Below are 55,607 nucleotides of genomic sequence, written 5' to 3'. Positions count from 1 at the left end.
TTAATAAATGATATTTGTCATAAAGGATGGCGTGAATCCATCCAGTTTTCATCGTGCTATCTAACTGTTGTTCTGTTGATTCTTGTTCTTTTCAACTATAGGGAATCAGACAGCGCTTTTAGGAATTTCTCGATGTATTCGTCATTACGCTTGTAGTAAGTCCACGAGCCAATGCGTTTTGATGTCACTAACTTTGCACGCTGTAGGTTCGAGAGGTAAGAAGAAACGGTAGATTGAGATAGGCCACTCTTCTCCTGAATAATGCTAACGCATACCCCCTCAACATCAGTATCAACGAGTTGTTTCTCTAAGTTAAAGTGCTCTTGAGGCGACTTAAGCCAATGAAGAATATCTCGGCGTACAGGGTTGTTGATGGACTTTAAAATTTCGTTCACGTCTGACATGGTGTTTGACTGCTATTTCTGATTTAAGTGAAATATACCCTCGAAACTAGGATATCGCAATATGTCGATGTCAATTTTCGGTGTCTGCCAATCCGGCGTTACGGGATCTGAGTATCGATTTGTTTTGGTAAAGCTTATTCGCTATTAACGAATGAACAATCCCCAAGTTACTCGCTCAAAGCAAAGTAACTTAGGGATAAGACTCAATTTTAGGCGTCTACAGACATCTCTATTGGCGTATCTTTCAGGCTTTGACTTGAGACTAAAGCGCTTGTCCGTTAACCGACAATTTCACATCAATGTTGCCACGAACCGCATTTGAGTAAGGGCAAACTTGGTGCGCCGTTTTCACAAGCGTCACAGCTTGTTCTTGCTCTAGATCCAGTTCAATCGATAGAGCAACATTTAAAGCAAAGCCACCGTTTTCATTTGGTCCGATACCCACTGTCGCAGTCGTTGGCGCTGATGCGATTTTGATTTTCATCTCTTTAGCTACATGAAGTAGAGCATTTGAGAAACACGCAGAGTAACCCGCAGCAAATAGTTGTTCTGGGTTGGTCGCTTCACCTGTTCCGCCCATCTCTTTAGGGTAGCTCAACGCTACTGAAAGCAGGTTGTCATCAGTAGAAACTTGGCCGTTACGACCCGCCGTTGCAGTAGCAGAAGTTGTGTAGAGTGTTGTCATTGTCTTAGTCCTTAAAATAATTGTGTAAAATTAAATTGCGCACAATCTAATGTTGAGGTTAGCTTAATTGATCAAATATATGTGTGCAAGTATATTGTGTGCAATTTAATTTATTGACGAGGTGATCGTGAGCGATCAAGATGAATATCTAAAGTTAGATAATCAGGTGTGCTTTGCGCTTTACAGTGCTTCAAATGCTATGAGCCGAGCTTATCAACCTCTACTGAAAGCGCTTGATCTTACTTATTTACAGTACATTGTGATGATGGTGCTTTGGGAGCAGCAAGAGATAAATGTCAAAGCGTTAGGCGCTAAAACACATTTAGATTCAGGAACCTTGACTCCATTACTTAAGCGTTTAGAAGCAAAAGGTTATGTGCTTCGTACACGTAGTGCTGAAGATGAACGAGTGCGAGTGATTACGTTAACTCCGGTAGGGACTGAACTCAAAGAGCGCGCACAAACTGTCCCAGAAGAGATATTTTGTCTATCTAAGATGAATGAAAGCGAACTTAAATCGCTCAAAGCGCAATGTGAGCAGTTACTTGATAACTTAACTCAATAAGAACGTTTTTTAAATCTCAGTAATAATGTGCAAATAATGAAAAAGCCAGTGAGTACCTACTGTTAATATCAGGTACTCACTGGCTTTTTGTGTTTTGGAGTGAGTTTGAAGTACTTGTTTAGCCTCCACTCAAGACCACGTACATATCACCACGGCAGCGGTTGATGCTGTGTATCTATCAACTCATAAACCAAGACACGAAAATCAAAGCACCAAAACCGAATGTCGCCATCAGTGCGGTGTCTCCACCGGCAGCAGTATAGCTGCCTTCGCTTTGTAGGTGAGGGAAGTCTGGTCTACGAACCTTAACCACCATTGCTAGAGGGCCCCATATCGCTAGGAACACCAACACCATGCCTGCATAGTCCAGCATGCTTACAAATTGACTAGCGAATAGCTCTGCTAATACCAAAGGTAAGATGAAGGTTAGAGCATAAGCCAACGCTTTGTTGTTGGTAACGGCATCTTTGTTTTGGTCATACAGCGCCATCGACACGCCGAGGAAAGAGGTCACTAAAGCTAATGCTGAGAACAGTGCAATCACTACTTTCAACCAAGCAGACTGTCCGCTAAACGCTGAAATCAGTTCTGAAATGTTGTGGAACTGGCTGATCGCATCTGTGCCAAGGTTACCGATAATCGCAAATAACCAAGTGAGGTAGCACACGAGTGGAATCACAGAACCTAAAAGAATCATATTGCGGATCTGCTTTTGAGTCGCTTCTCGGTTGTAGATAACCAGTGATGGGATCACCACCATAGAGGCAAAGCTAGTAAAGATAACGGCGCTGTATTGAACCACATCGTTGGCTGTGTAGTTGCTAGTTTGCGTCAGGTAATCCAAACGAATATTGCTAAATAATGATGCGATAACGATAAACAACATGACTACCATCAAGATGAACAGTCCGCGGTTCAGTTTGTCGATATAAGATTTACCCGAGACGACGATAGCGCCCATCAATAGGCTGAAAACCGTATAAGCAGCAGAAGCAGAGATGTTCACGCCAACGTCGAGCAGTAGTTTATGGATGATGTCACCCACGCCCAAGATATAAGCGATGAGCATGCAGACCAGCAGCAGGTAAAAGAGTGCATTGATAAAGTGTTTACCTTTGCTACCCAAAGTTAGGTAAGCGACACTGCTCATGCCAGTGTTGTCTTTGGTTTTGGTGCATGCTTCTGCTAATAGGAGTGCAGAGTAAGTGGTGCCGATAAAGATAAGTAGCATCAGCACTGAGCTGATCATGAAGCCAAATTGGGCCAACACCATGGGAATAGCAAGCATGCCAGCCCCTAATGCAGTCCCTGAAAGAATCAAAGAACTGCCGAATAATTTCATATTCAAGATAGCAACCTCAAAGTATCCAATTAATTTTTAGTTGGATTGTAAATATTTGTTGCCAAGCCTAACAAATTACTCAGTAAAGTTAGGGGTTAATTTCTAATTATTTTTGAATTTTTCTAAAAAATTTAAGCAGGAATTTACAGTGAATATGAGAGGCTGATTAAAGTATGCCTTTTCTGAATTGTTTTAGCGTTTCAATAACGTCTGTAAATTTCTGACTGCTCAAAATTTGCTAATTTATCACTGGTTAGGCTGCGCTGTAATTTCATCAAAATCAATTCAGATGCTTGCTTTTTTATGAACCCTTGAATGTTACTTTGTTTATATACTGGTGGTTTGTCGTAAATGGAAAGATCTGTTGTCGTAGATGCCACTCGGTCGTTTGGCGTTTCGATCTTATTATCCTCACACCAATTATGTGGGGGTGTTATGTATCGTTTTTTGTTTTGTAGTTTCGCGCTTGTTCTCTTGTATCCAACGGCGATTGATTTGTATTTGGTGGGCTTGCCTCAAATCGTTGCTGATCTAAATGCCTCAGAGGCGCAGCTTCATGTCGCGTTCTCCATCTATCTCGCAGGTATGGCAACCACCATGTTGTTCGCTGGTAAATTTGCCGACAATGTAGGAAGAAAGCCTGTTGCGATTTTTGGTGCGATTGTCTTTGCTATCTCTTCGATGTTAGGCGGGATTGTGACCAGCGCGGAACCGTTTCTTGCAGTGCGTTTTTTTCAAGGTGTAGGTGCAGGTTCATGTTATGTGGTGGCATTCGCTATTTTGCGAGATGTGTTAGACGACCAAAAGCGTGCCAAGGTGCTGTCGATGATGAACGGTATTACCTGCATCGTACCAGTGATTGCGCCCGTGATTGGCCACTTAATTATGACTGTTTATCCTTGGCCGAGCCTGTTTACGACGATGGCGAGTATGGGCGTTATCGTGTGTTTTCTCTCTGTGTTAGTGCTAAGAGAAACCAAGCCGAATGGTCAAGATTCTGAAGTGACCAAAGTTTCTGTGTCTCACACCACTTCAACCGAAACCTTCAAAGATCCCTTATTTATCAGTCGAGTGATCATCACTAGCTTAGGTGTGACGGCGATTCTGACTTACGTGAATGTATCTCCAATGTTGATCATGACTGAGCTTGGCTTCGACCGTGGTCAGTACTCTTATATTATGGCGCTCACAGCACTGGTTAGCATGTTGGTGTCGTTTTCAGCGCCGTTTGCCCTGAATGTGTTTAAGCAGAAAAGCTTGATGCTGACATCTCAAATATGTTTTGTCATTGCGGCTGTCTTATTGCTTGCGTCGGTTAATGGTGGGTTAGGGCATTATGTCACGCTGTTAGGCTTTGCTTTTGTGTGTGGTGGTTTCTCGCTAGGTTTTGGTGTTGCAATGAGCCAAGCATTGAGTTGCTATTCACAACGAGCAGGCGTCGCGAGTTCGATATTGGGCGTTTCTCAGGTGTGTACCTCGGCATTGTTTATCTGGTTTATGGGTGTGCTCGGGTTCAGTGCATTGAATATGTTGGTATTTATACTTGCTGCTGGTGGAGTTATCAGTATTGCTCTAATACTATGGGTAGGTCCTTCCCAAGTTAAAAGTGATTATGAAGAAGCCACTAGCTCGTCTTGATTTGAATTTATTGTTCACTCTGCAATTGTTGTTGCAAGAGCAGAGTGTTTCAAAAGCTGCCAAAAAGCTTAACGTCACGCCTTCAACGGTGAGTAAATCACTGACCAAGCTTCGAGATTGGTTCGATGATCCTCTGTTTGTGAAAACACCAAGAGGTTTAACACCGACACCACTTGCGCTAAGTATGGTGAAAGATCTTCAAGACTGGCTGCAGATTGGCAGTCAAATCCTCACGACTCGCGGCGACGATGCGCCCAAAGATGTGCGTTTGAATCTAGAGGCCGAATCCCCTCTGTCACTGATCATGCTTAACGAGCTGACGCAAAGCGTGTATCAACGCTATCCTGATGCAAAGATCAAAATACGAAATTGGGACTATGACTCTATAGACTCTATCGTGCGTGGTGAATCTGATATTGGTTTTTCAGGGCGAGAAAGCCATCCGCGTTCGAAAGAATCTCTAGACGCGCTGCCGTACTTCATCGATTTCGAGATCTTGTTCCATGATTTGCCCGTCGTGTATCTAAGAAAAGATCACCCAGCCATACAGGATGAGTGGAATCTTGAGGCATTCCTCAAATACTCTCATATCAATATTGTGTGGGAAAAAAGCGAAACATGGGCGTTGGATGAAGTGCTTACCGACTTGAAGGTAGAGCGAAATATCGCCCTTACGCTTGCAGGCTTCGAGCAATCTTTGTTTATGGCGGCTCAACCCAATCACACCATGATGACTGTCGCGCCCAATTATTGTCGACGTTATATAGATCAACTTCACCCTAACCTTACCTGCTTACCCATCCCTTTAGATGAAGAAAATGCTAACAAGCTGCTGATCCCCTTCACCATGATCTGGCATAAACGCAACGCCTACAATCCCCTTATTCTGTGGTTAAAAGATACGCTCAGATCGCTTTACCAATTTGAATCTGAACAAGGAAAAGACGAGAAAAATCTCTAAAAGGTTGTTGACCTGACTACAACTTCATAGTTTATCTTTGCTACCGAAATGAGAGGGGAAGTACATGTATCGTATCTCTGAACTGGCGGAATTAGTTGGGCTGAGTCGCTCAACATTGTTGTATTACGGTAAGCTAGGCTTGATTGAAGCTCAACGTCAGAACAATGGGTATCGTTTCTACTCTGAGAAGGACTTGCAACGTGTTCGCTTGTTACAGCAACTGCAAGCGGGTGGGTTGACACTTAAAGAGTGCCAAGCCTGCTTAGATGCAAAAATAGAACGTAGTTTGTTGGAAAATCGCCTGAAACAATTGGACGAAGAGCTTGTTCAAAAACAGCGGTCACGTGACCTATTAGCCGCAATGCTAGGTGAAAGTGGCTTAGAAGAGTGGCATGAGTCGATGGATAAGCTTGCGCCAGATGCACACCTCGATTGGTTAATTAAGCAGGGCTTTGATGAGAAACAGGCTTTGCGATTGAAGTGGTTATCGAAAGATATGAATGAACATGATCAATACATGGCTGATTTTGGTGCGATCTTTGAGGGTTTAGAGCGCTTAGGGCCTGGAACGGCTGAAGATACTTTAGCGGCGATGTCGCAAGTTCCGTTTTCACCTAAACACGTGCTTGAGATCGGCTGTGGTAAAGGCATCGCGACTAAGGTGTTGGCGAAAGCCTTAGTTGAATATCAAACGGACGTGCAAATAACAGCGTTAGACAATGATCAACCAAGCTTGGATATTCTGATTCAGCAAGCACAGGCTCTTGGCTTAGAAAGCAACCTAAAAACGGTATGTGCAAGCATGATGGATTTACCATTTGAGGCGAAGTCGTTCGACCTAATTTGGTCTGAAGGTAGTGCGTACATCATGGGTGTTCAGAAGGCGTTAAAGCAGTGGAGAAAGCTACTGACTGATGATGGCATCTTGGTCGTCAATGACTTGGTGTGGAACACCGAGAACCCAAACAAACAAATCAAAGCATTCTGGCAGAAAGAGTACCCAGATATGACGACGGTTTCTGAGCGTATCAAACATGCAAAAGCGGCGGGCTATCAAGTCTTGGACGAATTTGCGATGAGTGATGCCGGTTGGCTTGCTTATTATCAGCCTCTTCAGAAGCAAGTCGAGGCCTTGAAAGTGGCAATGCCTAACTCAAAAGCGCTCGCAGATTGCGACAATGAAATTAAACAATTTTTCAATCACAACAAACCTAAGAGTGAATCCTTTGAAGATCCTCAAGGCTCTTCCAAGCGTGATTTTGATTATCACTTCTTTGTGTTGAAGAAAGTACAGTAAGTGAAGAACACCATGAAATTTAGACAATATGATTCAAGCGAGATCGAAACGGTCACTCAACTTTTTACTCAAACCTTTGCTGATTCAGAAGGGGAGAACGAAGGTAAAACTATTGGTAAGCTTGCCAATGATCTTTTGACGACCACGGATTCGGCAGAACTACTTTGTTTTGTCGCGGAAGATGATTCTAACGAGTTGGATAATAAGATTGCTGGCGCGATTATCTTTACTCCGCTCACACTTGATGATGACACGAAGGTATATCTGCTTTCACCAGTAGCGGTGAGCACTAGAGTTCAAAAGCTAGGCATTGGTCAAAAGCTGATTCACTATAGCTTAGATACTCTAAAAGAACAGGGTGTTGAACTTGCAGTGACATACGGTGATCCGAGCTACTATTCAAAAGTAGGTTTTGAAAGCATCACGGTTGAGCAGATCCCTGCACCATTTGAGCTGAGTTACCCTCATGGTTGGATTGGTCAATCGCTAATTGGCAGTGAAATCAGAGTGGCGAGTGAACGGTCGAGTTGTGTTAAAGCTTTGGCTCACCCCGAATACTGGTAACCGCTTGCAATAAAAATTGAGAAAAATAGAAAGCCCATCAGGTATTGCCTGTTGGGCTTTCTTGTTATGAGTAGAAGATATTCGTCATGCTTTAATGTGAACTTTGAACGAATGTTCAAAATAAAGCTTGAACGATCGTTCTATTTTGATCTATATTGTTTTCACACCAGCGGAGCGCATTCAATAATTGCTCCGTGATTGAACAAATTTAGAATCATAAATTGATAGGGATAGAACAATGAGCAACTTCAAAATTCATTCAATAGAAACCGCGCCAGAGCAAAGCAAACCTATTCTTGAAGGCGCTAAAAAGCAGATGGGTCGAGTTCCGGGGCTCTGGGGTGTGTTAGCTGAATCTCCAAACACACTTAAGTCTTACACTCAGCTGCATCAGGCGTTTAATGACTCATCTTTCGATGCTGAAGAGCTAACGGTTGTTTGGCAAACTATTAACGTTGAACACGAATGTCACTACTGCGTACCTGCACACACAGGCATCGCACACTCAATGAAGGTTGATCCTGCAATCACCGAAGCACTGCGCAATCGCACGGCTTTACCAACTGAAAAGCTGCAAGCTCTGCATGACTTCACACTAAGTATGGTCCGTAATCGCGGCAATGTGCCTGAAAGTGAAATGGCAGCATTCTTCGAAGCGGGCTACGGTCAACAGCAAGTGTTAGAAGTGATTCTTGGTCTATCTCAGAAAGTGATCAGTAACTACGTAAACCACGTTGCTAAAACACCAGTAGATAAAGTATTTGAACAGTTCGCTTGGCAAGGTTAATTGCATTGAAGCAAACCAATATATGAAATGATGAAAGCCCCGCTCAGTTGAGTGGGGCTTTGTTGTTTTGGTCTGAATAGAATTTAGAAAGGTAATCTAGTTTGCGTGCCTAGCGATTATCTTGGCTAGTGTCGCAACCCCTTCTTTCCACTCTTTACTCTCTTCAATATTGGCGACAGTGAAGCGCAAGCAGTGTTTATATTGGTCATTCGTTCCAAATACAGTGCCGGGTAATATGCCTAATTTGTGTTTCAAGCAATCTTGATAAACGGCGTAGCTGTCGACTGATTCTGGCAGTGTTATCCAGTTTAAAAAAGAACCTTCAGGCTTTGATAGGTGGTATCGCCCGACAAGGTGCGGGTAGCTATCCAATGCTTGTATTAACAGGCTTTGGAATTGCTTTTGATTGGTTTGATAGAGGCGCTTCATCTTAGATAAATGGCTGCGGTATTTGCCTGTTGTGAGAAATTGACCCACTGCCGATTGCATTAGGTTCGAGCTGCCCATGTTGTCACATAAGAGGTACTTTTCGATTAAAGGTTGATAGCGGCCCGACAATAACCAACCGATTCGTAGGCGTGAATCTAAGGTTTTAGACATTGAGTTGACGTAGATGACTCTATCTTGATCATCAAGCTCTTTGAGGCTCGCGATTGGTGTATCGAATGACAAGCTACCGAATACATCGTCTTCGATAATTGGTAGAGATCCAGAGATTTCCAATAATGCCTTTCGATTGGCCAATGGCATCCGTGAGCCGGTTGGATTGGTAAAGTTTGGCGTTAGCAGTAAGGTTTTCACTTCCCATTTGTCCAACGCACTCTGTAGTGATGGAATATCAATGCCGTGGCTAACACTGCTGGGAATTTCTAGAGCTTGCAAGCCAAGCGACTCTAGCAAAAGTAGGTTACCAAAGTAACAGGGTGACTCGACCGCTACGATGTCGCCGGGCTGGGTGAGTGCACGCAGTGCCAAACTGATCGCTTGCTGCGCGCCATGAGTAATCGCAATCTCTTTCGATCCCGCAGGTACACCAAGATCATGGGTGATCTTTAACAATTGCTTTACTAATTGTTCATCGCCAGGAGGTAGTTGGTAATAACCGGGAAGTTGAGTTTGTAAGCGGCTGTGGCGACCGATTTCGGCGTACAAACTATGAATTGCGGGGTTGTTGATGTTCGGGTGTGCTGAGCCTGCCAACAATTTTAGACGACCTTTGGGACGAGAAAGTACAGATTTGGTGACAGACAACAGGTCGACTTTTTGAGGCTGGCTAGGTGTATCCCAATTGGTGGTATTGGGAGTTTTTACGCGATAGCCAGATTTAGGTACCGAATAAACCCAGCCTGTTGCTTCCAGTTCTTGATAGGCGCGAATCACGGTATTTTTGCTCACGCCAAGCTGTTCGCTTAGTTGACGAATTGAGGGAAGGCGATCGTCTGGATGAAAAAGCCCTTTATCTATCTGAGCCTTAATATGTTGTTCGGTAGCAAGATATTTATTGCCGCTGAGTTCTGCTTCCACGTTGTTTTCCCTCGTTGCTCAATCTGAATCTGTAACCATTTAAAGTGTTATACCTGTATCTTTATTAGTTATCTGTACCCAACTAAGGTAACAGCATTGATGAAGAGTTGACCAGAGGTTTGTAATGCTGATTAAAATGATTCCGTTCGTGTTTGTAATATTGTGGTCGTCAGGCTTTGTTGGCGCACGTCTTGGCGTGGAATACGCCGAACCCGCGACGTTACTTTCACTTAGGATGGTGGCCAACGTGGCGCTGTTCTTGGTTTTGATTGCAATCCTTAAACGTCGCATTCCTCGTGGTCGAGCATTTTTCCATGCTTGTGTGGTTGGTATTTTGATTCATGGTTTCTACCTTGGTGGAACCTATCTGGCGATTGATATGGGGATGCCCGCTGGATTGAGTTCTCTACTTGTCGGCTTACAACCGATTCTCACCGCATTGATTATGATCAGCTGCACTTCGCAGCGTTTTAATTTCGCACAATGGGTAGGCTTAGCCCTTGGTTTTATCGGGATTAGCTTGGTATTGATGGGCAATATTGAATGGCAGTCTGACGACCAAAAAGGCTTGGCGACATTGTTGTGTTTGGTTTCTTTGGTTGGTATTACCTGCGGGACTCTGTATCAGAAGCGCTTTTGTCAGGGCACAGATATGGTCGGCGGTGCGATGGTGCAATACTTGGCGTCAGCTGCGCTGTTTCTGCCTTTTGCGATGCGCTACGAAACGATGCAAGTGAACTGGACGGTAGAATTTACATTGACTCTAATCTGGCTGGTGGTCGTTCTATCTTGTGTCGCAATATTGTTGTTGCTTTACATGGTTGAACACGGAGCATCTTCAAGTGTCGCATCGGTGTTCTATCTTGTTCCGCCGACAACCGCGATTCAAGCTTGGCTTATTTTTGGTGAGTCGTTCGACATCTATGGCGCAATGGGTTTTGCTCTGTCAGCGACTGCGGTTTACCTGGTGGTGAAGAAGCCGGAATGGCATAAGGGTCGTAGGCGAACCGTGTTAGATCGGTAATGTGTACACCAAAACTAACCTGACTCAAAGTTCGTCGCTAGAAACAAAAAAAGAGCCTGAATAGATTCAGGCTCTTTCTGTATAAAATGTTGGCTAGCGAATTTTGATTAGCGTTTCATCAAGCAAGCGTATGCCGTTGTAAACGGTGCTTCTTGGTATTGCTTCAGGCCAGTTTCTTTGAACTTCATCATTAGAGGGTTGCGCTTTAGGCTCTCTTTGATGTCAGCAGGAGAAACAACCTCAACGTTTAGGCCGTCGATCAGTTGGATTGCAGCTTCTAATTTGAAACCAAAGCCACCACCAGCAAATTTGCCTTTAGTTTGGCGTTGGCGAATCACAACTTTATCTACTTGGTAATCTTCCATTAACTTTGCAAAAGAGAATTGAAAGTCTTTCATATTCTGTGTGTCGTTTGCGTCGCTAATTGAAACTTTAGAAACTCGGCAATCAGGAATGTTAAATACACCATCAGACAGAGAAAGAAGACAGATGACTGCATCGTTACCTTTGATTTCAACACCACAAATTTTCATGTTCTTACCTACTTATTTTAGAGCCCTACATTATGGTGTTATTTCTCACACTTCTCCAGTATTTGAGTATGTATGTCGTAAATAAGTGCGATATTTCCTCTTGCAATAACCTTTTCAAGTTGATGTTTGGTTAAATGCTCAACGGCTGACTATTGGGTCGTGTTTGCTATGCGACTAGGTTCGCAAACTTTTAGCTGGCTTTTATATTGATACTGTATATTATGCGCGCGTCCTTATTTATTGTGTGGTTACTACCCCCCTTATGAGTATCAACAACCTATCTATTAAGAGTAAAATTGCGATCCCGCTGTTGGTGATTGTGATTGTTTTTTCTACCGTTACTGTGCTTAACGTTATCAGATCAAATGCTCAAGCAGCGATCAATAACGAGCTCAATAATGTGGTTCAGCCGGTTCTAGACAACCTAGAAGATGGCTACCGAGACATCTACCAAATTATCGCCTCGGCGCAAGGTCTGTTACTTGCTAAAGACCAAGCGGCAATCGAGTACCAAAAGTTCGAATTTAAAGACAACGCTTACAAAGCGGTTCCTCGTTTCCAAAGTGTCGAAACTTTGTATCAAGCAGGCGTGCTGGATCCATCTTCTCGTGGTGAACTATCAAAGCTTGTGAATGCGATGAGCAACTGGGTGACACTGCACGAGCCAATGTTTGCGGATCCGGCAAATGCGGACCAATACAATATAGATTACTCACCAGCGTTAGACGCTGAGTTTGCGATTATTCGTAAGCAACTGCGTGACATCAGAACGCTGATTGAACTAAAGCAGAAAGAGCTTCGTCAGCAAGCTGATGATTCAATTGAATCAAGCAAGTTGATCATCGAAGTGGGTATGGCTGTTGCTGTACTGGCAGCGCTTTTCGCGATGTGGTTATCGAATCGATTTATTGTTCAACCAATCCAGAACGTAGAGAAAGCGATGAATGAAATCGCTTCGGGTGATGGCAACCTATCTCAGCGTATGAAGGTAGAAGGTAATGATGAGATTGCTCGTTTGAGTTCCGCTTTCAACCAGTTTGTTGGCAAGATCCACGTAACTGTCGAACAAGTGGTACTTACATCGAATGCGGTTCGCTCAGAAATGGAGAACATCAAGTCGTTAACTCAGAGCGTTGCTGAGTTCTCATCGAACCAGCAGCGAGAAAGTGAAGTTGTTGCGGCTGCGGTTCATGAAATGCGAGCAACGAGCGAAGTTGTCAGTGGTAATGCATTAGATGCAGCAACGGCAAGTAATGTTGCAAACCATGAAGTGGAATCGGCTGATACCACACTTGGCTTAACGGTGACGTCTATTGAACGCCTTGCACAAGATATCGAGAATGCGGGTGGTGTGGTTCAAGAATTGGATACGGACGTGAAGAACATTGCTTCAATTCTTGGCGTGATCAAAGGCATTGCAGAGCAAACCAACCTGCTTGCATTGAATGCAGCGATTGAAGCTGCGCGTGCGGGTGAACAAGGCCGTGGCTTTGCGGTTGTTGCTGATGAAGTACGTGCACTAGCTAGCAAAACTCAAGACAGTACTGGTGAAATCCAATCTATGATCGAACGCTTAGAAGTGGGTGCGAAACACGCGGTTGGCGTGATGACTGAAAGCAAAGCGAGTGGCGAGAAAACCATTGTTCAAGCTGGAACGGCGGCGTCTTCATTGAGTGAGATTCGTAACTCAATCGGCAAGATGAATGACATGAACACACAAATTGCAACGGCGGCTTCTCAGCAGTCTCAAGTGTCAGAAGAAGTGAACATTAATGTTCAACGCATCGCAGAAAGCACCATGCAAATGGTTGAGATGGCGAGCAGCGCAGAAAATGCATGTATGGCATTGGCCGAACAGTGTGAAGCGTTAGATAGCCTAGTTTCTCAGTTTGAAGTTTAGTCTTCAAAACTAGGCAGACGAATATGAGCTGATAATGGTTGCTCGTATTGGCTTCATTAATCAGATCTTTTCGAAAAAAAGCCCGTACTCTATGAGTGCGGGCTTTCTTTTTGAATGCGTGACTGGTTTTTGGACCTAATCAATCATTCAGTGTTAGCTGCTGCGACCGTCTTTGTATGTATAACGGTAGTCAACTTTTACGTTCGCTTGGTAATGAACATCGCCGTTCATGTTAGTGATTTTCTTCACTTCCATATTCGCGTCATCAATCTTGAACGAATCGTATTTGGTTGTTTGTTGGAACTGTGGCAGTTCTCTAGAAAGCTCAAAAGGTGTCTTTGCGCTTAACTCATCCATAAGGTTAGTTCCTGCATCGTATGCTTCCGCTTCAGTAACAAATGTATCAGACTTTAGCGTTGTTTCTTGAATCGTTGTTTTGGTTGCTGCGAACGCTGTTGTGCTAAGTACAAGAGTTGATGCAAGTATGATTAATTTTTTCATAGGAGTACCTTACTGTGTTGAAGTACCTGTGTTCCGGTACAGAACCAACATATCAATGAAGTGGTAAGATGAGTGTCAGAAGAAAAGACGATTTTGTTAGTATTAGGTAAGGAATATGGAGAAATGTCAGGTGTTGGTTGGAATGATTTTGACCGATTGTAGGTGGCGTAGATTTATGCACAGCGCATATCAAGCAAGGTGACACTGATATCTATCTTCAATACACTGTATGGGTAACCAAAGTTCAGCATAAGGTAAAGGCATGGCCAATTGGGAAGGGGTAAGCGAGTTTGTTGCAGTAGCTGAGCGTGAGAGCTTTACTGGTGCCGCGCAGAAACTCGCTACGTCAGTGGCTCAAATCAGCCGTAGAGTAGCAAACCTAGAAGAACGGCTCGCGGTGAAGCTGCTTAATCGAACGACTCGAAAGGTCTCTCTTACAGAGGCCGGGCAACTCTACTATCAACAATGTAAGTTGCTGGTAGAGGGGTTAGAAATTGCGGAATTAGCCGTAACGCAGATGCAATCGACGCCGAAAGGTTTGTTGAAGGTGACTGCGCCCGTGACCTATGGTGAACGCCAACTTGCGCCAATACTTCATCAATTCTTAAAGCTTCACCCGCAAGTCGAGCTAGAGCTGATGCTAACCAATCAAAAACTCGATTTGATCGATTCGGGTGTTGATGTGGCGATTCGTCTTGGTCGCTTAGAAGATTCAAGCCTTGTGGCAAAGAAGCTCTCCCAACGACAACTCTATGTATGTGCTAGCCCAGAATACATCGAACGTTATGGCGAGCCTCATACATTATCTGAATTAAATAATCACCAATGCTTAGTTGGTGGATTTGAACATTGGCGTTTCAAAGAAAATGGCCGACCTCGTTCGGTTCGTGTCAACGGACGCATTAAATGCAACAGTGGTTTAGCTTTATTGGATGCGGCGAAGCAGAGCATAGGCTTGGTTCAATTACCTGAATACTACGTAAGCGAAGACCTTGATTCTGGTGAGTTGGTAGAAGTGTTATCCGATTACCGAGACGATAAAGAAGGCATATGGGCGCTCTACCCGCAGAACCGTAACCTGTCTTCAAAGGTTCGATTGCTCGTTGATTTCCTTTCTGAGCAATTGGATTAGTTCTATGACCGAAATTCAGCGTCATTCAGCAAGTCAAAGTGAGTTGATACTCAGCGTGTTCGATACACTCGAACAACATTACGGCTATTTTGATTGGTGGCAAAGGGAGGACCCTTACGAGATCGTTTTAGGGGCTATTCTAGTTCAGAACACCAACTGGAAGAATGCAGAGAAAGCACTCATTAACTTAGGTGAGCAATGTAATCCAAGGTCGGTTGCTAAAATGGATTTTGATGAGCTTGCCCAGAAGATTCGCTCCAGTGGCTACTACAATCAGAAAGCCATTAAATTGAAGGCTGTGACCGAGTGGTTTTCGAAGTATCAATACGATATCTCGGTGGTTCGTGAGCAGGATAAAGACAAGCTTCGACAAGAGTTATTGGAAGTCAAAGGAATCGGCGGTGAAACGGCTGACGCGATTCTGGTGTATGCGATCGGTAAACCGTCTTTTGTGATTGATGCGTACGCAAGAAGGATCTTCACTCGTAATGGGCTCGATGTACCTAAGTCGTATGAGAAGTTTCGAGCCTTGATGGAAAGCACTATCCCTCTGGATACAAAAAGGTACGGCTACTATCATGGTTTGTTAGTCGAACATGGTCAGCAGTTCTGTAACCCCACCCCAAAGTGTCAAGATTGCCCACTAAACGTTATCTGTTTAGAAGCTAGAACTAAAATTCGTACTAAAACTTAGGCAGCTTAAGGTTCAATCTCTCCGATGGAATACAAAACCAACTCTTCTGGGTTGGTGCCTTCGCCAAGTGTTCGAATGTCTTCGCCTTCCTCTTTGAGTTGAAGAATGCACTTCATCGCCTTGTTCTGCTCTACACCAATAATGGTTTTCATCTCCGAAGCTGACACGCCAAAGCGCGTGGCTATCAGTAGATCGCGAACTTTCTTCTTGTCTGAATGAAACATGTTATCTACCTATCATTGAGTCGATGACCTTTGCAACGCATTAAGTTTAACTGACTTCTGTAGATTGGCACTCAAAGCTTACGATAAATAGGAAGTTAAAGGGAGGGAGGCTTTTAATGCGGTGTAGTAGAAGGCTTAAAATTTCGGGCTTCAGAATGGGGATTCTGAAGCCCGAAGTGTTTTTAGAGGTTAAAGATATAGAGGTAAAAGATCTTAGACGGTGAATCGACCCACTAGGTGGTAAAGTTCATTCGCGCGACTGTTGAGGTTCTGGCTACCTGTACGGTTTTGGTTTGCTAGTTCCGCCGATTGCGAGCTTTGGTCAGAAATCACCACAATGCGTTGAGATATCTCTTGGCCAACTATGTTTTGCTGTTCAGTCGCTGTAGCAATCAGTGAGTTCATGTCCATGATGGTATCGATCGACTCTTGGATCTTCGCCAGTGCAGCGGCGGCAGCGTTTGCTTCTTCCACCGTTTGAGCACTGCGGTTTTGGCTTGAATCCATTGCTTTTACTGCGGCATCTGAAGCGGCTTTTAGCTGCTCAATCATCTTGTGAATGTCGCCTGTGCTTTCCTGAGTTCGGCTAGCCAGTTTACGAACTTCATCGGCAACCACAGCAAAACCTCGACCCTGTTCGCCTGCGCGAGCAGCCTCAATTGCGGCATTCAATGCCAATAAGTTGGTTTGTTCTGCAATGTCTTGGATAACAGCTAATGAAGAGGATATGTTCTGCACATCGCCCTCTAAACGCGATACCACAGTGTTGGCTTCTGACACTTCGCTCGCTAGGCCGGCAACCGAATCTGCAGCTGCATTTACAATTTGTTGTGCCTCTTTTGCGTTGCCTTCAGCAAGCTTCGCTGAATCCGCGGCTTGGCTCGCATTGCTTGAGATCTCTTGCGCTGTTGTAGTCATTTCAGTCATCGCCGTTGCAACTTGTTCAGTTTCTTCACGTTGGCCTGTAGCAATTTCGTCGACCTGTGCAGCACGCGAAGACATGCTAGATGTTTCTGCTACTACTTGCTGACCCACATCGCTAACGCTGCGAATGATGGTTTGTAGGCTTGCCACAAAGGCATTGAAGTTTTCGCTGAGCTTAGTGAACTCAGGCGCTTTGAAAGTTTCCATGCGAGCGGTTAAATCGGCTTCGCCACTTGCGAACGCGCTGATTGAACGGTCAAATTGCTCAAGTGGCTTCATAATTGTTCGGTTTACCGCAACGGCAAACACGGCAACCACAAGGGCTATCAAGCCGCAAAAAATAGCGATGGCAGTTAAAGAGCTTTGCAGAGCTGCATTCGAACTCTCTTTCATTTGAGCGATAACGGCATCAATGTCGTCAGTGTAGAAACCAGTACCGAGCATCAAATCCCACTGAGGGATGAATATTGAGTAGCTCAGTTTTGGTAGTGCTTCCGATTGACCAAGTTTTGGAAAATAGTAAGTGGTGAATTCGCCCAGCTTGGAGTTCTTGATTAGGTCGCGGATTAGGTAATTGCCTTTCTTGTCTTGCAAGTCGTAATAGTTTTTACCAATGCCATCGTTGTTTTGTCCAACAACTACTCGAACACCTTTAGAGTCGTAACCAAATATGTAGCCAGACTCGCCATATTCGAGTGTTCTTAATGTTGGTAAGGCTTCTTCTAACGTTGCGCCTCTTTCCAAGAACGGGCTGATAGAAGATTGAGCCATTTGCAGATACGCTTTGAGTTCCTTTTCTTTCATCGCCATCATATTGCTACGCGTCGATTCTACTTGTTGTGCGGTTAGCTCGGTGCTCTTCATATACGTCACGCTCATCATTCCGATTGCCATCAGTAGCAGTGGAATGAAAGAGAGAATATAAAGGCGGTTTTTGATGGTTAGGGTCATGTCACGCTTCCTGTGTGATTGTCTCATGCAATTTTCAACACATTATTAATGTGGTTTCAAAATGTAAATGGGCTTGTTGTTTAATTGTTACCCTAGAGTGTTTTTGTTTTATAAATATGATGACGGTTAGATTTTTGGGGTGAGAAGCCTTGCAACTAGAGGCTTAAGCGCGAAAAAGTGAGTTTGTATCGATGCTTTTGAATTCGACGCTGCTTTGTTAGAATGCGACGCTTTGTAGCACCCTGCTATGTCTATTCGTTAAGTGAGAAATATTCATGAACAAAAGCCATGTGACTATTGGTTTAACTAACCCAAAGAGCCCGACAAACGTTGGTGCTGTTATGCGTGCGGCTGGTTGTTACCAAGTCAACGAAGTTAAATACACAGGGCAACGTTACGAAAAAGCCGCTAAATTTCATACCGATACCAAGAGTGCTGCGCGAACCATCCCGTTGACCGGTGTCGAGTCGTTTTTAGACAATCTTGCCCCAGAAACTAAGATCGTTTGTGTTGAACTCGCAGAAGGTGCAACACCACTGCCGCGTTTTAAACACCCAGAAAACGCTATCTATATCTTTGGTCCTGAAGATGGTTCGATTTCTCAAGATGTTGCCGATAGAGCGGATCATGTTGTGTACGTTCCAACAGTTGGCTGCATGAACTTGGCGGCAACAGTGAATGTGCTGCTTTACGATCGCCTTGCAAAATCTGATGAAATGGATGAGAGCAACGAGCTGATTAAGAAAAGCCGTGATAACCGTAATCACCTGCTAATCAAAGAAAAGTAAATCTCTGCTTCTAGTGTTATCTATCCCGTACGCAATCGGATATTATCTTGAGTTCATCACCAGATAATTGAAGGGTTAGATAACACCATGGAAGACAAGCAATTACTTGCCGCGCTACAACAGCACCCTGTCCTCGATCTATATCAGTTATTCCAAGAAGTTGGTCAAAATCGCTCTCTGTACGTATTGTTAGAGAAGCTATCTTCCCTTAAAGAACATCATCAACTGAGCACTCGTCTTAGTCCTTTTAAGCCTCACATCGAAGGGTTACTGGCTCAGTTCGATAGCACCACACCGGACAGTGAAATCCTCAAGGCGGTCGCTCTTCAGTCTGAGATCCAGCAACGGGGCCACAGTATGAGCCGTTACATCATGACATCGAACAATCATCGTCATTTTTCCCCGAATGCAGACCTAGTCATGTTTGGCGACTCGATCACCGAGTGGGCGCCTTGGGCGGATATTTTCCGTGATGTCTCGATGGTCAATCGCGGTCTAGCAGGGGATACCACAACTGGCATGTTGCGCCGTATTGATACCACGTTAAGTGTGAATCCAAAGCTGGTGTGTTTTATGGCAGGGATAAACGATTTAGCTCAAGGTTATGATGTTGAGCATATCTACCAGAACTACATTGATATGCTTCAGGTGTGGCAAGAAAAGGATATTCGAATCTTGGTGCAATCAACACTTTATGTTGGCTCAAAGCTACAAGGTTTGAATCCGTCTGTAGAGTTGCTCAATAGCAAAATAAGCGAGTACTGTGCTCAACAAGGCATTGCGTTCTTGGATGTGAATGGCGTGTTGTCACCAAGCAAGCTACTGTCGAATGAATACACGTGTGATGACTTACATTTGAATGCCAAAGCTTATCAGGCTTGGGCTGAGGTGCTTCGACCTAGAATTGAAGCGCTATTAAGAGGGTAACACTCTCTTATCGTATGTATTTAGAGTACCGAAAATAAGCAATAAGGACATCGATTTGAACCTAAGACAGTTGGAAGTCTTTTACGCTATTATGCAGACCGGAACCGTATCTGGAGCCGCGCGCAGCTTACATGTGTCTCAGCCTAACGTGACCCGTATTTTGGCGCACACTGAGCAGCAGTTGGGATTCGGGTTGTTTGAGCGTGTCAAAGGTCGGCTAGTGCCAACGGTAGAAGCAAAAACCTTACTGCCAGAAGCGGAAAAGGTGTATCAGCAATTGGGTCAATTTCGATCTCTGACCAACAAAGTGAAGCAAGGACATCAGCATTTACGCATTGGTGCGCCGCCGATTTTAGCCACTAAATTGCTGACTCCGGTAATAGCCCAAATGTCTCGAGAGCAATATTCCAATAAACAAGAGCTCTCTTTTGAATTGCTGACTGCCAATCGCGACGAACTGTGCTCTGGGTTATTGAAGCATGAACTCGATATTGCTATCGCGTTTGGTGACGAAGCTCCTCCAACTATATTGTCTGAGATGTTATTGACCGAATCTCTCAAGGCTTTGGTGCCAGCCAACACCATTGAGCGGTTACCTGCAGAATTAACCCTTGATGACCTGATCAATTATCCGTTGCCAATCATCGGGCTCGATAGCCGTGATCCCTTAGGTTTGCTGCTGCACCAAAGCTTGATTGCGCGAGATGATCATTATCACCACCCGATATCGGTACGCGGATACAGTGCAGCTGCCGAACTGGTCAAACACCAAGCAGGTTTTGCGATTGTCGATCCGTGGACGGCAGAGCAATACCAAAACGATGATTCTGTTCGCCTATTGCCACTGCAGCCAGCTATTCCATTCTCAGTATCTATTCTATGTGCTGAACATACGCCACAGTCGATTGCGGCCAAACAGTTCATTTCAGCACTGCAGGATCGTGTTAGCTGAGTTCTATCTATTTCATCTACCACCAAAAACCACTAGCCAATTTATAACCCATAACATCATGTTATAGGCGCCCGATGAATAGGCATTCGGCAGGGCTCAAATTCTTAATTAAAGTAAATCCATACAAGGACTTATTAAATAGGAATGCTCATGTCTATCGCTCAACCTTACCTTCTTTTTCTTGGGGATGTTACTGACCCACTCGCCGCAAAAACCGCTCGTGGTATCCACCAATGGCGACCTGAAATCTGCGTCGGCCAATTGCGTTTAACAGAAGAGACCGTTTCTCTTGGTTTAACGGATATGACCTTGCAACAGGCACAAGCGCAGGGAGCGAAAACGCTAGTTATTGGTACTGCCAATCCGGGCGGAGTGATCCCTGAGTCATGGCAACCAACCATAATGGCAGCTGCAGAAATGGGATTTGAGATTGCATCGGGCATGCACCAGCGCTTGAGTGAATTTTCACCGCTTGCTGACATGCAACAGCGAGGATTGACTAAGCTTCATGATGTACGCCATTTTGATGGTGCTCTTAATGTTGGTAATGGCAAGCCTCGTCAAGGTAAACGCCTGCTTACTGTCGGAACAGATTGCTCAGTCGGCAAAATGTTTTCGGCGTTGGCGATTGGAAAATCGCTTAAAGAAGCGGGGATATCTGCTCAGTTTAAAGCGACAGGCCAAACGGGTATCTTGATTGAAGGCAACGGTATTTCGATTGATGCTGTAGTCGCGGATTTTATTTCTGGCGCGGTTGAAGCAATCAGCCCGGATTTTACCGACCACGATTGGGACATCATTGAAGGGCAAGGTTCCTTGTTTAATCCGTCTTTTGCTGGCGTGAGTTTGGGGTTATTACATGGCGCACAAGCTGATGCCTTAGTGCTGTGCCATGAAGTAGGGCGACCACATATTCGCAACCTTCCTCATGCGCAATTGCCAACGATTGAACAGACCATTGAAGCTAACTTGCAAGCGGCGCGACTGACCAATCCAGACGTGAAACTGGTGGGTATCTGCTTGAACACGTCGGCGATGAGCATTGAAGATGCTGAGACATTGTGCCAAGAATGGACCACACTTTATCAAGTACCCGTGACGGATCCTGTGCGTTTTGGTGTACAACAGATTACTGATCATTTGCGACATTCACTTTAACGATTTCATCATTTCTACGTTTCCATTTGTTAAAGCGGATATCAACCGAGTGAAATTATGAAGATTACAGCAGAACCCATTACTATCGCGATGCAAACGCCTTTTCGCATCTCTCGTGGCAGTCGAACTGAGTGTCGCGTTGTTCGTGTTTACATTGAACATGATGGCAAACGAGCTCAGGGCGAATGTACGCCTTACCCACGTTATGGTGAGTCATCAGAGTCTGTGTTGGTGCAAATTCAACAAGCTTCGAGCTCTATTGAAATGGCCTTTGAGCGTGGTATGACGAATCCTGAAGAATTACGAGATCATCTTCAGTCTTCATTGACCGGAGGAGCTGCGCGTAATGCTATCGACTGTGCGCTTTGGGATTATCAAGCGCAGCAGAACGACCAGACCTTTCCGAATAGCTTGTTCGATCTACCAGCGCAGATTGTTACTGCAATGACAGTCTCGATTGGCACACCAGAAGCCATGGCAACACAAGCTCGTGATTATGTGGCGAACGGTGCGAAACTTTTAAAAGTGAAGCTTGATGGTGAGCAAGTGGTAGAGCGCGTGCGCACTGTCCGAGAAGCTGCTCCCGAAGTTAAAATTGTACTGGATGCTAATGAAGCTTGGACCGGATTGAATCTCGAAGAGCTGTTCAATCAGCTAACTGAGTTTGATATTGCGATGATTGAGCAACCTTTACCACAACAGCATGATGCCTCGCTGGCACACATCAAGCATCCTATCCCACTGTGTGCTGATGAAAGCTGTCATACCACTTCTCAACTGCCTTCGTTATTGGGAAAGTATGAAATGGTCAACATCAAGCTTGATAAAACCGGTGGTTTGACAGAAGCATTAGCACTTGCCGAAGAAGCGCAAAGGCTTGGTTTTACTTTGATGTCGGGCTGTATGCTTGGCACTTCACTGGCCATGCGTGCAGCGCTGCCTATCGCTGTGCAATCTGAAATTGTCGATCTCGATGGACCTGTATTACTTGGTCAAGACTTGTCGCCAGCACTGACTTATCGAGATGGAATGATCATTCTCTAATTCTGAACTATTCAGTTAGAACTCTCTCCATACAAAAATCGCATAGGCGTTAACCTATGCGATTTTTTTATATTGATAGAGTAATCACGTTTCTGTCGGTGAAGTCACTTTCTTCTCTCTCAAAACAGACAGTCTGGGGTTTATAAAATAATTGTTATAGTGTTTTATGTGAAATGTTAATGATTACTCTTGTTTTCATAGTTTCACTAAAACTATTTGAAGTGATTTTAAGTCGGGCTAACCACCTAACTGATTGAATCGTTGACCTTTACTGTTGGTTTTTGATGAGAAGAAGGTGGGGCGAGTGAGTAGTCGTGTCTCAAAGGTGATAGACAACAAGGACCGTTTTGAACGTCCATTTCCGATCAAGATTCCGCGTCGTAAGTGGTTTGGCTGGAAAGGCATAGAGTTGCGTTTGGTGCTGGCGTTAGCCATGTTATCGATGACTACCATCTTCCTCTCGGTAGTCTCCAGTTTCACCTTTGATAACCTAAATCAACGCCTTGTTGAGCTAAAAGAGAGTGAAATCCCCGCTTTAGATAACGCAGCTCGCTTAAATGACATGGTGCGTGTCATTATCACAACCTCATCTCAACTCAGTGATGCTGAATCCAATTTAGAGCGTAAACAAGCGATGATAAAAATTGAAGACGCTATTTCAGTCATGAATAGCGTTATGGTGCAATTTCCGGATTATCACTCCTATTTTAAAGATCTTATTGCTCAAGTTAACAATAGCCTCAGTCTGTTGTACCAAAGTGAGATTGAATCTGAACAGCTCAACCAAGAACTTCGAAATCTACTCGAAGGCTTTTACCCGCTATTGCAGCAAGCCAGTGATTCACTCGATAGCTTGCCTGAATCAGCCAAAGACCAGATCCAATACACGCAGTTAAAATCCCTGCTGTACTACCAATTAGGCTTGGTAGAAAAACTGTATAACGACTCCAGTTTTAATGAGCTGGATTACACCAGTTTACGACTTGAGCAGGTTGGAGAAGAATGGTGGCAGCTTTGGGTAAGTGGCGATCTAAGAAGTGCCTTTCCAGAACTAGATCATCAACTTACCGTGATTTACAACCTAGCCTCAAGTGATAGCAGCTTGTATGGGCTGAAAAATAAAGCGCTCGACCATCTCTATCAAGAGCAATATTTCTTACAAAACAGCCGTGAGCATTTGAATCAGTTAACGGTGCAGATTGAACGCAACACCAGCCAAGTGAACAGTAATATTGACCTGTCGATTCAACAGGCGCAGCACTCTTTGCAATCGAACCAACGTTTGTCACTTTTTCTCTCTCTTTTTAGTGTGCTGGCTGCCGCGGCTATCTCATGGTTCTACGTGCGTAAGAGCATTTTGGAGAGGCTTTTACAGCTGAAAGACAACATGTTTGCAATTTCTACCGGTCATTTAGATACCGAAGTTTCGATTCGTGGCAAAGACGAAGTGACACAAATGGCCAAGTACTTAAAGGTATTCCAAACCACCGCCAAAGTCGTGAAACAAACCAATCGAAAATTAGAGGCCGAAGTAGAAGAGCGAACCCTAGCCGAAGCCAAACTGCGTGTTACTCAAGATGAGTTAATCCAAGCAGGAAAACTGGCAGCGTTGGGGCAGTTAAGTGTTGGCATTACTCACGAGATCAACCAACCATTAACGGCGGTGAACAGTCATGTTCGAAGCGCGCAACTGTGGTTAGGTAAGCAAAGACCAGATAGAGCTGAAGAGAACCTTCAAAAGATTGAAGTCCTGCTAGATAAGGTGGCGGCAATCACCCGTCACTTGAAAGCCTTCTCACGCAAGAGTGACGGCAAAATTGATAACGTCGAGGTGGATAAGGTGATTGGCGATGCGATCGACCTTTTTGAAACTCGGCAGAGTAGGGTGCTGATTCACTATTCCCCACAAAGCGATCAAATGGTGCGAGCCAACAGCATTCGCTTGGAGCAGGTACTGGTGAATTTGATCAGCAATGCTCTGGATGCCGTTGAACATAGGGAGCAGCCTCTGCTCAGCATCTCCACTCAAGAGTATCCGAACACTATTCAAATTGCAGTTAAGGACAATGGATTAGGGATACCCGAAGAGGACATCCCTTATCTGTTCGACCCATTTTATACCCGTAAGACAACAGGTAAGGGGCTCGGGCTCGGTTTGTCTATCGCATACAACATAATTAAAGACTTTGGCGGCTCGATTCACGTGGAATCAGTTGAACACCAAGGCACCACCTTTATCGTCACTCTACCAAAAGGCACAGACTCATGACTTCAGAAAAACACATAGTTCTTATCGACGATGAAACAGACGTTGTTGAAGCAGTGAGTGAAATGTTGGAGCTCGAAGGGTTTAGCGTCACTAGCTTTACCGACCCAAACCTTGGCCTTAAATCACTCAAAGCAAACAGTCAGTCGGTGGTGTTGTGTGATGTGCGAATGCCACAAGTCGACGGGCTTACATTGTTGAGCTCAATCCAACATCGCGCAGCTAACGTTCCTGTGTTACTGATGAGTGGGCATGGTGATATTCCTATGGCGATAGAGGCGATGAAGTTAGGTGCGTTCGACTTTCTAGAAAAGCCCCTCAATGCCAGTGAGTTGGTAGAAAAACTCGACTTGGCGTTAGCGCAGTGTCAGCACAATAGTCCTGCAACGTTAGACGACGATCAGGATACAGAACTACCCATTGAATCTGTGGTTATCGGCCAATCCAAGGCGATGGACACCATACGTAAGCAAGTGCTTGCGCTGTCTCATACAGGGGTTGATACCATCATTAATGGCGAGACTGGAACGGGCAAAGAGGTGATTGCTCGCGCCTTGCACCAATTTAGCCGTCGCAAGGTAAAGCCGTTTGTCGCAATAAACTGTGGTGGCATGACAGAGAGCATTATTGAGAGTGAGTTGTTTGGTCATGAAGCGGGCTCGTTTACCAGCGCCAATAAGAAACGCATTGGTAAGATAGAACAAGCCAATGGTGGTACTCTTTTCCTCGATGAAATTGAAAGCATGCCGATCGCAGTGCAGATCAAATTACTGCGCGTGATTCAAGAGCGAGTGATCGAGCGTGTTGGTGGCAATGAATTGATACCTGTCGATATTGTAGTCGTCGCTGCCAGTAAAGCTGACCTCGCAAGCCTCAGTGAATCTGGTGAATTCAGAGCCGACCTTTTCTATCGCTTAAATATTGCCAGTTTAAATCTTCCGGCACTTCGCCAACGCAAAGAGGACATTCAGGTGTTGTTCCGTCACTTTGTGATTCAAGCGAGCCACAAGTACAAGACGCGCCCATCAACGATTTACCCTGAACAGATACAACAACTCTGCCGACATGAATGGCCTGGAAACGTACGTGAATTACGTAATGTTGCTGACCGGTTTGTACTGGGTATTGTCGGAGATGGCTTTGATCTTCAATCGCCGATTTGTGAATCGACTGGGGAAGATTTCGCCTTTGAAAAGCAGATGGAGCAGTACGAGAGAAATGTACTGACCGAGGCGTTGATTGAAAGCGCTGGCAATATTAATGAGGTCTCGAGCAAGCTGAATCTACCACGTAAAACGCTTTATCGAAAAATGAAGAAACACCAGTTGGATAAAGAGAGTTTTAAAGCCTAAGTCTCGACGTTGGTTGTCAAATAGCAAAGCTAACCCCAAAAAAAGCTGAAGAAAAAAGCATAAGACAACAATGACCCATTTATCATTTAGTCGAATGATTAACTGTTTCAAGTAATTGTAATAAAAGAGTTTTAATATTTGGCACAAAGCGTGCAATCCCTACGTTGTGGGATCTGCCCACATGAGGTCACCTTAGAGAAAATCGGAATGACCGAATTAAGGAAGTTAGAAAATAATTGCTTGTTGCAAGGAGATACAAACATGAAGCAAATACTGAAAGGTTCGATTGCTCTGATACTCGGCGTTAGCTCAATGACAGCATGGGCGGCGACAGAGTCAGCAAACCTAGGACCTCGTCCCCTCTTTTTAGTCAACAATATGGACGAGAGCCCTTTGAAAACCAAGCTGCTCAGTTGTAGCGAAGGGCCTTTTCATCGTAGTGATTTTTCTATTGGGCATCGCGGAGCTGCAATGCAGTTTCCTGAGCACACTAAGGAATCCTACTTAGCTGCCATTCAGATGGGGGCGGGTGTCGTTGAGTGTGATGTCACTTTTACTAAAGATAAAGCGTTGGTATGCCGTCACTCGCAAAGTGATCTGCACACCACAACCGATGTGTTGGCGCATCCAGAACTTGCTAAGAAGTGTTCAGTTCCATTTAAACCAGCGAACCCAGCAACAGGTGAAGATGCTCAGGTTGAGTGTCGTACTTCCGATTTCACGTTGGCAGAGTTTAAGACGCTCAAAGGGAAAATGGATGGCGCGAATCCGAAAGCGACCACTGTCGAAGAGTACATGAATGGCACACCGGGTTGGAGAACTGACCTTTACAGCCAAACTGGGACACTGATGACACACGCAGAAAGTGCAGCACTATTTAAAGAGCACGGCGTGAAGGTGACACCTGAATTGAAATCGGCAGCGGTTGAGATGCCTTTCAATGGCTTCAGCCAAGAGATGTACGCGCAAAAGCTGGTGGATGAACTAAAAGATGCGGGCTTTGCACCTTCAGAGACTTACTTGCAATCGTTCAACCTAGATGATGTGAAGTACTGGATCAAAGCAGCACCAAAATTCGGTAAACAAGCCGTTTATCTTGATGACCGTGTTTACGAGCAAGCGGACTTTGTCGCTTCTGTTGAGAACATGAAAGAGCTGCACGATGCGGGTGTAAACATCATCGCGCCGCCCCTGTTTGCTCTGGTTGATTTAGATGAGAACAATGAACTGGTTGCGTCTAACTACGCCAAACTCGCTAAAGATGCAGACCTCGAGATTATCGCATGGACTCTGGAACGTTCAGGCCCACTAGCGCAAGGCGGCGGTTGGTACTACAAGAGCGTGAAAGATGGCATCAACAATGATGGCGACATGATGAAAATGCTTGATGTGCTGGCACAAGATGTTGGTGTCATGGGCGTATTCAGTGACTGGCCTGCAACGGTAACTTACTACGCAAACTGCATGGACAGCGACGCCTAAGTTATCTGGATTATTGAAGAATAATAAGAGAAAAAGTAGTGAACCAAAGAGCCTTCGGGCTCTTTTTTTACCACTTAAATTGGCGGGACATAAATGACCCAAATACCTACTTCTAGGTTGGACATGAATGACTCAAAACTTATTTCTGAATTTGGTTTTTCATTTAAGTTGTTGAAATGGTTTAAATAAAAATCTGGCACAAAGACTGCAATAGTGAAGGTGACTTTCAACAATAAGTAAAAGTAAGGTTTGAATATGAAAATCAGTGTTAAAGGACTGTTAATCGCTAGCTCATTACTACTTCCTTCAATGGCTATGGCAAGCGACTGCTCTAGCCGTGGTGTGTTAGACGATCGATACTGTGATGAAAACCAAGATCTAGTGGCAGATTCACCAAAGAACCCAGATGAATGGAATGATCCAAGCACACTTGTGTTTACCTACACACCGGTAGAAGATCCTGCGTTATACAAAGATGCGTTTGCCGACTTCCAAGCTCACTTAAGCAAGATCACGGGTAAGCGAGTGATCTACTACACCGTGCACTCGAACTCTGCACAAGTAGAAGCGATGCGTTCTGGTCGTTTGCACGTTGCTGGTTTCTCTACGGGCCCAACTGGCTACGCGGTTAACCTAGCGGGTTACGTTCCAATTGCAGTGAAAGGCGATGAGTCTGGTTTCCAAGGCTACAATCTGATCACCATTGTGCGTAAAGATAGCGGCATCAACACCATGGCTGATCTGAAAGGCAAAAAGGTTGCACACACTTCTGCATCATCAAACTCTGGCAACCTAGCTCCTCGAGCGTTATTCCCAGCTAAAGGGTTAGTGCCAGATGAAGACTACAAAGTGCTTTACTCAGGTAAGCATGACCAATCTATCCTAGGTGTGTTTAACGGAGACTATGATGCAGCACCTGTGGCATCTGACGTGTACGATCGTATGGTGGCAGCAGGCCGTGTTGATGATTCTGAACTTAAGATCATCTACCGTAGCCCGCGCTTCCCAACGTCTGCGTTTGGTTACGCGTACAACCTAAAACCGGAGCTGGTTGAGAAGATCAACGAAGCTTTCTTTAGCTACCGCTTCACACCTGAGATGAGCGCATCATTCAAAGGTGCAGACCGCTTCTCACCAATCAGCTACAAAGAAGAGTGGGACGTGATTCGTGATATCGCCCACGCGACAGGTACGGCTTACACTAAAGCTGGCCTTAAGAAACTCGCGGAAAAAGATGCGGCTAAACGCGCGAAGAAAAAAGCCGCTGAGTTAGCGAAACAAGCAAACAACGGCTAATTCTTTTTCTATTAGAAGACTAAGTTCTCGAAAGACTTAGTTCTTTAAAAACACCTACTTCAACTAAATATCTATGCCCTCGCGGGTAGGGCATAGATCATTCTAAAATTCGCACAAGGAAATGCAATATGGCCGTAGCAAGCTATGAAGGAATAAAGATAAACAACCTTTTCCACGAATATGTGGCAGGCAAGCCAATCCTTAAAGGCATTAATATTGATATCGATGAGCCAGGCATCATCGCGATCATTGGTCCATCTGGTACCGGTAAAAGTACGCTTCTGCGCTGTATCAACCGCCTCAATGATCCAAGCCAAGGTGAAATCATTTTTGATGGCGCAGACCTGACTCAACTAAAAGGCCAAGCACTTCGTAAACAGCGCCGTCATATCGGCATGGTATTTCAAGAGTACAACTTGGTAGAGCGTTTAACGGTTATCGAGAATGTGTTAAGTGGCCGTTTAGGCTATATGACCGCTTGGAATGCGTGGCGCCGTAGCTACTCTGCTGAGGACTTAGCGAAGGCTTTTGAGTTACTGGAATTTGTTGGACTGCAAGACTTTGCAAACCAACGTGCCGACAGCTTGTCGGGCGGTCAAAGGCAGCGTGTTGGTATCGCTCGTGCGGTGATGCAAGATCCTTATATTCTTCTTGCTGACGAACCAACGTCATCACTCGATCCGAAAACCGCGGTGGAGATCATGGAATTGATGGAAACCTTTGCCGAACAGAAAAACATCCCGGTATTGGTGAATATTCATGATGTGAACTTAGCTAAACGTTATGCCAAGCGCATCATTGGTATGTGTAATGGTAAGGTGCACTACGACGGCAGCCCAGAAGGCATTTCAGAGGAAGATCTGAAAATCATCTATGGGGGTGAGTCATGGCTGGATTAAACCCAAGCTCATCGCCAAGTGCATCGTCAAACCAGTCGCCAGCGAAGCATGAAAACCCGTTCAAAACCTCATGGACTAACCGAGCAATCATCGCTGCGATAGTTGCGTATCTGTTTTACAGTTTCTCGACGTTAGGGCTGACGTTTGATCGTTTGATCATCGGCTTTGGTGAAAGTGAGCGATTACTATCAAGAATGTTTCCGCCTGATTTCTCACGTACTAGCTTATTGCTGAGTGGGTTAGCGGAAAGCCTACAGATTGCGATTATCTCAAGTTTCTTTGGCATCGTTATCTCGTTATTTTTAGGCCTGCTTGCTGCGAGAAACATGATGCCTTCAATCGTATCAACGCCAATCCGTGGTTTTATTGCCTTGTGCCGTTCTTTTCATCCAGTGATCATTGCCATCTTGTTTGTAAAAGCGGTGGGCTTCGGTGCGCTAGCCGGGATCTTGACCTTGGTGTTCGCATCGATTGGCTTCATCGCGAAGCTTTTTGCTGAAGCGATTGAAGAGATCTCTTTTAAACCGGTTGAAGCGATTAAAGCAACAGGCGCTAGCTTCGTGAGTGTCATCCTGTACGCGGTGATGCCACAGGTTTTCACACGCTTTATTGGCTTTGCGAGCTACCAGTTGGATTCCAATCTACGTAACTCAACCATGGTTGGTATTGTGGGGGCGGGCGGCCTTGGCGGTACTTTATTCTCAGCATTTCAACGTTTTGACTACGACTTCGTCGCCGCTATCTTGATTACCATTATCGCACTGATTCTTGTCGGTGAGTTTCTTTCCAACATTGTTAGGAGAATCTTCTAATGACAACTGCATCTATCGACAAAGAGTGGCAGCGTTTTACACCAAACGAACGTGTGGCTCGATTTGCCGTCTACCTTAGCCTAGTGTGTGCCATCGTGTGGTCTTGGCAGACGGTGGAAGTTATCCCTGAGTTTCTTTATGACGCGCCTGCTCAGTTCGCCGATATGTTCCAGCGTATGGTCCCAATGGATTATGCTTTTTACCCAGAAACCATTCATGCTGCGATGATTGAAACGCTGCACATCGCGACTCTGGGCACTCTGTTTACTTTAGTGTTTGCAATTCCTTTGGCGTTGTTGAATGCGCCAAATATCACTCCAAATAAAGCGTTGAACTGGTTTGCTCAATTCTTTCTAGTGTCTTCACGTTCAGTGAACTCGCTGGTATGGGCATTGTTGTTTATCGCACTGTTTGGCCCCGGTGTTCTCGCAGGCATCATGGCGATTGCCATTCGCAGTATCGGCTTTGTAGGGAAGCTGTTAGCGGAAGCAATTGCTGAAGTGAACATGGGGCCTATTGAAGCTTTACGTGCAACAGGTGCTTCGTGGATGAGCATCTTATTGAAAGGGTATTGGCCACAAGTGATGCCAGCGTTTTACTCAATTGTACTGTTCCGTTGGGACATTAATGTACGTGAATCTGCAGTACTGGGTTTGGTGGGGGCTGGTGGTATTGGCGTGGTGCTAAACGATGCTCAGAACCTTTTTGAATGGCAAAAAGTTTCAATGGTATTAGTGAGTATTTTTGCGGTGGTTATCATTGCTGAAGCTGTAGTGATCCACATCCGTAACAAACTCATATAGACAACATGTTGTGTGAAAGTTGAGAGCTTATCTAGCATTTTGAAGCTCAAACGACCCTAGGTACATCGGTCTACCTAGCGGTCGTTTTTTTATGCGGTGTGTTTTGTATTTAACGAATAGTTAGCGTTTAGAAAATACAGTGCTTGGCAAAATCGCCCGCTTCATTCGCCGTCCAGTCACCTTTAGGTTTTTCTTTCATATCCGCACACCAAGCTTCACTGCCGACTTCTGTACAAGCCATTAATTGAGTGGCTAGGAAAAGGATCAACGCGACTTTCTTCATAACAAATATTCCATTTTGGTCTAGGTTTCTGGTTGTCACTCTACCAAATACTATTGATGATTGTTATAGCCACCGGAGACTTAAAGGTGATGTGGGTCTGAGTTGAATATCGGTGTGACAACGTGAGGGGATGACTAAAGATCGAAAAAGCCAGCAACGTGTGCTGGCTTTGCAATTCTTGATAAGCTTCTATTCGTTAGTAAGCTTGAACTACTTGAGGAATTATACCAGTTTCATCTCTTGGATGATGTCCGAAGCAATCTCTGGCTTGGTACTTGTTGGTTTCTCGTGTAGATCTGCTTTTAATTGTCCCTTACGGTTACTTAGGCCTGCTTCTAGCTTCTTAAGCGCTGATGCGATAGCCGGATACATAACGTCATCTGTAGCTTTTGCGTTTACACGTACACCTTCGTAGTTAGTGAACACTTCAACCTGATGTTGACCATGTTCTTTTGTAATGATGATGTCGCAGCTAATCAGTGATGGAAAATGGCTAGATATCTTTTCGAATTTACCTTCGATGTCTTTACGTGAGTCGTCGTTAATTGATACGTGATGTGTTTGAACGTTTATTTTCATAAATCATACCTTTCCAATGACTGTGTCATTTAAACGTAGCAAACATCGGATAGATTAACCAATAGAGAAAGTACACATGTGTGATTGACTTCAGTGTTATTAAATAATCTCTCCTTCCTCCCTTGAAAGTCCGAATAACTGATCACATATTATGTTTCGTGTTTTCGATACATGTTCAAAAATACTCCATCCTTGAAAACTTGCTCTAATTCTGAGCGCTACTCTAGTGAATATCTCTTTATCGGTTTTAGAATTCCGAACTTGTCACTTGGCGAACTTCTTCTATTTTTGATAAATAAGTTACCGTTAGACTTTAATTTATAGACACTCAACCGCCCATTCCATATTGAAATGAAACTCACCTGCGGTTAGCTGTGACTCTGGGATAGTAATACGTGCCTTAATTGAAACTTCGTTATTGGATGAGAGCTGTTCACTCGGAAACTCAACGCCCTGACGCCAGTAATTAATGTCTCCCTCGTACCTAACGGGCGTTTCGACTTTGAACCTTACAAGTTCTGAAATACGAGACTCATCGATTGAGCCTAGGTCAATATGTTGCAGCTTGAGCAACAATCGCGAGTCTTTTCGATTGGATTCAAGCTTAAGTGTGATCGCTCGACCATCGTAGTCTTGGCCAAAACTCATCTCACCTTGGTTATTGATCACTTCTAATCCGCAGCGTTCTCTCACGTGCTTTTTAAAGCTCAGTGTTGAGTGGCGATCTGATGCCAAAGTGAAGCTGGATAAGCTGATTAGAATGACCGCGATAATAAGTCGTAGCATGTTAGTTCACCATAACGCGGACAATAAAATCCGTGACTGCTTGCTCAGTAACAGCAACATTACTAATAGTTTGCTTGTCTTTTAGAGATACCTGATAGCTTGAGCTCAATACGATATCGGTATGGTGATATTTGTACTCAACAATCAGATCACACGTGACACGATCATTTTGTTTTGCTGCGATGGTCGTTTCAGTGTAATTAACGCGACTTTCAGTATCGATTAACTCGATACTCGACCAGTCGATGTATTCAGAATTTGATAGCGCATCAAAGATTCGGCGTTGGTGGTTGTCTGAACCATCCACGCACATTTGATTGAAATGTTCGACTTCTTGTTTATCAAATCCTGTGCTCACAGCGTAGGGGGCGATAAACAAGATCGACAAGAATAATAGTAAGGTTTTCATATAGCCTCTGAATCAGTAAGCCCTCGTGATTAGAGGGCTTGCCGTGGGAGAGATGATGGTTAGTTACACTCGACTGTCCATGTGGTTTTAACTTCGTAATCTTCATTTGCATCTAGGTTGCTTTCATCAACCGCAACACGTGCGAAGAGGTTCATATTATTGTCTGCGCGAATTTGGTCTCGAGTGATGTCTACACCTGACTCCCAACCAAGAGCTGACTGATCGAGCTCTGTTGTACCCGTTGACTGGAAAAACACATCGCTCTTTTGAATTTGTCCGTCAAACGATTCGATTTTGATATCTTCTGCTCGGACTTTAACTCCATCTCTATTACTCACTAGCTTCACGGTCGCATGTGATTCGTTGTAGCTATCACCGAAAGCTAAATTGGCTTTGTCTTCCGTTGCTTCGATCCCACACTGCGATTCAACGGATGCTGAGAACACGACATCTCCGGTCTTATCATCCTCATGACCTGGTGGTTTTGCATGTGCAATAGTTGTTGCAAAAATAGAAATGGCAGCCAGGCCAAGTAGTGGTTTTTTATTAAGCATTTTTTACTCCGAAAAAGTGGTATTGCTTTGTTTCATCTTCAGCAGACGATATTTCTCTGCTTCGATCTGTAATAGCTTTAGCTCGTGTTCCGCTTGAGCAAGCTCTTCTAAACGTTCTCGCTCACGGAGCTCGAACTCGTAGAGTCGACGACAGTCAACTCGATCTTCACCACCAAATTGGAATGTCACAGCCGCGTATACGCCTGCTTCATCCTGATTTTGGTAGTAATAATTGTTGTAATAACTGTCGCTATCTTCATTGCCGGTTGATCCATAGGTGCCGAACTGAACGGTTTTGCCTGTGGAAATGGCTTGCTCACACGAAGCTCCCTCAGACGTACGAACTCGATCGGTTCCTGATGGGTTGGATACACTCGGTATCGGGTTTGCCAGCGCAGTGCTCGATAGAGCAAGGCTGGTCAATGAAGCGATAGCCAGTGCAACGACAGTCAATAAACCCCTGCGCAGCGTTGTTATGATGTTTTGCATCGTTAGTACCGTTTGAATTGGTTTAATAGCGCTTGAATTTAAGATTGGTACACACTTCGTAGCTGTTCGGAGAGTCCGTCACCATGCGTGTGCAAATCTTTTTCTTGGTTGTTTGAGCCGCTGGCGTCTTAACGTTGATATCCAGCTCTATCTCTTGGTTTGCATCCAATTGGATCTTGTTTGGAAATTCTTTGTCATCAATTCGTAGGTAGTAGTCGGCTTGTTTGGTGTAACGGTTTACCAATAGAAACCTGACCTGTGTTTTGTCTGAGTAGGTCTGAAATTCGGTATTTTTCCACTTGTGCACGTTTGCGTTTGCTAAAGAACTGCTCAGCAATAACGCGGCAGCAATGATGTAAATAGCCTTCATGAGAACCTCAAAATGATGATCGAGGTCTCATTTTAGTTTTGTTTGAATGCATGACTTACCATTTTGCGCCACTGACATAAGGCTGACAGTACGGTAAAAAAAGGAGCGGTTTCTTTTCGCGGGAGGTGAGCTTTCTCTTGAAGAGAGGTTGTTGAAGAAGGGCTGTTGAAGAGGGACAGTTGAAGGAATTACGGAAAGCGACTATTTATCATTTCGTCACTCAATATCACACTTACAAATATAAGCCGATGCAGTTTATTGAGGTCTTTGTTAGTACGGGATACTCTAACAGCCATCTTCTATGTTGGATTCGTAATCATGAAAATGCCTGTTAAATTTGCTGTAATTGCAGCTTCCCTCTCTTTCGCTTTTAACGCCTTTGCTGCGCCTGTTGAGTTTCAGAAAATTCCAGAGATCATGCAGCAATTTGAAACCGCAGAGTTGTACGTTAAGAAGTCGGTTACTTTAGGTCGTTTGCCTACTGAATCCGAAATTGGCATTGATTTCCCTACTTATGTTTCAGACGGTAAGGGCGGTTATAGCTTAGAGACAAACAACGTAATGACAGATGATGTGGTTATCGCAAGCATGCCGAAAGCGATTGTTGATGATGTCTTCAACCAATGGCTCGTACCAAAAGAGACATGGATCAGCAGCTACGGATCTTTGCCAACCTCGACCACTGAATTTAAGCCGTTTAAGCGTATTAAAACCATCAAAGCCATTAAAATTGATGCAGAAATGCTTGAGCTTTTGGGCAGTGAAGATGGCAATACGGCGATGATCAAAGTGAGTTGGGATGAAAAAGGAATGAAGGTTTATAAGGATGGTTACTTAGCGGATTATGAGTACGGGATTGCTCCTCATGAGATGCAAGAAAACTACGAATTAGCCCCTCAGTAAATAGGTTTATAAATGAGAAGGCAGCGAATTCGCTGCCTTTGTTCATTTAGGAGAAGTTACCTAAATTAGGCATTATTCTTCAAATTGATAAGAAGAAGGTACGACGATTACGCCTTGTTTTGAAATGTGGAAACGCTTGGCGTCTGCAAGGTTATCGAGGCCTATTTGGGTTCCATCTGGCACTTTCACGTTCTTATCGATGATGCAGTTTTGTATGTGGCAGTTCTTTCCAATCTCAACATCTTCAAACAAGATACTATCAATCACAATCGCCGCATTACTGACTTTTACCTTAGGGAAAAAGATGGAGTTTTGCGCGGAACCACCTTCAATAACCACCCCATTGGCGATCATCGAGTTGATGAATATGCCTTGGTTTCCCTCTACTGAAGCAATGGTTCGTGCGGGCGGCAGTTGTGGTTCGTAGGTGCGAATCGCCCAATCGGGTTGGTATAAATCGATTGGTGAGGCTGGCTTTAACAGGTCCATGTTAGATTGGTAATAAGAGTCGATAGTACCAACATCTCTCCAGTACGCATCTTGGGTTACACGTCCTTCTTCATCACCAAACTTATATGCGTAAACGCTGTTGTTGCCGACAAGTTTAGGAATGATGTCTTTACCAAAATCGTGGCTTGAGTTTGGATCTTCGGCATCCGCCAGTAGCGCTTGTGTTAGTACCTCTTTATCAAAAACGTAAATACCCATTGAAGCCATGCTTCGAGTCGGCCGACCGGGTACACATGCAGGGTAATGAGGCTTCTCGGTAAAGTTATTGATCTCCAGAGATTCGTCTATCTCCATCACACCGAACTCTTTGGCTTCATCAATCGAAACCTCCATGCACGCCACCGTTAGATCGGCCTCATTCTTTTTATGTTGCTTGAGCATTGGTGCATAGTCCATGCGATAGATATGGTCGCCGGATAACACCACAACATGTTTAGCTTCACTACGAGAAAGCAGATACAGGTTTTGGTAAATCGCGTCAGCAGTGCCGCTATACCAGCTGTCACCTGTTCGCATTTGTGGGGGAACATTAGTGATGTATTCGCCGAGCTCGGGGTTAAGCACCGACCAACCATCACGTAAGTGTTTTTGCAAAGAGTGAGACTTGTATTGAGTCAGCACCAAAATTTGACGAAGCCCAGAATGAAGGCAGTTCGCGAGCGTGAAATCGATAATTCGATATTTGCCACCAAAGGGTACCGCAGGTTTTGCGCGGTTATCGGTGAGGGGAGAAAGCCGAGAGCCAACACCGCCGGCCAGAACGATTGTTAGAGTGTCTTGCATAGTCAGAACCTCAATGTATTTATGATTATGAACATAGACTTGCAAGCACTAAGCCAAATGTAACTCATTGAATATTAAACAAGGCGACACTTATTTTTGTGCTGTTGCACCAAATTGATGCGTACAGGATATTGCCTTGCTCTATTTTGATTTAAATCGGCGAGAACAAATGAGTGAAGTTGAATTAAACGACATGACGCACGGGAAAGTTGCATTACAAAACTGTCAATAAAATGAAGGGATAAAGTGATCGGGTCGATATAAATTTACATAAGTAATTACAAATTTTCACAAATTGATTTCCATCAATAAAGTAGGGTTATTCTGTGATAACTTGCACGCAAAATAAGAAATGATTACTCATTCACCAATAAAATGAAGCCCTCGAAAGGAAATTATAATGAAAAAAACAGTATGTGGTCTTGCGGTTATTACGGCTCTTATGTCAACCAATGTTCTTGCTCATAAAGAAGGTGATTTCATCATCCGTGCAGGTGCAGCAACAGTGTCTCCAAACGACAGTAGTGGCGCGGTTCTAGACAACTCAGACCTTGAGTTTTCATTAGATTCTGATACTCAACTAGGCCTGACTTTTGGTTACATGTTTACAGATAACATCAGTTTTGAAGTACTAGCGGCAAGCCCTTTCTCTCACAATATTTCTGTTAATGGCCTAGGTAAAGTTGCTGACACTAAGCACCTTCCACCAACATTTATGGTTCAGTACTACTTTGGCCAAGCGAACAGTGACTTCCGTCCTTACGTAGGTGCAGGCATCAACTACACGGTATTCTTTGATGAAAGCTTGAATGGCACGGGTAAAAGTGCAGGTTTAAGCGATCTGTCTCTTGATGATTCTTGGGGCTTGGCAGCGAATATCGGAATTGACTACATGATTAATGAAGATTGGTTCCTAAACGCTTCGGTTTGGTATGCAGATATTGGTACAACAGCTAAGTACAAGCAAACTGTGGGTGGAACTACAACGCAATATTCTACAGACGTTGATATTGACCCATGGGTATTCATGATTGGTGGTGGTTACAACTTCTAACCCATACTTTTAGTTTACTAAGGCGTTCAAGCACCAGCCAGCTTGGGCGCCTTTTTTCATCAGCGACTTCACGATTAACGCAAGCAAATCATGTATAAGTATCAATTGATATGGCGGTTGCAATTATCGTTACCCGAAAACAAAAGCGCCACTACTTGGTAAGTAGTGGCGCTTCCTATTTATGCAGCACAATGTCAGCGTGTTAATTAGTTTCTATGGCTGTTGCTTCGTTGGTGCTAGAGCAATTTCACGGATACATACGTTTTGTGGTTGTTGGTAAGCAAATGATACAGCGCGAGCAATATCGTCAGCAGCTAATACACCACCCATGTCCTCTTTCCAAGAATCGTAACCGTCTTTGATCTCTTGAGATGTTGTGTGAGACAGAAGCTCAGTTTCTACTGCACCCGGTGCGATAGTCGTAACACGAACATTTGAAGCGGCAACTTCTTCACGAACGTTCTCAGAGATAGCGTGTACCGCAAATTTAGTACCACAGTATGCAGCGTGGTTCGGGAATGTTTTCTTACCCGCGATTGAGCTGATGTTGATGATAGTACCAGTGTTGCGTTCCATCATTGGCGCAAGTACAGACTGCATGCCGTTTAGAAGACCAATTACGTTCACGTCGAACATTGTCTTCCATTCTTGAGCATCTTGAGTATCGATTTGACCAAGAAGCATTGCACCAGCGTTGTTGATAAGCGCATCTACAGGGCCAAATTTAGCTTCACCTTGAGCGATTGCTGCATCAAAAGACGCTTTGTCTGTTACGTCTACTTTCACTGATAGTGAGTTTGGTAGGTTAAGCGCTTCAAGGCGATCAATACGACGAGCTAAAAGTAGCAGAGGGTGACCTTCATCGCTTAGACGACGAGCGATTGCTTCACCAATACCAGAGCTTGCACCTGTAATTACGATTAGTTTTTTCATTTTATTTCCTCTGTACTTTTATTGCGTCGATTGGCTACGACGTATTGTTTAAGTGCATTCGAATCAAGAGCTTATTGCCCTCCTTCGTTGCGATGGAGGTATATTAAGGAAAATTACATTGTTGATATATAGCGCTTTACTTGAAACACTGTTGCTGTGATGCAACAATAAATGTATTCACCTTACTACTTCATCCCTTTTTAATTTCACAAGTAAGCCAGCGACTATGCTCAATCAAATTAACCTGTCTGATATTCGTTCTTTCGTGCTTATTGCGCGTTTAGGTAACTTTACTAAAGCCGCTGAGGAGCTCGATGTGTCACGTTCCCATGTATCACGCCAAGTAAGTAGTCTAGAAAAGCAGATGGGCGTGACGTTGTTTATTCGCACCACTCGAACCCTAAGGTTGACCCACGCAGGACAAGATCTGTACGTGAGATGCGAACAAGCTCTAGATAATATAGACCAAGCCCTGATTGCTGCTGTGGATGATGTCGAAGAAGTGCGCGGCGACATAAAAGTCAACTGTGTCGGAGGTTATCTGGGCGAGGTGATCATTGCTGATTTGGTCAATGAATTTATGCAGCTCTATCCCGATATCAGCATTAGCCTTGATTTTAGTAGCAACCGAGTCGATTTGATTGAAGACGCTTTCGATATCGCTTTTCGTATGGGAAGCCTTGAAGATGCGGGCTTCATCGCAAGGAAGCTTTTGGACATTGAAATGGGAACACTCGCGAGCCCAGAATATTTCACTCGCAAAGGCAAGCCTAATCATCCTAAGGATCTTATCCATCATGATTGCTTAACCGGTTCGGTGCGTAAGTGGAGCTTTCAAGCCTTGGACGACACCAAAAAAACGGTCGATGTGCATGTGACGGGTAGGCTGCAATGTAAAAATGGTCGAGTATTGGTGCAGGGGGCCAAGTCGGGCAACGGGATTATTCGTGTTCCAACCATCTACTGCTTACAAGAAATGAACGATGGGCAACTGGTGCAGGTGTTTGATGAGTGGATGGTACCTAAAGTCGACTTTTCAGCGATCTACCATCGAGACCGCTATCAACCGAGCCGTATTCGAACCTTTATTGATTTTGTGAAAGGGCGTTTTGAACAAATGCCAGTCAGCTGAGTGGCTCTTACTGTCCATTGTTTGTAATAGAGTGAGCTCGCTTGGGTTTACATCTCGTCGATTTCGTTTTGTAGGTTTTCTAGCTGATCTAGAATGAGTAAAAACTTCTCACCGAACGGTGTTACTTGATATTCCACTCTTGGTGGCAGTTCGTTGAACATCTGTTTATCTAAAATCCCGAACTCCACATTTCGCTTCAAACATTCATTCAGTACCTTGGTCGATAGCCCTTCGACCGAACGCACCATTTCACCGGGGCGATTAATGCCATTTGCCAGCAGTTGGTAAACCGTGAGCGACCATTTACAGCCGTAGATGGTTTCTACCATGCGAGCGGAACGCTCTGGTGCTGATTTTCTTGAAAAAAAGTTTTCCTGATTTTTCATAAAGATGTACCAATAAGTACCTACCTAACCGATTTGTACTTACTATTCATAGTGTTAGTTCAAAGCCTAAGATTACCACGTTCACATGACTTAGGAGATAACAAAATGAACTTCACTAAAAATGGTATTGCAGTCGTCATCGGTGGCACAAGCGGGATGGGCTTTGAAACAGCGAAGCAGTTAGTCGCTCAAAACATCCATGTGTTGGTGGTCGGCAATAACCCAACTAAGTTAGATAAAGCGGTGTCAGAACTTCAATCGCTAGGCCGCGCCTCTGGTTGGCAAGCTAACCTTTATGATGAGGAAAGTGTGTCGAATCTTATTACGCATCTAGAGTCGCTCGAAGAGGGTATTGGTTACCTTGTTAACGCGGCTGGCTACTTCAAACCTAAAGCGTTTATCGAGCATCAAGAGTCGGATTACGAACAATATATGCAGCTCAATAAAGCGACTTTCTTCATCACTCAAGCTGTCAGCAAGTTGATGATCAAAAATGGTGGCGGAAACGTAGTAAATGTCGGTTCTATGTGGGCGAAACAAGCGATCAAAGCGACACCATCTTCTGCGTACTCAATGGCAAAAGCGGGCTTGCACGCATTAACACAACACATGGCGATGGAATTAGCAGAGCATAACATTCGTGTAAATGCGGTTTCCCCAGCTGTGGTTAAAACACCGATTTACGAATCTTTCATTAAGCCTGAAGAGGTGGATCAAGCGCTAGAAGGCTTTAACGCATTTCACCCTATTGGTCGCGTAGGTTTGCCGAAAGATATCGCCAATAGTATCTCTTTCTTGTTGTCTGACAGCGCTGATTGGGTAACGGGGGCAATATGGGATATTGATGGCGGTGTGATTGCTGGCCGCAATTAATTAGGATTCTTTTAGGTGGCTGTCGGATTGGCGAAATAGCAGCGAGATAGTCACCTTTATCAGTATTCGCGTAGAATAAAAGCTAGAAATACAACAATAATAATTAAAACGATAACAAGAGTAAGGTCGCCATTATGTTCAACATGGATTTTTCAAAGAGACTGGTTATAGAAACTGAACCGTTAGATTGGGTTGCGAGCCCAGCTAAAGGGGTATGGCGTAAGCCGCTTGAAAGAGAAGATAAAGAATCGGGCCATACAACCAGTGTGGTTAAGTACGATCCTGCATCTTCGTTTTCTGAGCACCCACATCCCCAAGGCGAAGAGATTTTCGTGTTAGACGGAGTATTCTCAGATGAAACAGGAGACTTCCCTGCAGGTACTTACATTCGCAACCCGCCGGGCAGCGCGCATTCTCCATCAAGCAAAAATGGCTGCACGATCTTGGTTAAACTAAACCAGTTTGATGCAAGAGACTTAACTCAAGTCCGTATTAATACGCTGGAAACAGACTGGCTTCCGGGCATTGGTGGTTTACAAGTGATGCCACTGCATGAATTCGAACACGAACATGTTGCGTTGGTGAAGTGGCCAGTTGGCGAACGTTTTCAGCCGCACCGTCACTTTGGTGGTGAGGAGATCTTTGTTTTGTCGGGCACCTTTAAAGATGAACATGGCGTGTACCCGAAACACACATGGATGCGCAGCCCTCATATGAGTGAGCATTTCCCTTATGTGGAAGAAGAGACGGTCATCCTTGTGAAAACGGGTCACCTGCCTGTGAATTAAAGGCATACTCAATATAGATGAGAAAGCCGCATTGTTTTGAACAAGCGGCTTTTTTAGTTTTTACATATAAGCTAACTAGTAAGAGACACCAAAACGTTGGCGTGGGAATTTGCCAGATTCGAGTTCATCAGTTCATTGATTTTTTTTTCGGAGATTTGGTCTAGTGATATCAAGTCTGGGGATGTTTGAAGCTTCATAGGCAATGATATACAGCGATAGGAATTTAAAAGTCCATAAATACAAAAATCCGATATCAATGGTGATATCGGATTCGAACTCAATAATTCAGAGTTCCAGCACGCTCTCCTCTCACGAAGTCTTTAGATGTAATGGTGTACGGATAATCGGGTGTTTATCGCCTTATCGTTGATGCTAGGTAAAGGCTGATACAAACTTCTAGTAATGTCTGACAATACTTGGTCGTAAACTTGAGAAACCACAGTAGAGATATCACTGGTCAACTCGTACATGCTATCTGCGGGTTGGGTTGCTTCCGTGCTTGATGCGATCTCAGTGAGTGCATGCATCGCACGTGTGCAAATGGGGGACCCGCTACTGATAGGGCAAATAATCGATAATTGGTTCAGTTTGCGATGAGTTTGAGATGCGTAGAACTTGAACCTCAAATACTCCTCGGGTTTTTCCATGTCGGGAATGCACATTCTCAGCTTGGTCAAGATCTCCATGCAGTCTAAGATCTGTTGCCAATTCATGTGATACTCACGGCTCATGTCTTCACGTTCAGACTGAATCAGCCAGATGATCATCACTTCATCCATTAAGAACATGCTATGGCGAATGGTTTTGCCATGAATCGATTGGTTGCGTACTAAGCTACGGTTTTGCCAGTCGCTGTGCATGGCGATGAGCTTAAGGTGATAGATGCGATACATAGGGCGACTATCGAACGAGACATGAGATTGAAGCAGCTCAGATACCTCAAGTATGTTGTCGTAAATCTTGTTCACTTTGCGAATCGAGTCGCTAGACAATTTATACGCCAGAGCGTAATGCGTTGCTGCGCGGTGTTTGCGTGATAGCGACAATAACTCTCTGAGTAGAACTAAGGTTTCAAACCTGTGTGATAGTGCTGTCTGTCTCTTCCTTGAGAAATGAAACAGGGCTGCAAGTACTAATAGGGATAAACCCACTGAAATAACTACAAACATATTCAACTCCTAATATTTGTATACCTACTTAGTGGTAGTGCAGGCACTGTGCCAAAATTAATAAGTTTTATATTTCAGTTGTTTATAATTTTCTTGGAATTATTGATGATCAATGATGGTGCATGACTTCACCATTCGAGTGAATATTTCTCATCTGTTGCAAGGTTTTTTGAGAAGTTAGTATTCGGTGGGGAGAAGGTCTTAGGTTTCAGTGTAGGAAATGAAGAAGGCCTCACTCTTACTACTTTTAACTAGAAAAAGCAGTAAGAGTGAGGCCTTTCAATATTCATTTCTGAGTTTATTCACCCTCTGCGCTAAGTGTTTAGCGTTGAGGATTAAACATTACGCAAGCTTAAGGTCGAACTCAGTGCGGTACATCACCATGTCTTCAATGGTCAGTACTGGCATGTTGTGAAGCTTGCCGAAAGCAACGATCTCTGGCGCTTTTGCCATCGTACCGTCTGGGTTGGTTACTTCACACAGTACACCTGCCGATTGCAGACCAGCCATTTGCATAAGATCCACAGTACCTTCTGTGTGGCCGCGGCGAGCAAGTACGCCACCTTTACGAGCGCGTAATGGGAATACATGGCCAGGGCGAGCAAGGTCAGTCGGCTTAGCTGCTGGGTTTGCAGCTGTCTTGATCGTTGTTACACGGTCAGCGGCAGAAACACCCGTCGTTACGCCAACTTTTGCTTCGATAGTGACGGTAAACGCAGTTTGGTTTGCGCTGTTGTTATCAACAACCATAGGTGGAAGTTCAAGTTGGTTTGCTTGCTCGTCAGTTAGACATAGGCACACAATACCGCTGCATTCGCGGATCATTAGTGCCATTTGAGCATTGGTTAGGTGTTCTACTGAGTAGATGATGTCGCCTTCGTTTTCACGATCTTCATCGTCAAGTAGAAGTACGCCACGACCTTCGCGTAGAGCTTGCAGTGCGTTTTCAACGCGAGTGATTGGTTCGCCAAATTCGGCAAGTAGTGAAGACTGATTCATGGTTAAACTCCTAAAATATCACCAGAATCAGGGCTGTATGAGGGATCTCAACCGAGCACAACAAAGCCGACTCATTACAAGTCAGTTTTAGCTCATTATGGTTTATCCAAAACGAAATGCACCCGTTCGAGTTGGAGGCATGAACCCAATAAATAGGTACGCCTTTCCAACTTAAACGAGTGTGTTTCCATTCTCTCTCATCCGGACTATAACCGTCGGCTCTGGCATCTCACCAGATCTGCTGACCTCGACGAATCGAGCGCTCGCGGGCTTATCTTTAGATTTTGCTAAGGACATACCGCCGGTGGGGAATTTCGCCCCGCCCTGAGAATAAAAATTAATAATCTGTTTTGCTATGAAAGCAGACCAGATGGTAATCCTTTCAATACTGGATTTAAAGGACTGGCAGCAAAGTTTTTCAGATTCAGCTCTTTTAAGCCTGTAAGTGCTCACTTTATCGGCAGACCTTAGCGTGTAGGGTTTAGTGGGTTAGAGGCCAGGCTCTATTGGTTTTAACGTCTATATGTGCACAAGTGGATGTACAGAGTTATTGGTGATGACGAGACTGTTCATCATCTCAATACTCAAAAAAACCATTAATCGATTATTGTTACACCATGACGGTTTGCTGACCGTTTTGACATAAAATTGATATTAGCGATGCTAAGCTGCGATAGCATCCGACCACTTTATCTCAAAGATCTTAGCTATGACTTCTCTGTTCTCTAACAAATCCAAAGGCTTGTTACTGCTCGTTTTAAGCTTGTATTCCCTCGTACCCTTTTTGATCTTTGGATCTGATTTCGACCTTGGAAGTGCGGTCCAGCCCTTCTATGGTGCATTTATTACTTTTGTAACTTACTCGGCGGGTAATCAAGGGTTCTTAATAACGCTCGCTGTTTTGTCTTTAGTCGTGCTCACGATGAAGTTCACCAAAGCTAAGTTAGTTAGCCTTTGTCTGCAGCTCGGTATACTACTGGTGCTCAGCTTTGCGGCTAAGACCTTCTTAAAGCACTCAACAGAGAGCCCACGCCCTTATTCTGAGTTTTTGGTCTCGCAGGAAGTGGTTGAAATGCCAGAACTGTTTTATGAGCTGCCTTTGGTAGAAAAGAATGCGGCGATTGAATCTGTGCAAGATAAGGTTAGCGAGTGGCGAACACGTCATTGGCTTGGCGAAACCGATTACTCTTTCCCATCTGGACACATGATTTTCGTTGGTGTGTGTTTGGCATTCTTTGGCGGATTGTTCCTAGAGGCGAAACGCTTTTATCTAGTCGGCGGTTTGTTGGTTTGGGCTGGTGGTGTTGCCTATAGCCGTGTGTGGCTTGGCATGCATCGACCAGAAGACTTAGCGGCGTCTATCGCCTTTGCTGGCTTGATCTATCTTTTGGTACCACTAGTGCCAACGCACAAGATAGAGCCTTTACTGCCGCAGTTTTTAAGAGGGGCTTAAGGTTTTAAGAGCGATTTGGTTTTCTCAAGGCTGAATAAGTTTTTAAAGGCTAATTCAGTTTTGCATAAGCGATTAACAAGCAGAAATTCTGGCTACTGATTTAGCCCGAGTTCTGCTTGTTTCTTTTTGGTTAGACCTAAGGACACAATTCGGTGTGACTCAGTGAGGTAATATCTCAGTTCTTCATCCCTTTCTGATGTGCTCTCAAAAAGCTGAATCCATTTCATGCCACGCGAGGCAAAGTAGGGTGCGGGTTTATAGCCTGGCTCTTCTTTGAGAAAATCGAAATTCTGATCGGACGCCTTAAAGATAAACGCAGGCTCATCTTTCGGTCCCCAACCACCAATCGCAAACACTTTGCCACCCACTTTCCAAACGTGCGAATTATTCCACTGCATCACATAACTGGTTGCAGGCAGTGATTTGCAGAATGCATTGAATTCGTCGTAGTTCATAGAGCGTCCTTTTTCTAGTGGGTGTTTGAACTGTGTTGATTTTCTAAGGTGTATTTCTATTGCGTTTCTCTATCGCCACTAGCCAGCTAACCCCTGCCAGATTGCCGTAAAGCCACTGATAGAACATAGCAGTAATGAACCGATGCGTATCTTCTCTTTAGGGATACTTTGTGTCGTCATCAATGCCACTTTATAACCCAGCCAAGCTGCAGGCAGCAATGGTATGGTAACCATCAAATGGTGCATGGTGAAGAAGCCTATTGGGATCTGTACCAGTAACGAGATAATAGAACTAAACACGAAAAACGCAGAAAGATTACCACGAAGCTGATTCGCATCTTGGTGTTGGAGTAGTAGTGCCATCGGTGGACCACCAATACCCGAACTGGTGCCAAAGAATCCTGAGAAGAACCCCGCAATACCCATCTTAGTTGGGGTGGGTTCGAGCCTAAATGGCAGTAGGCTAACAATCACCGCAAATACTACCAATAAGCCCAACCATAAAGATAGAACGCTCGTTGAAACCATCACCAATAAAGCTCCACCTGCTAGTGAGCCCGGAATCCGGCCGAGCAACGCGATTTTTAATCCGCCAATAGAGATGTTCGCTCGATGTTTAAAAGCGTTGAACAACGAGATAAACAAACCAATGAGACAGATAGGCGCAGGGACATAGTCTGGAGAGACCAAAAACAACAGTGGGGCAGCAACAATAGCCAAACCAAAGCCGATTGCGGTTTGCACAAACGAGCCGACAAAAATGAGTCCCATTGCGATAAGGACAGTCTGATCTATGTATTCCATAAGCCTGCGGATGATTTTTAAATGAGCAAGTGGACACTATAAATTAAAACGAAAAGAATAGTCTTATTATTCAGTGAGGTTTATGCAAGTTTCGCTAGTTATAAACTCAATGATAACGACCAACAAAAAAGCGAGTGAGTAGTTCAGGATTCTTCCTTCAATACTCACTCGCTTTATTGGAACGACTTGTCGTTTACGCTAGTGGGGGAGTTAGCATAAAACGTTAAGCCATTGCCAATTTGATTCGCTCAATCGGCTTGTCATTGATGGGTAAATGGATAAGCGCTGCTGCAAATGCCAATACCACTGTTGACCACCAGATTGGTTCGTAAGAACCGTAGTAATCGTAAATACGACCACCAACCCAAGCGCCTAAGAAGCTACCCACTTGGTGAGTAAAGAACACCAAACCGTACAAAGTAGATAGATAACGCGCACCGAAGATCTGACGAACTAAGCCAGAAGTTAGCGGAACCGTACCCAACCAACAGAAGCCAATTGCCGCACCGAAGATAGCCGCGGTTGATTCAGTTACAGGCAGAGTGACAAACGCACCGATAACCACGGTGCGAACTAAGTACAGTGCAGACATAACGTGGCGCTTGCTGAACTTGTCGCCCATCACACCCCAGAAGTAAGATCCGAAGATGTTGAAGATGCCAACGTAAGCCAGTGCCATCGCAGCGCTGCTCGCTGGTAGGTCTTTGTCTGCTAAGTAGCTTGGTAAGTGTGTTGCGATAAACATTACGTGGAAACCACACACGAAGAAGCCTGCATGAATCAACCAGTAACCTTTGTGAGCAAACGCTTCAGACAATGCTTCTTTCAGTGTTTGGTTCTCTTCTGCCTGCGCTTGTTTGTTTGAGGCTGCTTTTGGCGCTCGCATGAACAGCGCAAAAGAGATCATCAAACAACAAAGTACGCCAAATACTTGCATCGCACTTTGCCAATCAAACTCGTTCAGCATGTATTGTGCGCCTGGAATGACCGCGAACATACCAAATGAACCTGCAGCCGTGGTTAAGCCAAACGCTTTAGCCGCGTGCTCTGCTGGTACAACTTTAGCGACAGCACCAAGTACGATCACATAACTTGTCGCACTTAATCCAAGGCCAACGAGTGCACCCAATGAAACGTAAAGCATGCTCGATTCGGTAGAAATTGAGGTAAGAAGTAAACCCAAACCGTAAGCACATGCACCAGCGATAATGATGCGCCTTGCTCCCCATTTATCAGCCGCCATACCAACAAAAGGTTGGAACACACCGAACAATAGGTTTTGTAGCGCAATCGCGAAGCTGAAAAACTCGCGACCTGTGTCGAAATGCTCTGAAATTGGCATCATGAAAATGCCGAATGATTGTCTGATCCCTAGACTGATAATAAGTGTGCCTATCCCAAGCCATACCAGTAATGGAAAACGGAAAATGCTCATTCTAATACTCTTAAATTAATGGTGGTGATGTGAGTGGTCTTGCGCTGAAATGTTATGGTCAGTCATCTCATGGTGGTGTTCGTGCCCAGAATGATCATGCCCTGACTGCTGGTGGCAACCACTGCTTACGGCATGCTGAGCCAAGAGATCGATCAATGGCTGACTGTGATGCACAATAACCAAACTAATGACGAGAAATAGCGTCATTCTAGCAAGTTGGGCAAAAAGAGATTGTGAAAACATACGGTGTTTACATGCGCTCAATGTTGTAAGAAGCCGCGCATCATAGTGATGAGTAAGTTATGTATCAAATGACAATTTGTGATGTGATCTATGCGTTTTATGCATAGATTGCTGCTTCGTTAGAGTTGGGATAAAATGTATGCAATAAATGAGAAAACTCGAAGCTCGTTAGTTAATAGATAGAAGTATGTATTTAAGAATAGATATCGAAATTCATAGTTGTAAGTGTCTGTTTAACTGTAGCTTTCACAAAGCTGTAAAAACTAATATACAAACTAATTACTAAGTAACATTACTCGTTCGCTCGACTTATCTGTCAAACATCGTAAATTTGGGCGTAAATCGTTTCATCATGACTGAAACGCGATGTTAAAAGATTCAGGGAGAGTCATTCACATGGATAAAGATCATAACCTTCGCGAAAATTTACTGGCACTGATCTTAGGTAGCGCACTGGTTTCACTCGGTGTTATCTTTTTCAATCAAGTCGGTTTGCTCACCGGAGGCACGGCTGGTCTAGCAATTTTCATTACCAAAGTAACAGACCTAAGCTTTGGTCAAGTGTTCTTCGCGCTCAACTTACCTTTCTATATTTTGTCGGTTGCTCGTATGGGCTGGCGTTTCACCATCAATACCTTTATTGCCGTTTCGATTGTTTCGTTTGCCGTTGATCACTTGTACCACGTGATTCAAATTGCCGAAATCCATGCATTGTATGCAGCTTTGCTTGGTGGTGGCTTGATTGGTACCGGCATGTTAGTGATTTTCCGTCATAAGATGAGCTTAGGCGGCTTCAACATTCTGGCGCTGTTCTTACAAGAACGTTTTGGTATTCGAGCGGGTAAAGTTCAGATGGCACTGGATTGCACGATTGTTGTGCTTTCTCTGTTCATTGTTGATGTATCACTGGTTCTTCTGTCTGTACTTGGTGCGATAGTCACCAACTTGATTCTAGCAATGAATCACAAGCCAGGGCGCTATCAACCCTTGGTAAAAGCGGAAGCAGCGTAGTTAGGTTCACTCAAGTATTAGGTTCGCGCAAGCACTAGGTCCGCTTAAGCAAAGTGATTTGCAGATTATGAAAACAACAAAGCCAGCATCAATTGCTGGCTTTGTTGTATTGAAATAACGGATTAGTTGGAACGATTAACACTGCCCGCAGTTGGCGTTCGGCTTAAGTTCGCAATCAATCACATTACCTTGTTTATCTAGTGATAAGTTACAACACGCTTCAAACAGGTGCTTAAGATCAGCACGGCTTTTTTGTACTCGGGATTTTACCGTTGAGTAACTGACGTTCTGCGCTTCTGCGATCTCTTTCTGACTTTGACCTTTAATGTCGACCGCAAGCAGTAGCGATGCACTTTGCTCTGGCAGTGCCTGAATAAAAGGTTCAATACACAATGAGAGCTTCTGCTTAAATTCAGAATCTTGGTCTAAATCGGTAAACCACAGATCTTCAGCATCAATTTGGCTATCGCGTTGTTGGCGTGCATGTTTACGGTAGAAGTCGATAATGGTGTTGTTGGCTAACTGGAACAGCCAAGCCTTAACGCTGCTCGCATCTTGTACCTTGTCTAAGTTCTGATAGGTCTTAATTAAGATATCTTGGAGCAAGTCGTCTACATCTGCAGAATTGTTGACCTTTGAATACAGGAATGACTTTAATGCTTGTTGATATTCGGCCCAGAGTTGTTCGATCTTCAAAGGTGCATTAGTTGCACTGTTCATTCACACAACACTCGTCTTGTAAGAAATCAATCACGCCTTCTAAGCACTCATACTCTGCCACGCAGAACAGAGTTCTTCCTTCTCGTCTTTGGCTGATCAGGCCCGCAGACGCCAAGCTTGAAATGTGGTGAGATAAGGTAGAACCGGGAATACCTAGCTCTTCTTGTAGGCCGCCAACTGCAATGCCTTGATAGCCCGCTTTAACGACACTCTTATAAATGGATAGGCGAATAGGGTGGCCTAACTCTTTAAGTGCTTTCGCAACGACTTCTAAGTTCATATTAACTCCTCAAGATTTAATTTCGATGTTAGTCGAAATGTATTCTGAATTCAAATTTAAAAACTGTGGTTGTATAAGTTATTGAAAAAATTTGGTTTTGACAGTTATTTCGATTTTTATCGAAATAATTCTTGATCTGGTGTGGTTTATTTCTATAATTCGAGAATATTCGAAATTAAGGGTTGGTTGCTTTTCTCATAGAGCCCGACTCTCAATCCAGTTCGGAGTTAATTATGAGCAATGAAATGTTAACAATGCTAAAAGACGCACTTGATATGTTCGCTTTCTTAGCCGTAGAGTTAATTATCCTATTCTTAGCGATCAGCTATATTGTCGGGATTCTTCAAGAGTTTCTTACGCCAGAGAAGATTCAATCTATTCTGAGCTCGCGTAACGGTAAGGGTTATGTGGTTGCTGCGTTTTTGGGGGCGATTACGCCTTTCTGTTCATGTTCAACCATTCCCTTCTTAAAAGGGTTGCTGCGTGCACGAGCGGGTTTCGGTCCAATGATGGTATTCCTATTCGGTAGCCCACTATTGAACCCAGTGATCATTGGCTTGTTCGTGATTACGTTCGGTTGGCAAGTCGCTGTGTTCTACTTCCTTGTCGCAATGACAGTGTCTGTAGTCGCTGGTTACGCACTGGAGAAGCTTGGCTTTGAGCGTTATGTAAAACCTGAAGCGTATGAATCAACAGGTTCAACTTCAAACTGTGGCACTAGCTGTGGTGACTCTGCTCCTAAGAAAGCTGCGCCAATAAAAGCTGAATCTTCGTGTGGTACAAGTGCATGCGGCGAACCTGCACCAGTAATGGCTAAAGAGACATCTTGCTGCGATTCTAAGAAAGAAGAGCCACAAGTGACCGTTTCATGCAGCTCAGCGGATGGAAGCGCGACGGTGGAAATCGTAGAGAAGAAAGAACCTAGCCGTTGGATGAGAATTTGGTTCTCAACTTGGAAAGATTTCAAACAAGTTTTCCCTTACCTAATGATGGGTATCGCGATTGGTTCATTCATCTACGGCTTCATTCCTACTGACCTAATTGCACAGTACGCTGGTGAAGGTATGTGGTATGCGATTCCGGTAGCGGCTGTAATTGGTATCCCACTGTACATTCGAGCTGAAGCGGTAATCCCACTAAGTGCTGCTCTAGTACAGAAAGGCATGGCGTTGGGTTCAGTCATGGCATTGATCATTGGTAGTGCTGGCGCAAGTTTGACGGAAGTTATCCTGCTTAAATCAATCTTCAAGAACCAAATGATTGCAGCCTTCCTATTCGTTATCCTCAGCATGGCGATGGGTGCAGGCTTCCTATACAGCTTCATCTTTGGTTAATCAGATTTGATGCTTGGATAAAACTATCGATACCAAGAGATAGATAATGCAAAGAGCTCACTTAGTTGAGCTCTTTTTTGTTTAACTGCTTATCAAATAGGAATATCAGACTGTGTTTGGTAGCGCGGCAGAAGTACCGTGTGTAGCGAAAGCATTGATGGCTAATACATCGCAGTGGTGTCGATTAATCGCATCGCCGTAGTTGTTGGTTATGCCGGGAAACTGAAAACGATACATCGGAATACCATAACGCCGTTCTCTCTGCTGGCCGATTCTATCTTTGCTTGTCCATAGTAGTCGGTTCTCAGCCGTGTAAGTCATACCGTGCATTTTATTGAAGTACTCTCGTGACTGCGCATCTGCTCGTATAACTCGATGATGCGTTGTCGGGAGAAGTTTAATGTTGTGCTCGCTTTAAGTTGCGTTCCCCAACTCGTTAATACCTTTGCCTTGCAGAGTCCCTCTAATCGCAGAGTATGTATCGTCCTTGCCTTGCTTTAACCATTCGTTTTGGTTTCCGCTGCCAACGCCGTCTACCTGGATATAGTCAATCATGTCTCGGCCGGTGGTATTCTTCGCCAATGTTGATATTAGCTCGCCAGACACATAGTTCTTATGGTTATTATCTTCTGAGTTGGATCCTGTTCCACAGAAGAATACGGTAAAAATCGACATGTATTACCTTAAATAAATTCACCGAAATTATTAAAAGTATAACTATCGAATCAAAAGCTTGGAGCTCAACGTCATAATATTCTCAAAGGTCAGACCAATAGGTGAAATAAATGGAACTAAGCGCAAGTTTTATAAATTAGATACTTGGTCATTTTTGTTGGACTCTTGAGCTGGCTTATACCCGTCAAGAAAGATCAATCGAAGCGTCACAATACTGAACGCTATTTTGTCTAGTATCAAACAGTCGGCTGATTTTGCTCTAGTACCGAAATCGGAAGCCTACACTTTGTATAGATACTTGCTATTAGGGGGCAACCTTGAAGAGCAGGTACTGTATAACAGGTTGTTTACGAGCTTAGATTAAGGTTGATAGGAGGGAGTATGTTCGCAATACATAGGGAATATGAGTTACAGAATCAGCAACATTTTCATGCCCACATTCAAGTAAAGCCGACCGGAAATTTAGAGTTTGAAATTTTAGAGTCTCATGAACATCATGATACCGACTTTAATCACTTGTCTTTTGAAGCGGAAAAAGGGAAGACTAAGGTGCTTGGACGAGATGAAAGTGGTCAACAGACAGATTGGCAACTTTTATTGGCAGAGGAAGATGCAAAAGAGCTTAATCATCTGGTGGTATTGGTGTCTGAACAATATGAGACGTTAATGCGAGATCTCATGTGACGGGTTTAGCTGATCATAAACTAGAAGTGATTCTCAGCATCCAAAAAATCAAAAGCCCGGCGAATAACCGGGCTTTGTTCACTGTGTTTTGTTTTTAGAGTTAGAAACCGCGAATATCTAGCTCATTGTTGATCAACACAACACACTGAGAAGCAAACAACATGTTTGGACCTAAGCTGATTTTCTCTGTCCCTAAACGCTTCAAGCTGTTGTAGCTTTTCTTCGGCATAGGGATATGGTCAGTTAGAAGGAAACATGGGTTTTCCGCAATCTCTGCATCACGAATAAAGTCGCCTTTCTTATCCATCATGTACAGCTGGTGGTCTTCAGCTAGCTCTTTAACCAGCTTTTCAAAACTCATAGTACGAACAGTGATGCCCTGTTCAACCTGACGCGTCTGCTCTTTGGTCATACCTTGAGAAGCGTCAACCGCTCTTACTACCGCTGAGAGTAATGCAGACTCATGGAAGCCACCAATGTTGGTGATCTCGTTTGAATCGAATGTAATCGTGCGTGAGAAGTCTTTAGTACTTTCTAATACAAGGTGCACGGTGACATTCTCACGGTGAGATTGAGCAACGAAGATCGTGTTCATCAGAGTATGAGCCAGAATCTCAGTATGAGCATCTTGCCCAACACCTTCTAAGATAAGTTTACTCTCTGTAGGGGCTGCGCGAGCGCGTAATACAAATGAACGCATGGAATGTACCTTGTCAGTATGTGATAAAGCGAAATGAGCTTTAGCAACATGAATTGATGAATAACCAAATTTGTGGCGGTATGTAACTCTTTTCTATTAATGAAGTCAAATAGAGTTGCGTATAGCGCCAATCAGAAGAACTCTGCGTATTAAATAGAGAATGACCACATTACAAGATGGTAAGGGTTGAAGCGACCCAATGTTTACGTAGATAGTATGCGCAAATTATTAGGTGACTTACATAAGGAAGTAGTCGGTGAAGTTACAGAAGATCAATAAAGAAGAATATAGAAAGAAGATGAACCTGTTGTTGGTTTCGTTGGTTGGATCACTCGCCGTGTTCGCCATTGTATTCGGAACCATACTGATTGATCTATTCGGCTCAGGACAATCAATAGCAGGCGAATCGACGGGTAACTTCCACTTGAACGTATTAGGCGTGATTTTATCTGTTGCCTTGAATGCATTTATTGCGAGCCGTGTGAAAGGGCATGATTACTTCAAAGAAGCGCTTTATGTATGGAATCTTAAACAAATCCACAATCAAATCTATCGTAAGCTTAAGCGTATTCAACCCAAAGCGGAGCAAGGCGACCGAGACGCGCTGATCATTCTTTATTTCTATTACACCACGCAAAAACAGGTATACGACCTAGACAACAACACATTGACGATCAAAACCGTTCAGCAATCGCTAGATAACATCCTAGAGTTGAGTGAGAAATGGAGCATTGAGCTAGATATAGAGGCTTTTTCGAAAGAGCTAATCGCAAAGTTTTAAGTAATATGCCCATTATTGTATGAGCTTTGAGCTGCGAAAGAGCCTTTTGACGTAAAAGTAGCCACTTAAGCAAGTTTTTTGAATTTTTATCAAAAAAGGGGTTGCCATGTTTTCGATGATCTCTATAATGCCGCCTCACTGACACGGCAGACGCCACAAGGCTTCGGCAGTAATCAGTAAGACGGAAAGTTCGAAAGAAATTAATTTTAAAAAGTGTTTGACACTTAAGATTAAATCGCTAGAATTCACGTCCACTTTCAAGGGTTTCTTTGTAAAAAGAAAGTTTCGATAAGCAAAGCTCTTTAACAATTTAAACCTATCAATCTGTGTGGGCACTCGTTGATGAATATCAAAACGTCATTCTCAGGAATGGCAGTTACTTCGGTAACAAATTGATTTCAATGAACTGAGTGACCAATACAAATAACCTCGGTTATTTGACACAGTCAATTCATTATCATTCTGTTGGAATGGTAATAGCTTTAGAATTACATGTTTCTGTTCTTTTTCGAAAGAGCGGTAAATATTAGTTTTGAAGTCAGTATTCGTTGAGTCACACCTATTAATTTAGGTAATCAAAACTTTAAATTGAAGAGTTTGATC

At 44.1% G+C, this 55,607-nt stretch carries 61 protein-coding genes and 1 riboswitch; of the genes, 32 read left to right on the top strand and 29 right to left on the bottom strand.

What is annotated here, in order from left to right; all coding sequences use genetic code 11:
- Window positions 1-95: 95 nt before the first annotated feature.
- A complete protein-coding gene (locus BCT34_RS12360) occupies window positions 96-404 on the bottom strand; it encodes a helix-turn-helix transcriptional regulator (protein WP_004732945.1) in 309 nt (102 codons plus the stop codon).
- A gap of 262 nt (window positions 405-666) precedes the next feature.
- Window positions 667-1,089, bottom strand: coding sequence for an organic hydroperoxide resistance protein (locus BCT34_RS12355; RefSeq protein ID WP_076656253.1), 423 nt, complete (start codon window positions 1,087-1,089; stop codon window positions 667-669).
- 127 nt (window positions 1,090-1,216) lie between these two features.
- Here BCT34_RS12355 and BCT34_RS12350 point away from each other — a divergent pair, with 127 nt between their 5' ends.
- Window positions 1,217-1,654 (top strand): MarR family transcriptional regulator, encoded by a 438-nt coding sequence (locus BCT34_RS12350; protein WP_174571165.1) that lies wholly within the window; start codon window positions 1,217-1,219, stop codon window positions 1,652-1,654.
- 178 nt (window positions 1,655-1,832) lie between these two features.
- Here BCT34_RS12350 and BCT34_RS12345 read toward each other — a convergent pair whose 3' ends face one another.
- Window positions 1,833-2,996, bottom strand: coding sequence for an aromatic amino acid transport family protein (locus BCT34_RS12345; RefSeq protein WP_076656258.1), 1,164 nt, complete (start codon window positions 2,994-2,996; stop codon window positions 1,833-1,835).
- 435 nt (window positions 2,997-3,431) lie between these two features.
- Between BCT34_RS12345 and BCT34_RS12340 the strand changes: the two genes are divergently transcribed.
- From BCT34_RS12340 to BCT34_RS12320, 5 genes are all read left to right on the top strand, one after another.
- On the top strand, window positions 3,432-4,634 hold the full coding sequence (locus BCT34_RS12340) for an MFS transporter (RefSeq protein WP_076656261.1): 1,203 nt from the start codon (window positions 3,432-3,434) through the stop codon (window positions 4,632-4,634).
- Window positions 4,609-5,595 carry an HTH-type transcriptional regulator YidZ gene (yidZ, locus tag BCT34_RS12335; protein WP_076656264.1) on the top strand — a complete coding sequence of 329 codons (987 nt, stop codon included), beginning with the start codon at window positions 4,609-4,611 and terminating at the stop codon, window positions 5,593-5,595. Before BCT34_RS12340 ends, yidZ begins: the two co-directional genes overlap by 26 nt.
- A 64-nt stretch (window positions 5,596-5,659) precedes the next feature.
- Window positions 5,660-6,892, top strand: a complete 1,233-nt coding sequence (locus tag BCT34_RS12330; protein ID WP_076656266.1) for a MerR family transcriptional regulator — start codon at window positions 5,660-5,662, stop codon at window positions 6,890-6,892.
- Complete coding sequence (locus BCT34_RS12325; RefSeq protein ID WP_076656269.1) at window positions 6,893-7,456, top strand: N-acetyltransferase; 564 nt, start codon at window positions 6,893-6,895, stop codon at window positions 7,454-7,456.
- Between the two features lie 238 nt (window positions 7,457-7,694).
- Complete coding sequence (locus BCT34_RS12320; RefSeq protein ID WP_076656271.1) at window positions 7,695-8,243, top strand: carboxymuconolactone decarboxylase family protein; 549 nt, start codon at window positions 7,695-7,697, stop codon at window positions 8,241-8,243.
- A 96-nt stretch (window positions 8,244-8,339) separates the two neighbouring features.
- Here BCT34_RS12320 and BCT34_RS12315 read toward each other — a convergent pair whose 3' ends face one another.
- On the bottom strand, window positions 8,340-9,767 hold the full coding sequence (locus BCT34_RS12315) for a PLP-dependent aminotransferase family protein (protein ID WP_076656274.1): 1,428 nt from the start codon (window positions 9,765-9,767) through the stop codon (window positions 8,340-8,342).
- Window positions 9,768-9,891: 124 nt separating this feature from the next.
- Here BCT34_RS12315 and BCT34_RS12310 point away from each other — a divergent pair, with 124 nt between their 5' ends.
- Window positions 9,892-10,791: a DMT family transporter gene (locus tag BCT34_RS12310; RefSeq protein ID WP_076656277.1), complete on the top strand. Its 900-nt coding sequence runs from the start codon at window positions 9,892-9,894 to the stop codon at window positions 10,789-10,791.
- A 107-nt stretch (window positions 10,792-10,898) separates the two neighbouring features.
- On the opposite strand, the gene BCT34_RS12305 is transcribed toward BCT34_RS12310, so the two are convergent.
- Window positions 10,899-11,324, bottom strand: a complete 426-nt coding sequence (locus BCT34_RS12305) for a DUF3010 family protein (protein WP_076656280.1) — start codon at window positions 11,322-11,324, stop codon at window positions 10,899-10,901.
- A gap of 262 nt (window positions 11,325-11,586) precedes the next feature.
- Between BCT34_RS12305 and BCT34_RS12300 the strand changes: the two genes are divergently transcribed.
- Entirely contained in the window at window positions 11,587-13,224 is a 1,638-nt protein-coding gene (locus BCT34_RS12300; RefSeq protein ID WP_076656282.1) for a methyl-accepting chemotaxis protein, read from the top strand.
- Window positions 13,225-13,377: 153 nt separating this feature from the next.
- Here BCT34_RS12300 and BCT34_RS12295 read toward each other — a convergent pair whose 3' ends face one another.
- Window positions 13,378-13,725 (bottom strand): DUF3316 domain-containing protein, encoded by a 348-nt coding sequence (locus tag BCT34_RS12295; protein WP_076656284.1) that lies wholly within the window; start codon window positions 13,723-13,725, stop codon window positions 13,378-13,380.
- A gap of 262 nt (window positions 13,726-13,987) precedes the next feature.
- On the opposite strand from BCT34_RS12295, the gene BCT34_RS12290 reads away from it, so the two are divergent.
- Together BCT34_RS12290 and BCT34_RS12285 are read left to right on the top strand one after the other, a co-directional pair.
- Complete coding sequence (locus BCT34_RS12290; RefSeq protein WP_048611669.1) at window positions 13,988-14,857, top strand: LysR family transcriptional regulator; 870 nt, start codon at window positions 13,988-13,990, stop codon at window positions 14,855-14,857.
- 4 nt (window positions 14,858-14,861) lie between these two features.
- A complete protein-coding gene (locus BCT34_RS12285; protein ID WP_076656287.1) occupies window positions 14,862-15,551 on the top strand; it encodes an endonuclease in 690 nt (229 codons plus the stop codon).
- A 5-nt stretch (window positions 15,552-15,556) separates the two neighbouring features.
- Here BCT34_RS12285 and BCT34_RS12280 read toward each other — a convergent pair whose 3' ends face one another.
- Complete coding sequence (locus tag BCT34_RS12280; protein WP_076656290.1) at window positions 15,557-15,775, bottom strand: hypothetical protein; 219 nt, start codon at window positions 15,773-15,775, stop codon at window positions 15,557-15,559.
- A gap of 213 nt (window positions 15,776-15,988) precedes the next feature.
- On the bottom strand, window positions 15,989-17,650 hold the full coding sequence (locus BCT34_RS12275; protein WP_076656293.1) for a methyl-accepting chemotaxis protein: 1,662 nt from the start codon (window positions 17,648-17,650) through the stop codon (window positions 15,989-15,991).
- 275 nt (window positions 17,651-17,925) lie between these two features.
- Here BCT34_RS12275 and BCT34_RS12270 point away from each other — a divergent pair, with 275 nt between their 5' ends.
- From BCT34_RS12270 to phnE (BCT34_RS12215), 12 genes are all read left to right on the top strand, one after another.
- Complete coding sequence (locus BCT34_RS12270; RefSeq protein WP_076656296.1) at window positions 17,926-18,438, top strand: RNA methyltransferase; 513 nt, start codon at window positions 17,926-17,928, stop codon at window positions 18,436-18,438.
- An 87-nt stretch (window positions 18,439-18,525) separates the two neighbouring features.
- Window positions 18,526-19,365, top strand: coding sequence for an SGNH/GDSL hydrolase family protein (locus BCT34_RS12265; RefSeq protein ID WP_076656299.1), 840 nt, complete (start codon window positions 18,526-18,528; stop codon window positions 19,363-19,365).
- A gap of 55 nt (window positions 19,366-19,420) precedes the next feature.
- Window positions 19,421-20,317 (top strand): LysR family transcriptional regulator, encoded by an 897-nt coding sequence (locus BCT34_RS12260; RefSeq protein ID WP_076656301.1) that lies wholly within the window; start codon window positions 19,421-19,423, stop codon window positions 20,315-20,317.
- 150 nt (window positions 20,318-20,467) lie between these two features.
- Entirely contained in the window at window positions 20,468-21,475 is a 1,008-nt protein-coding gene (dgcN, locus tag BCT34_RS12255; RefSeq protein WP_076656304.1) for an N-acetyltransferase DgcN, read from the top strand.
- A 57-nt stretch (window positions 21,476-21,532) separates the two neighbouring features.
- On the top strand, window positions 21,533-22,519 hold the full coding sequence (gene dgcA / locus BCT34_RS12250; RefSeq protein ID WP_076656307.1) for an N-acetyl-D-Glu racemase DgcA: 987 nt from the start codon (window positions 21,533-21,535) through the stop codon (window positions 22,517-22,519).
- 295 nt (window positions 22,520-22,814) lie between these two features.
- Window positions 22,815-24,788: an ATP-binding protein gene (locus BCT34_RS12245; RefSeq protein ID WP_076656309.1), complete on the top strand. Its 1,974-nt coding sequence runs from the start codon at window positions 22,815-22,817 to the stop codon at window positions 24,786-24,788.
- Window positions 24,785-26,137: a sigma-54 dependent transcriptional regulator gene (locus tag BCT34_RS12240; RefSeq protein ID WP_076656312.1), complete on the top strand. Its 1,353-nt coding sequence runs from the start codon at window positions 24,785-24,787 to the stop codon at window positions 26,135-26,137. Before BCT34_RS12245 ends, BCT34_RS12240 begins: the two co-directional genes overlap by 4 nt.
- A gap of 261 nt (window positions 26,138-26,398) precedes the next feature.
- Window positions 26,399-27,619: a glycerophosphodiester phosphodiesterase family protein gene (locus tag BCT34_RS12235; RefSeq protein ID WP_076656315.1), complete on the top strand. Its 1,221-nt coding sequence runs from the start codon at window positions 26,399-26,401 to the stop codon at window positions 27,617-27,619.
- Window positions 27,620-27,874: 255 nt separating this feature from the next.
- On the top strand, window positions 27,875-28,915 hold the full coding sequence (phnD, locus tag BCT34_RS12230; RefSeq protein WP_008216587.1) for a phosphate/phosphite/phosphonate ABC transporter substrate-binding protein: 1,041 nt from the start codon (window positions 27,875-27,877) through the stop codon (window positions 28,913-28,915).
- 128 nt (window positions 28,916-29,043) lie between these two features.
- Complete coding sequence (gene phnC, locus BCT34_RS12225) at window positions 29,044-29,814, top strand: phosphonate ABC transporter ATP-binding protein (RefSeq protein WP_076656318.1); 771 nt, start codon at window positions 29,044-29,046, stop codon at window positions 29,812-29,814.
- Window positions 29,802-30,626 carry a phosphonate ABC transporter, permease protein PhnE gene (gene phnE / locus BCT34_RS12220; RefSeq protein WP_076656321.1) on the top strand — a complete coding sequence of 275 codons (825 nt, stop codon included), beginning with the start codon at window positions 29,802-29,804 and terminating at the stop codon, window positions 30,624-30,626. Before phnC ends, phnE (BCT34_RS12220) begins: the two co-directional genes overlap by 13 nt.
- Window positions 30,626-31,429, top strand: a complete 804-nt coding sequence (phnE, locus tag BCT34_RS12215; protein WP_076656324.1) for a phosphonate ABC transporter, permease protein PhnE — start codon at window positions 30,626-30,628, stop codon at window positions 31,427-31,429. Before phnE (BCT34_RS12220) ends, phnE (BCT34_RS12215) begins: the two co-directional genes overlap by 1 nt.
- A gap of 127 nt (window positions 31,430-31,556) precedes the next feature.
- On the opposite strand, the gene BCT34_RS12210 is transcribed toward phnE (BCT34_RS12215), so the two are convergent.
- The 7 genes from BCT34_RS12210 to BCT34_RS12180 form a co-directional block, all read right to left on the bottom strand.
- Window positions 31,557-31,712 carry a DUF3012 domain-containing protein gene (locus BCT34_RS12210; RefSeq protein ID WP_017631564.1) on the bottom strand — a complete coding sequence of 52 codons (156 nt, stop codon included), beginning with the start codon at window positions 31,710-31,712 and terminating at the stop codon, window positions 31,557-31,559.
- A 222-nt stretch (window positions 31,713-31,934) separates the two neighbouring features.
- On the bottom strand, window positions 31,935-32,291 hold the full coding sequence (gene raiA / locus BCT34_RS12205; RefSeq protein ID WP_076656327.1) for a ribosome-associated translation inhibitor RaiA: 357 nt from the start codon (window positions 32,289-32,291) through the stop codon (window positions 31,935-31,937).
- Window positions 32,292-32,609: 318 nt separating this feature from the next.
- Entirely contained in the window at window positions 32,610-33,077 is a 468-nt protein-coding gene (locus BCT34_RS24625; protein ID WP_241902823.1) for a hypothetical protein, read from the bottom strand.
- A 1-nt stretch (window position 33,078) separates the two neighbouring features.
- Window positions 33,079-33,486 carry a hypothetical protein gene (locus tag BCT34_RS12195; protein WP_076656330.1) on the bottom strand — a complete coding sequence of 136 codons (408 nt, stop codon included), beginning with the start codon at window positions 33,484-33,486 and terminating at the stop codon, window positions 33,079-33,081.
- 59 nt (window positions 33,487-33,545) lie between these two features.
- A complete protein-coding gene (locus BCT34_RS12190; RefSeq protein ID WP_076656333.1) occupies window positions 33,546-34,040 on the bottom strand; it encodes a hypothetical protein in 495 nt (164 codons plus the stop codon).
- A 3-nt stretch (window positions 34,041-34,043) separates the two neighbouring features.
- Window positions 34,044-34,529 carry a hypothetical protein gene (locus BCT34_RS12185; RefSeq protein WP_076656336.1) on the bottom strand — a complete coding sequence of 162 codons (486 nt, stop codon included), beginning with the start codon at window positions 34,527-34,529 and terminating at the stop codon, window positions 34,044-34,046.
- 22 nt (window positions 34,530-34,551) lie between these two features.
- On the bottom strand, window positions 34,552-34,899 hold the full coding sequence (locus BCT34_RS12180; protein ID WP_048611632.1) for a hypothetical protein: 348 nt from the start codon (window positions 34,897-34,899) through the stop codon (window positions 34,552-34,554).
- 318 nt (window positions 34,900-35,217) lie between these two features.
- Between BCT34_RS12180 and BCT34_RS12175 the strand changes: the two genes are divergently transcribed.
- On the top strand, window positions 35,218-35,802 hold the full coding sequence (locus BCT34_RS12175; RefSeq protein WP_076656339.1) for a hypothetical protein: 585 nt from the start codon (window positions 35,218-35,220) through the stop codon (window positions 35,800-35,802).
- 72 nt (window positions 35,803-35,874) lie between these two features.
- Here the strand turns inward: BCT34_RS12175 and glgC are convergent, their stop codons facing one another.
- Window positions 35,875-37,095 (bottom strand): glucose-1-phosphate adenylyltransferase, encoded by a 1,221-nt coding sequence (gene glgC, locus BCT34_RS12170; protein WP_076656341.1) that lies wholly within the window; start codon window positions 37,093-37,095, stop codon window positions 35,875-35,877.
- Window positions 37,096-37,495: 400 nt separating this feature from the next.
- Here glgC and ompW point away from each other — a divergent pair, with 400 nt between their 5' ends.
- Window positions 37,496-38,149 (top strand): outer membrane protein OmpW, encoded by a 654-nt coding sequence (gene ompW / locus BCT34_RS12165; protein ID WP_076656344.1) that lies wholly within the window; start codon window positions 37,496-37,498, stop codon window positions 38,147-38,149.
- A gap of 213 nt (window positions 38,150-38,362) precedes the next feature.
- Here ompW and BCT34_RS12160 read toward each other — a convergent pair whose 3' ends face one another.
- Entirely contained in the window at window positions 38,363-39,082 is a 720-nt protein-coding gene (locus BCT34_RS12160) for an SDR family oxidoreductase (RefSeq protein ID WP_076656347.1), read from the bottom strand.
- A gap of 226 nt (window positions 39,083-39,308) precedes the next feature.
- Between BCT34_RS12160 and BCT34_RS12155 the strand changes: the two genes are divergently transcribed.
- The gene (locus BCT34_RS12155; RefSeq protein WP_076656350.1) at window positions 39,309-40,214 is read left to right on the top strand and encodes a LysR family transcriptional regulator; all 906 of its coding nucleotides are present in this window, start codon (window positions 39,309-39,311) and stop codon (window positions 40,212-40,214) included.
- Between the two features lie 47 nt (window positions 40,215-40,261).
- Here the strand turns inward: BCT34_RS12155 and BCT34_RS12150 are convergent, their stop codons facing one another.
- Window positions 40,262-40,600, bottom strand: coding sequence for a helix-turn-helix domain-containing protein (locus BCT34_RS12150; RefSeq protein WP_004733017.1), 339 nt, complete (start codon window positions 40,598-40,600; stop codon window positions 40,262-40,264).
- Window positions 40,601-40,705: 105 nt separating this feature from the next.
- Between BCT34_RS12150 and BCT34_RS12145 the strand changes: the two genes are divergently transcribed.
- Together BCT34_RS12145 and BCT34_RS12140 are read left to right on the top strand one after the other, a co-directional pair.
- Window positions 40,706-41,473 carry an SDR family oxidoreductase gene (locus tag BCT34_RS12145; protein WP_076656353.1) on the top strand — a complete coding sequence of 256 codons (768 nt, stop codon included), beginning with the start codon at window positions 40,706-40,708 and terminating at the stop codon, window positions 41,471-41,473.
- Between the two features lie 134 nt (window positions 41,474-41,607).
- Window positions 41,608-42,261 (top strand): cupin domain-containing protein, encoded by a 654-nt coding sequence (locus BCT34_RS12140; protein WP_076656356.1) that lies wholly within the window; start codon window positions 41,608-41,610, stop codon window positions 42,259-42,261.
- Window positions 42,262-42,581: 320 nt separating this feature from the next.
- Here BCT34_RS12140 and BCT34_RS12135 read toward each other — a convergent pair whose 3' ends face one another.
- A complete protein-coding gene (locus BCT34_RS12135) occupies window positions 42,582-43,430 on the bottom strand; it encodes a hypothetical protein (RefSeq protein ID WP_076656359.1) in 849 nt (282 codons plus the stop codon).
- A gap of 342 nt (window positions 43,431-43,772) precedes the next feature.
- A complete protein-coding gene (gene ribB / locus BCT34_RS12130) occupies window positions 43,773-44,429 on the bottom strand; it encodes a 3,4-dihydroxy-2-butanone-4-phosphate synthase (protein WP_076656362.1) in 657 nt (218 codons plus the stop codon).
- Between the two features lie 185 nt (window positions 44,430-44,614).
- A riboswitch (FMN riboswitch) is annotated at window positions 44,615-44,765 on the bottom strand.
- Between the two features lie 373 nt (window positions 44,766-45,138).
- Between ribB and BCT34_RS12125 the strand changes: the two genes are divergently transcribed.
- The gene (locus tag BCT34_RS12125) at window positions 45,139-45,882 is read left to right on the top strand and encodes a phosphatase PAP2 family protein (protein WP_076656365.1); all 744 of its coding nucleotides are present in this window, start codon (window positions 45,139-45,141) and stop codon (window positions 45,880-45,882) included.
- Window positions 45,883-45,974: 92 nt separating this feature from the next.
- Here BCT34_RS12125 and BCT34_RS12120 read toward each other — a convergent pair whose 3' ends face one another.
- The 4 genes from BCT34_RS12120 to BCT34_RS24335 all read right to left on the bottom strand — a co-directional run bounded on the left by BCT34_RS12120 (window position 45,975) and on the right by BCT34_RS24335 (window position 48,819).
- Window positions 45,975-46,337: an MmcQ/YjbR family DNA-binding protein gene (locus tag BCT34_RS12120; protein ID WP_076656368.1), complete on the bottom strand. Its 363-nt coding sequence runs from the start codon at window positions 46,335-46,337 to the stop codon at window positions 45,975-45,977.
- A 78-nt stretch (window positions 46,338-46,415) separates the two neighbouring features.
- Window positions 46,416-47,141, bottom strand: coding sequence for a sulfite exporter TauE/SafE family protein (locus BCT34_RS12115; RefSeq protein WP_174571166.1), 726 nt, complete (start codon window positions 47,139-47,141; stop codon window positions 46,416-46,418).
- Window positions 47,142-47,364: 223 nt separating this feature from the next.
- On the bottom strand, window positions 47,365-48,576 hold the full coding sequence (locus BCT34_RS12110; protein ID WP_076656373.1) for an MFS transporter: 1,212 nt from the start codon (window positions 48,574-48,576) through the stop codon (window positions 47,365-47,367).
- 15 nt (window positions 48,577-48,591) lie between these two features.
- Complete coding sequence (locus BCT34_RS24335) at window positions 48,592-48,819, bottom strand: hypothetical protein (RefSeq protein ID WP_076656375.1); 228 nt, start codon at window positions 48,817-48,819, stop codon at window positions 48,592-48,594.
- A gap of 396 nt (window positions 48,820-49,215) precedes the next feature.
- On the opposite strand from BCT34_RS24335, the gene BCT34_RS12105 reads away from it, so the two are divergent.
- Window positions 49,216-49,830 carry a YitT family protein gene (locus BCT34_RS12105; RefSeq protein ID WP_076656378.1) on the top strand — a complete coding sequence of 205 codons (615 nt, stop codon included), beginning with the start codon at window positions 49,216-49,218 and terminating at the stop codon, window positions 49,828-49,830.
- Window positions 49,831-49,965: 135 nt separating this feature from the next.
- Here the strand turns inward: BCT34_RS12105 and sigZ are convergent, their stop codons facing one another.
- Both sigZ and BCT34_RS12095 read right to left on the bottom strand, forming a co-directional pair.
- Window positions 49,966-50,550 carry an RNA polymerase sigma factor SigZ gene (gene sigZ, locus BCT34_RS12100; RefSeq protein ID WP_076656380.1) on the bottom strand — a complete coding sequence of 195 codons (585 nt, stop codon included), beginning with the start codon at window positions 50,548-50,550 and terminating at the stop codon, window positions 49,966-49,968.
- Window positions 50,534-50,830 (bottom strand): metalloregulator ArsR/SmtB family transcription factor, encoded by a 297-nt coding sequence (locus BCT34_RS12095; protein WP_076656383.1) that lies wholly within the window; start codon window positions 50,828-50,830, stop codon window positions 50,534-50,536. The genes sigZ and BCT34_RS12095 overlap by 17 nt, the downstream gene beginning before the upstream one ends.
- A 233-nt stretch (window positions 50,831-51,063) precedes the next feature.
- Here BCT34_RS12095 and BCT34_RS12090 point away from each other — a divergent pair, with 233 nt between their 5' ends.
- Window positions 51,064-52,164, top strand: a complete 1,101-nt coding sequence (locus tag BCT34_RS12090) for a permease (RefSeq protein ID WP_076656385.1) — start codon at window positions 51,064-51,066, stop codon at window positions 52,162-52,164.
- Between the two features lie 105 nt (window positions 52,165-52,269).
- On the opposite strand, the gene BCT34_RS24620 is transcribed toward BCT34_RS12090, so the two are convergent.
- The gene (locus BCT34_RS24620; protein ID WP_241902822.1) at window positions 52,270-52,494 is read right to left on the bottom strand and encodes a hypothetical protein; all 225 of its coding nucleotides are present in this window, start codon (window positions 52,492-52,494) and stop codon (window positions 52,270-52,272) included.
- Window positions 52,495-52,578: 84 nt separating this feature from the next.
- Window positions 52,579-52,839 (bottom strand): hypothetical protein, encoded by a 261-nt coding sequence (locus BCT34_RS24615; RefSeq protein ID WP_241902821.1) that lies wholly within the window; start codon window positions 52,837-52,839, stop codon window positions 52,579-52,581.
- A gap of 381 nt (window positions 52,840-53,220) precedes the next feature.
- Here BCT34_RS24615 and BCT34_RS12080 point away from each other — a divergent pair, with 381 nt between their 5' ends.
- Entirely contained in the window at window positions 53,221-53,523 is a 303-nt protein-coding gene (locus BCT34_RS12080) for a hypothetical protein (protein ID WP_076656387.1), read from the top strand.
- A 100-nt stretch (window positions 53,524-53,623) separates the two neighbouring features.
- Here BCT34_RS12080 and trmY read toward each other — a convergent pair whose 3' ends face one another.
- A complete protein-coding gene (gene trmY / locus BCT34_RS12075; RefSeq protein WP_076656390.1) occupies window positions 53,624-54,223 on the bottom strand; it encodes a tRNA (pseudouridine(54)-N(1))-methyltransferase TrmY in 600 nt (199 codons plus the stop codon).
- 256 nt (window positions 54,224-54,479) lie between these two features.
- Here trmY and BCT34_RS12070 point away from each other — a divergent pair, with 256 nt between their 5' ends.
- Window positions 54,480-55,004, top strand: coding sequence for a DUF3087 family protein (locus BCT34_RS12070; protein WP_076656392.1), 525 nt, complete (start codon window positions 54,480-54,482; stop codon window positions 55,002-55,004).
- Window positions 55,005-55,607: the final 603 nt, after the last annotated feature.

The organism is Vibrio sp. 10N.261.45.E2 (assembly GCF_002875705.1).
In the GTDB taxonomy this organism is placed as follows: Bacteria; Pseudomonadota; Gammaproteobacteria; order Enterobacterales; family Vibrionaceae; genus Vibrio.
This window is presented reverse-complemented; position numbering and strand designations above follow the sequence as displayed.

Excerpts from the sequence above, each read along its gene's own strand:
- BCT34_RS12265 (WP_076656299.1), top strand. The coding sequence starts at position 18,526 with ATGGAAGACAAGCAATTACTTGCCGCGCTACAACAGCACCCTGTCCTC.
- BCT34_RS12160 (WP_076656347.1), bottom strand. The coding sequence starts at position 39,082 with ATGAAAAAACTAATCGTAATTACAGGTGCAAGCTCTGGTATTGGTGAA.
- BCT34_RS12345 (WP_076656258.1), bottom strand. The coding sequence starts at position 2,996 with ATGAAATTATTCGGCAGTTCTTTGATTCTTTCAGGGACTGCATTAGGG.
- BCT34_RS12285 (WP_076656287.1), top strand. The coding sequence starts at position 14,862 with ATGACCGAAATTCAGCGTCATTCAGCAAGTCAAAGTGAGTTGATACTC.
- BCT34_RS12240 (WP_076656312.1), top strand. The coding sequence starts at position 24,785 with ATGACTTCAGAAAAACACATAGTTCTTATCGACGATGAAACAGACGTT.
- BCT34_RS12080 (WP_076656387.1), top strand. The coding sequence starts at position 53,221 with ATGTTCGCAATACATAGGGAATATGAGTTACAGAATCAGCAACATTTT.
- sigZ (WP_076656380.1), bottom strand. The coding sequence starts at position 50,550 with ATGAACAGTGCAACTAATGCACCTTTGAAGATCGAACAACTCTGGGCC.
- glgC (WP_076656341.1), bottom strand. The coding sequence starts at position 37,095 with ATGCAAGACACTCTAACAATCGTTCTGGCCGGCGGTGTTGGCTCTCGG.
- BCT34_RS12295 (WP_076656284.1), bottom strand. The coding sequence starts at position 13,725 with ATGAAAAAATTAATCATACTTGCATCAACTCTTGTACTTAGCACAACA.
- BCT34_RS12305 (WP_076656280.1), bottom strand. The coding sequence starts at position 11,324 with ATGAAAATTTGTGGTGTTGAAATCAAAGGTAACGATGCAGTCATCTGT.
- BCT34_RS12355 (WP_076656253.1), bottom strand. The coding sequence starts at position 1,089 with ATGACAACACTCTACACAACTTCTGCTACTGCAACGGCGGGTCGTAAC.
- BCT34_RS12105 (WP_076656378.1), top strand. The coding sequence starts at position 49,216 with ATGGATAAAGATCATAACCTTCGCGAAAATTTACTGGCACTGATCTTA.
- BCT34_RS12175 (WP_076656339.1), top strand. The coding sequence starts at position 35,218 with ATGAAAATGCCTGTTAAATTTGCTGTAATTGCAGCTTCCCTCTCTTTC.
- trmY (WP_076656390.1), bottom strand. The coding sequence starts at position 54,223 with ATGCGTTCATTTGTATTACGCGCTCGCGCAGCCCCTACAGAGAGTAAA.
- BCT34_RS12330 (WP_076656266.1), top strand. The coding sequence starts at position 5,660 with ATGTATCGTATCTCTGAACTGGCGGAATTAGTTGGGCTGAGTCGCTCA.
- BCT34_RS12300 (WP_076656282.1), top strand. The coding sequence starts at position 11,587 with ATGAGTATCAACAACCTATCTATTAAGAGTAAAATTGCGATCCCGCTG.
- BCT34_RS24625 (WP_241902823.1), bottom strand. The coding sequence starts at position 33,077 with ATGCTACGACTTATTATCGCGGTCATTCTAATCAGCTTATCCAGCTTC.
- BCT34_RS12115 (WP_174571166.1), bottom strand. The coding sequence starts at position 47,141 with ATGGAATACATAGATCAGACTGTCCTTATCGCAATGGGACTCATTTTT.
- BCT34_RS12360 (WP_004732945.1), bottom strand. The coding sequence starts at position 404 with ATGTCAGACGTGAACGAAATTTTAAAGTCCATCAACAACCCTGTACGC.
- BCT34_RS12135 (WP_076656359.1), bottom strand. The coding sequence starts at position 43,430 with ATGTTTGTAGTTATTTCAGTGGGTTTATCCCTATTAGTACTTGCAGCC.
- BCT34_RS12125 (WP_076656365.1), top strand. The coding sequence starts at position 45,139 with ATGACTTCTCTGTTCTCTAACAAATCCAAAGGCTTGTTACTGCTCGTT.
- BCT34_RS24620 (WP_241902822.1), bottom strand. The coding sequence starts at position 52,494 with ATGCACGGTATGACTTACACGGCTGAGAACCGACTACTATGGACAAGC.
- BCT34_RS12190 (WP_076656333.1), bottom strand. The coding sequence starts at position 34,040 with ATGCTTAATAAAAAACCACTACTTGGCCTGGCTGCCATTTCTATTTTT.
- phnD (WP_008216587.1), top strand. The coding sequence starts at position 27,875 with ATGAAAATCAGTGTTAAAGGACTGTTAATCGCTAGCTCATTACTACTT.
- dgcA (WP_076656307.1), top strand. The coding sequence starts at position 21,533 with ATGAAGATTACAGCAGAACCCATTACTATCGCGATGCAAACGCCTTTT.
- BCT34_RS12235 (WP_076656315.1), top strand. The coding sequence starts at position 26,399 with ATGAAGCAAATACTGAAAGGTTCGATTGCTCTGATACTCGGCGTTAGC.
- dgcN (WP_076656304.1), top strand. The coding sequence starts at position 20,468 with ATGTCTATCGCTCAACCTTACCTTCTTTTTCTTGGGGATGTTACTGAC.
- BCT34_RS12090 (WP_076656385.1), top strand. The coding sequence starts at position 51,064 with ATGAGCAATGAAATGTTAACAATGCTAAAAGACGCACTTGATATGTTC.
- BCT34_RS12210 (WP_017631564.1), bottom strand. The coding sequence starts at position 31,712 with ATGAAGAAAGTCGCGTTGATCCTTTTCCTAGCCACTCAATTAATGGCT.
- phnE (WP_076656324.1), top strand. The coding sequence starts at position 30,626 with ATGACAACTGCATCTATCGACAAAGAGTGGCAGCGTTTTACACCAAAC.
- BCT34_RS12310 (WP_076656277.1), top strand. The coding sequence starts at position 9,892 with ATGCTGATTAAAATGATTCCGTTCGTGTTTGTAATATTGTGGTCGTCA.
- BCT34_RS12275 (WP_076656293.1), bottom strand. The coding sequence starts at position 17,650 with ATGACCCTAACCATCAAAAACCGCCTTTATATTCTCTCTTTCATTCCA.
- BCT34_RS12140 (WP_076656356.1), top strand. The coding sequence starts at position 41,608 with ATGTTCAACATGGATTTTTCAAAGAGACTGGTTATAGAAACTGAACCG.
- phnE (WP_076656321.1), top strand. The coding sequence starts at position 29,802 with ATGGCTGGATTAAACCCAAGCTCATCGCCAAGTGCATCGTCAAACCAG.
- raiA (WP_076656327.1), bottom strand. The coding sequence starts at position 32,291 with ATGAAAATAAACGTTCAAACACATCACGTATCAATTAACGACGACTCA.
- BCT34_RS12110 (WP_076656373.1), bottom strand. The coding sequence starts at position 48,576 with ATGAGCATTTTCCGTTTTCCATTACTGGTATGGCTTGGGATAGGCACA.
- BCT34_RS12145 (WP_076656353.1), top strand. The coding sequence starts at position 40,706 with ATGAACTTCACTAAAAATGGTATTGCAGTCGTCATCGGTGGCACAAGC.
- yidZ (WP_076656264.1), top strand. The coding sequence starts at position 4,609 with ATGAAGAAGCCACTAGCTCGTCTTGATTTGAATTTATTGTTCACTCTG.
- BCT34_RS12185 (WP_076656336.1), bottom strand. The coding sequence starts at position 34,529 with ATGCAAAACATCATAACAACGCTGCGCAGGGGTTTATTGACTGTCGTT.
- BCT34_RS24335 (WP_076656375.1), bottom strand. The coding sequence starts at position 48,819 with ATGTTTTCACAATCTCTTTTTGCCCAACTTGCTAGAATGACGCTATTT.
- BCT34_RS12340 (WP_076656261.1), top strand. The coding sequence starts at position 3,432 with ATGTATCGTTTTTTGTTTTGTAGTTTCGCGCTTGTTCTCTTGTATCCA.
- BCT34_RS12180 (WP_048611632.1), bottom strand. The coding sequence starts at position 34,899 with ATGAAGGCTATTTACATCATTGCTGCCGCGTTATTGCTGAGCAGTTCT.
- phnC (WP_076656318.1), top strand. The coding sequence starts at position 29,044 with ATGGCCGTAGCAAGCTATGAAGGAATAAAGATAAACAACCTTTTCCAC.
- BCT34_RS12320 (WP_076656271.1), top strand. The coding sequence starts at position 7,695 with ATGAGCAACTTCAAAATTCATTCAATAGAAACCGCGCCAGAGCAAAGC.
- ribB (WP_076656362.1), bottom strand. The coding sequence starts at position 44,429 with ATGAATCAGTCTTCACTACTTGCCGAATTTGGCGAACCAATCACTCGC.
- BCT34_RS12150 (WP_004733017.1), bottom strand. The coding sequence starts at position 40,600 with ATGAAAAATCAGGAAAACTTTTTTTCAAGAAAATCAGCACCAGAGCGT.
- BCT34_RS12095 (WP_076656383.1), bottom strand. The coding sequence starts at position 50,830 with ATGAACTTAGAAGTCGTTGCGAAAGCACTTAAAGAGTTAGGCCACCCT.
- BCT34_RS12120 (WP_076656368.1), bottom strand. The coding sequence starts at position 46,337 with ATGAACTACGACGAATTCAATGCATTCTGCAAATCACTGCCTGCAACC.
- BCT34_RS12280 (WP_076656290.1), bottom strand. The coding sequence starts at position 15,775 with ATGTTTCATTCAGACAAGAAGAAAGTTCGCGATCTACTGATAGCCACG.
- BCT34_RS12290 (WP_048611669.1), top strand. The coding sequence starts at position 13,988 with ATGGCCAATTGGGAAGGGGTAAGCGAGTTTGTTGCAGTAGCTGAGCGT.
- BCT34_RS24615 (WP_241902821.1), bottom strand. The coding sequence starts at position 52,839 with ATGTCGATTTTTACCGTATTCTTCTGTGGAACAGGATCCAACTCAGAA.
- BCT34_RS12195 (WP_076656330.1), bottom strand. The coding sequence starts at position 33,486 with ATGAAAACCTTACTATTATTCTTGTCGATCTTGTTTATCGCCCCCTAC.
- BCT34_RS12270 (WP_076656296.1), top strand. The coding sequence starts at position 17,926 with ATGAACAAAAGCCATGTGACTATTGGTTTAACTAACCCAAAGAGCCCG.
- BCT34_RS12155 (WP_076656350.1), top strand. The coding sequence starts at position 39,309 with ATGCTCAATCAAATTAACCTGTCTGATATTCGTTCTTTCGTGCTTATT.
- ompW (WP_076656344.1), top strand. The coding sequence starts at position 37,496 with ATGAAAAAAACAGTATGTGGTCTTGCGGTTATTACGGCTCTTATGTCA.